Raw genomic sequence first — 57,671 nt, forward strand, 5'->3', positions numbered from 1 at the left:
AAGGCTCAAAATACCTAAGGTTTGCTTTGTTTAATGCAGCCATCTATGTAAGCTATTGGGAACCAACATTTTCTCAATATTTGAAAAAGAAACGAGTAGAAGGCAAACATTATTATGTAGCAATATCTCATGTAGTAAAAAATTAGTTAGAGTTATTTTTCACTTAGAAAAAACAAATGAAAGATACAGTACAGTAATCTAATTGTTCATAAATTTTAATACTGTCAAAAGGTTCTAACTAAACCTTCATTTTGTGATGTAAATTTCTAAATTAACAAATTTAAATTAAATTTTTTTATTTTTGATTTGACATTTAATAGTTAGTCTTAACAGTTATTTATTAATTAAAAAAGCCATTCGGTTGTACCCGAATGGCTTATTAAACAAGGTCGGGTACAAATCAGTTAAACTCGAAAAAGATTTGTACCACAAGCAGAAAATATACTACTTAAAGTCCAAACCTCGACATATTATTATTGTTATTATTAAATTGTGCAGTTAAACCAAAAATGTGAAACTTCATAATCTGCCTCCATAACAATTAAATCTATGTGTTAAGAATACACCTTTTTTAAAAAAAAGTCAATATTTTTTTGAAAAAATATTTTTAATTTTAATAAATAAAAAAAGAAGTTATAAAATTATAGTATATAATCTCATAACTTCTTCAAATTTTACTATTTATTTAATATAGCTTTTAATTCTTCAACTTTATTTGTTTTTTCCCAAGGAATATCTAAGTCAGTTCTTCCAATATGTCCAAATGCTGCTAAGTCTTGATATTTGAATTTTCCACTTCTTAATTCTAATGATTTTTCTATTCCTCTTGGTGTTAAATCAAATACTTTTTTAACAGCTTCAGCAAGCTCTATCTCACTTACTTTTCCTGTTCCAAATGTATCTACTTTTACTGATGTAGGTTCTACTACTCCTATTGCATAAGATAATTGTACTTCACATTTATCTGCTAAATCTGCTGCTACTATGTTTTTAGCTACCCATCTTGCTGCATAAGCTGCTGATCTGTCAACTTTTGAAGGGTCTTTTCCTGAGAATGCTCCTCCACCATGTCTGAAGTATCCACCATAAGTATCTACTATGATTTTTCTTCCAGTAAGTCCTGTATCTCCGTGTGGTCCTCCTATAACGAATCTTCCAGTTGGATTGATATGATATTTTTTAACATCAGCTGGATTTAAATTATATGCTTCAAGTACAGGTCTTATTACTTTCTCTTTAACATCAGCTTTTATTTGCTCTTGAGTTACATCAGGATTGTGTTGTACAGATAGTACTATTGTATCAACGTGGTCAATCTTTCCATTTTCATCATAAGCTAAAGTTACTTGAGCCTTAGCATCAGGTCTAGCCCATGCTAATTCTTTACTTCTAGTCATTTTAGTTAATCTTACAAGAATTTCTCTAGCTAAAACTAAAGCAAGTGGCATAAGTTCTGGAGTTTCTTTTACAGCTCCACCAAACATTATTCCTTGGTCTCCAGCTCCACCAACATCTACTCCCATAGCGATATCAGGTGATTGAGCATGTATGGCGTTTAAAACACCACAGTTAGAGTCAAATCCCATTCCTTCTCTATATCCAATTTCATCTATCTTTTTTCTAACTATATCTTGGATATCAATATAAGTAGAAGTAGTAATCTCCCCACCAACAATAACTTGTCCAGTAGTACAGAAAACTTCACAAGCTACTCTTGAACTAGGGTCATCAGCAAGACAAGCATCTAATACAGCATCAGATATTTGGTCAGATACTTTATCAGGGTGTCCAGGTGATACGAATTCAGATGTAAAATAAGTTAAATTTTTCATTTTTTATTTTCCTCCTAAAAATTAAACAAAAATATTAATAAAAAATCCCTTCACCTAGATAGATGAAGGGCTCATAAGTCAAGTCCAAGTTTCTCATCCATCTATCAGGAGTTAGCACCACACTTGTAAAAGCAGGTTGCTGAGATGTCATAGGGCCAGTCCCTCAATCTCTCTTGATGGTCTACATTTTAAATTTACAAAATATTATATCATTAAATACTAAAAAAGTCAATAATTATTTATTAAATATCTCTACTGAGATAGGAGATTTATCTAATTGTATATTATTTCTTTCACTATTTCTAAATATTCCTAATGGTTTTCCAAGTGGTAAAAATTCTCTTCCAAAAGTTTTATTCAATACATTTGCAGCAGAACCATAAAATGACATAAGAGCAATTAATAATTCTGATATAGCAGCTAACATATGAGTGTAATGATAAGCTATTCCAAAAGATGAAAGTGCTAATCCTATAAATAAGAAATCTATTAAGATAAAAATAATAAGTAATGTCTTGTTAGTTTCAATAGACCCTATTGTCATATATAGTGTAAAAATTAAATAACCTAAAAATACGAATCCAAAAGCTTTTGGGTCAGCAGCAGCTTTCATTGTTTCACCAAATACTCCAAGTTGTATCATCCAACCCATAGCCATTCCAAACCAAAAGAAAGCATATCCACCAAAGGCAGTAGTACCAAATACATTCCCATGTTTTATATCGTTTAAACAGGCTATAAGTTGTACAAAAGCTCCTAAAAATATTGCCCAAGGAATAACAAGTGATACTCCACTTACAATTCCAAATTTATTAGCTGAAGCTACGAAAGTAACAATAGCAAGTCCTAAAAGTCCAAGTGCTGAAGGATCTGCTACTTCAATTTTAACATGATTATTTTGACTCATTTTTTTCTCCTTAATTTATATAATTATAACACAAGGAGTATTTTAACTATTTTTAAAAAATTTGTCAATCAAAAACAACAAAATAATGAAAAAAAATTAAAAATAATGAAAAATTATTTCTTGATTTGTCTTACTACATCTACAACTGATCCATCTCTATATTGAACAATAGCGACAATTCTATCTTCAAATTCTATAGGCTTTTCTTTGCCAGTCATTGATTCTGCTATTTCTTTTAACTCTTCAATAGTTTTAATTGGTAAATTAGAGTTTTTAAATTTTTCAATTAAATCTTTTCTTAATGGATTGATAGCGATACCTCTTTCAGTAACAAGTACATCAACTGTTTCTCCTGGAGTAGTTACAGTAGTAATTCTATCTTTTACAACAGATATTCTAGCATTAACTAGTTGAGAAACAATAATACAAAGTTTAGAACCAGCAGCTGTATCACTGTGTCCTCCAGATCCCCCCATGATAATACCATCAGAACCAGTAGTAACATTTACATTGAAATTAGTATCCATTTCAGTAGCACCGAGAATAACTATATCAAGTTTATTTACAACAGAACCTTTATTATTAGCATTAGCATACATAGAAGCAGACATTTTTATATGATTAGGATTTTCTTTAGCTGATTTAATAGCATTTAGATCAAAACATTGAACATCAAATAATGCTTTAAATAATCCCTCTTTATACATATCAACTATATATCCAGTAATTCCTCCAGCAGCAAAACTACCTACAATATTTTTAGATTTCATTAAGTTTTTAACTTCAGCAGCAACTGCAAGAGATATTCCTCCAGCTCCTGTTTGAAAACTCATACCATCTTTTAAATATCCAGATTGCTCTATAAATTTAGCAGTTAAGTCTGCAACTTTTAAACCAATAGGATTTTTAGTTATTTGAGTAGTTCCAGAAACTATTCCTTTAGGATCTCCAATAGCATCTATTACTAAAACATAGTCAATTAAAGTTTGATTGATTTCTATAGTAGGATTTGGAAATGGAACTAAATTATCAGTAATAGCTACTACTAATTTAGCATTTTCTACATCAGAATGAGCATATCCTAAAGCTCCACAAGCTGATTTTCCATCTACTCCATTAATATTTCCATATTCATCAGAAGTTGGAGCTGCAACAAAAGCAATATCTACTTCAACTTCTCCTGTTTCCATTATTCTAGCTCTTCCACCATGAGTGTGCATAACTGCAGGTTTTTGTAATTTACCTTCAGATATAGCTTGAGCTACAGGTCCAGACATATATCCAGCATATATTTGAGTAACTATTCCTTTTTCCATATATTCTACTACAGGTTTATGACAAGGGAAAATAGAACTTGCAACTAATGTGATATCTTTATATCCTCTTTTAGCAATTTCAGCCATTATTAAATTTAAAACATAGTCTCCATTTCTTAAGTGGTGATGAAAAGAAACAGTCATACCATCTTTAAGTGGAAGCTTATCCATCAATATTGATAAATCAGTATATAATTTATTATCTTCAGGGGTTATAGTTTTAAAATTACAATTTTTCTTAACCACTCCTGTTGTATTAGCAAGATACCCATTGTAATGAGTTACTTTTCCATATCCTTCTATAAAATCAGGAACCTCTCTTCCTAAAATATTTTTCATTTAAAAACACCTCACCTCAATAATTAATCAATAAGTCCCATTAATTTAGCCATATCTAAAGTATGAATAGCTCTGTTGATAATAGGAAGGTCAACCATTTTACCATCTAATGAGAAAACTCCAAGTCCTTGTTTAGCAGCTTCTTCTTTTGCAGCCATAACTCTTTGAGCATGAGTAATTTCAGCCTCAGAAGGTGCATATCCTTTGTGGATAGTATCTATTTGTCTAGGATTAATACTTAATTTTCCTGTAAATCCAAGCATCTTAGCTTTTAATGTATCAGCCATAAGTCCTTCATAATCGTTTGTGTCTGTAAATGGAGTATCTATAGCATCAACTTTGCAAGCCTTACAAGCATTTATAATTTTAGTTCTAGAATATAATAATTCATCAGAGTTTTTAGTTCTTTTAACTCCTAAATCCACTGCAAGATCTTCTCCACCAAGTAGAACAGAAATTACTCTAGGACTAGCTTTTATAGTTTCATATACTTTTTCAACTCCATAAGTAGTTTCAACTAGTGGATGGATTTTTATACTTCCATGTTCAAATCCTTCTTCTTCTTCTATTTTATTTAATCTTCTATCAAGTTCAGTTATATCTTCTGGACAAGCTTTTGGAAGTAGAATAGCGTCAGGTTTAAGCCTAGCTATAATGTCAATATCTTTATCAGCAAATGGAGTAGACAAAGGATTTACTCTAACTACTACTTCTACTGTATCATATTTCATAGTTTTTAAAGCTTCACTTACTAAAATTCTAGCTGCATCTTTTTCTGTTAAAGCAACAGCATCTTCTAAGTCAAATATAACAGCATCTGAACCAAATACAGGTGCTGTTTGTAACATACCTGGATTATTTCCAGGCATAAATAGCATAGTTCTTCTTAATTTCACAATAATACACCTCTCATTAAAGTTATAAGATTATAGTCCTCTAGCTACAGCAGCTTCAATTCTAGCTCTTATAGTATAGTCAAGAGCTCCTTTATCTTGTGCCTGTACAAGAACACTATCAATTTCTAATTCTAAAAGTTTAGCTTTTATAACTTCTTTGATATGTTCTCCAAATTGTTTTTCAACAGTACTTTCTAACTCAATTTCTATTCCATCTTCAGAAGGAGTAAGCATTAAAAATATGTCATTAGATTCTAAAGTTCCGCATTTAGCAGCTTTTTTTAATGTCATTTAATTCACCTCATTATAATTAAAGGAAAAAGGTAGTCATATAACTACCTTTTTCTTAAGTTTATTATATTTTTAAAAGAAAACTATTTGTTTTTTCTTCTGTTTACTAAAGCTTCTACTCTTGCCATTTCATTAAATACAATCATAAATCCTTCGTCAACACCCATTCCTGGTTTAGCGAGAACTTGAAGAGCCCCACAAGCCATTCCTATGTTAGTTGTAACTTCAGCAGATCTGTTAGTTTCGTTACAAGTTCCTCCACAGTAAGATCCAATTCCTACTTTGTTACAATAAAGAATTGCGTCAGCTATGTTGTTAACTCCTCCTAAGTCAGGAGTTTTTATTTGAACTACGTGTCCAGCTTTTTTATCAGCAAATAATTTAATATCTTCTAAAGTATTACACCACTCATCAGCAACTAACTCAACTTCAATTCCTCTTCTATCTACCTCAGCAGTTAAAGCTGCAAGAGCTTCGATTTGTTTATCTCTATCCTCTACATCCATAGGACCTTCAATTCTTAATTTAAATGGTTTAGCAGCTTCTACTAATGTAGCTATATAATCAGCCATTTTTACAGTGTCACAGTTAAATGCAGCACCAATAGTTCCATATACATCTATGTGGAATATCGGATAGTACTCTGGGTTAACTCTCTTAGCTAAGATTCTATCTCTCAACCATTTTACATAGTCAAGTAAGATTTCTCCATGTTCTCCTAATTTTTCTTTAACGTTATTAATTAAAGCATGAGGAAGAACGTCTGCACCTTTGATTATCATTTTATCAGCATTCATATATCTATCGTCACCAGATTGAGTGAATATAGGTCTTTTTGTGATTTCTAATCCAGTGTTGTAGTCTGCTTGAATAACTTCAGCCATAGTTACTTTTCTAGCTTTAGCAACTGCATCTAGTAAAGCTTGAGTGATTCCATATCTGATAGCTGTATGTAATCTTTTTCCTTCAACTTGCATAGAATCAAACTCTTCAGCTAGAGTTTTAAAGTTATTTAAATCTCTTCCAATTAATTTTGGTGCAATCTCTTTTTCGATAACTGGTATAAAATCTTTAGCTAGGAATAGAGGATCTCTTCCACCTGCACCAGAGTATTGAACTGCAGCACAATCTCCAAAAGCAACTTGTCCATCTTCAAGTATTAATTGAACAGATATAGATTCTCCAGATTGTCTAATAGTTTCAAATCCAGGAGTAACAGTTTCTCCTAAGTAGAACATCCCATCATGTCCAGCTCCAGCTTTGATAGCTCTTTGGTCATCAAAGTAAAATCCTGTTTTTCCAGCTGAGCAAACTACATCTATAATTTTCATAATATATTCCTCCTAAATTTTTTTAAAATGTTTTATTTTGTATTTATAATACTAAATTTAACTCAAAAATTTCAAAATTTCAATAATTATATAAAAGTTATTTTATTGAAATAATAACTATTTATTTAATATATGAAAACTATTTTTTCTCAGGTCTTCCTATTAAAGTTCCTTTTCCAACGGCAAAAATATCATCTACTGTCATTTGGAAAGTAACAGGTCTTCCTTCGAATTTTCCTCTTTCTTCTAATTGAGCCATATTGTAATCAGCTAATTCTTTACTTAATGGAACATTTCCTAAAGCTAAGTATCTAACTTTTCCTACATTATCTCTAGCAGGCATCATTTTACCAGCGTTATAAATTGAAGGAGCGAATGGAACATCAAGAACACCTTGCTCAAATGCTTTAACTATACCAATAGCCCAATCTCCATTTCCTAATTCATAGACTTTATCTAAAATACACTTAGTTTCAGCTTTAATTATTTCTATCTCTTTTTCTAATTCTGGAGAAGTAGAAAGTTTTTGTCCTCTAAGCAAGTTAAGAACCATTTTTGTAGCTCTTATACCAGCAGCATTTGCCTCTTTTGTAGGTACTCCAATAGCTTCGTGAGGAGTTTTAACTATAACTTTTGTAGCACCAGCTAATGCAGCAGCAGAAGCACCATTAGATATTACTCCAAATGCTTTAGCTTCATCTTCTGGGAATCCTCCCATCCATTGATGGAATACAGTAGTTAATTGAATATCATTATAACCAAACTCTTTAAAATACTCTTCAGCTTGTGATTCAAGAGCTCTTATAGCAGCTACGTCTTGAATTAAGTTTCCACATTGTCCATATCCTAAAGTTATATTTTTAACTCCTTGTTCAGCAGCCATTAATCCTTCAAGAATTCCAACAGCGTTTGACATTGAAGGAGGTACTAATGTTCCTGTTAATGGACCAAATGGTTCTCTGTTGATAGATACTCCATGCTCTTCATACCATCCTACTAATCTGTCTACATATTGCCAGTCAATGAGAGTTTTTTCTAGTGAAACTGATTTAGCATAAGGAACATTATAGCTGATTCCTCCACCTTCATCAGAAGTAAATCCAGCAGCTAACATTATTTCAGAAAGTAATCTAGCATCTGGAGTTCCATGTCTTAATTGTAAAGGTAAATTAGTAGCTTCTACAACTCTTCTACATCCTGTAACTCCATGGTTTACACCAGGAAATCCGTTAAGAAGAGATCTTCCAGCTTTTTTAGATTCCTCTATTCCTTTTTCACAATTTTCGTATTTATTTTGTCTAGTGTAAGAGTCGATAGTACTTGGTAATAAATCAGCTCCTCCTTCAGTATCTAAGAAGTTTAAAAGCTCAATATGCTCATCAATTAGAGCAACTCCTGCTCTAGGTTGTGCTAAAGTTATTCCAGCTTTTTTAGCATCTAACAATTTTTTAGAAAAGTTTTTAGATGCAGGTAATGATTTATGGTATTTAACAGCTTCTTCAAGGTCTACATCTTTACCAGTAGGCCATCCTTTTAAAACTTCTTCTCTCACTTGGAAGAATTCTTCTTCGGTCCATTTTTTAAATTTAAGTTTCATATATATTAATCCTCCTTAATTATTCCTTAAAATAGTGTTAAGCTTCTACTAAATATTTTTTCATTATTCTTATAGCGGTATTTGGATATTCTTGAGCTAAAAGTCCCATTGAAGATAGTATGTAAGTTTTATCAACTAAAAATTTTGGAGCTATTGGTTTCAAATGGATAGGATCTTCCTCATTGAAATTTCCAGCTTTTAAAATATCTTTAGGATTTAAACTGTGAATAATAACTCCACCAGTACCAATAACATATGGAGTTTCAGTTAAATCTTTTCCGCTTTGATTAAACATAGTTCCCATAGGAGTATATACACACTCTAGAACACCACAATGTCTAGTCATAGCTAATTCAGTAGCAGCTTTTGCCATAGCTTCATCAAATCTTATTTCCTCTTCACTTTGAGGGACCATTTTAATATTATCATGTCTAAATTGACATTGAGCTTTTACATCAATTTGTTTTAGAGAATCATGTAAATAATTTCTAATTTTTCTAGTTCCTGAAGCTTCTAAAAGAGCAATTGCAGAATATCTCATTCCTAAGTCTCCTTCAACAGTTCTTTTAGCATATGGTTCTTCAAGTCCTTTAATCATAATTGATGGTTTAGTAGGCTCACCTTTAGCTATAGAATGTATGTCAGTAGTAGCCCCTCCAATATCTACAACTATTAGATCTCCTAATCCTTCCTCTTCATCAGTTCCAGTTGCTAAAATTTCAGAAGCTTTTAAAACTGCTGCTGGTGTAGGCATTAAAATTCCTTTTATAAACTCTTCAGCTTTTTTCATACCTTTTGCTTCTACTATTTTATTCATAAAAACTTTTCTAATTTCTTCTCTAGAGGGTTCAACATTTAATTTATTTATAAAAGGCATAACATTTTCAGTAATATAACAATCTATTTCAGCTTCTTTTAAAATATTTTCTATTTCATCAGTAGCAGCTTTATTTCCAGCTACAACAACAGGAATCTTAACTTTAAATTCAGCTAGCATTTTAGCGTTGTGAATAATACACTCTTTATTTCCACCATCTGTTCCACCAGCCAATAAAATAATATCTAAAGCTGTATTTTTTATTTCTTCTAATTCTCTACTATTAAGCTCATAAGCATAAGTTTTAATAACTCTTGCTCCTGCTCCTAAAGCAGCTTTTTTAGCAGCTTCAGCTGTAAGCTCTGGGACCAATCCTATAGCGACCATTTTTAATCCACCAGCTGCTGATGAACAAGCGGTTTTATTAACGAAATTAATTTCATCAAAATTAATTTTTTTATTAATTTCGATTTTTAATTTGTTGAAAGCTTTGTTAAAACCTATCATTATATCATCTTCAACAGTGGTGATATCTTTAGCAGTAGCTAAAATAACTTCATTATCTAAGTCAATAGCTGTCAATTTAGTATATGTACTTCCAAAATCTATTGCTAAATAAGCTTTCATAATTACCACTCTCTCTATTTATTTTAAATTAAATTATGCAATTCCTAAATCTTTTTTCAAGTCTTCTGTTGTATCTTCAATAGGAGTTCCTGGTTTATAAACTCTATCAAATCCCATAGCTTTAAATCTTTTTTCTACATCTTCCCATACTTGTTTTCCAACAACTATATTTCCACCTACATAAAGAAGAATGTTATTTAGTCCAGCTTCTTTGCATTTATCTCTCATACCTTGGCAATCTAATTCTCCATGTCCATAAAGAGAAGAAACTATTATTGCATCAGCATTTGTTTCAACAGCAGCATTAATAAAATCGGCTTGTGGAGAAAGAACTCCTACGTTGATTACATCAAATCCATTTGCCTCTAAAACATGATGAATAATTTTATTTCCAACAGCATGACAATCTGAACCTATAACTCCAATTACAACTTTTTTTCCGTTTTTTTCCATGAAAAATATCCTCCTCATAGTGTTTGATATTTAAACCTTTGATAATAATATACAACATTTTTATAAAAAATCAATACTTATTTAAAAAATGAATATTAAACATTTAAAAATTTAATTTTATATATTTAATTGAGAAATTATAAGTGTTTGAATGTATTTAAACTTGTAAAAAATAAAAAATAAAACACCATTTACAAATCATCAGTAAAATTAATTTTAAAAATATATTTAATTTATAAAAAAGAAAAATAAAATAATCTAAAATAGTCAATTTTCTTAAGAGTAATAATTGATTTTTTTAAAAAGATATGATATAATAACTTGAATAAAGTAGTATGCTAGTTTTTTAGAAGGGAGTGGGTTTTTATGTCCACTCCCTCTTTAGTAGTAAAAAATTAGAAAAGAGGTGAAACTTAAGTGGAAAAACTAGATAACCAACAAAAAATAATAGAAAAAATAGAAAAGATAGTTACACCTGTTGTCAATGAAATGGGATTATCTCTTGTGGATATTGAATACATGCAAGATGGTGGGTATTGGTATGTTAGAATTTATGTAGAAAATTTAAATGGAGAAATAACTTTAGAGGAGTGTGCTGCTATTAGTGGAAAAATCGATGAAGATGTAGATAAGCTGATAGAACAAAGATTTTTCTTAGAGGTATCTTCTCCTGGAATAGAGAGACCATTAAAGAAAATAGAGGATTTCATAAGATTTAAAGGTGAAAAAATAAAAGTTAGTTTGAAACATAAAATTAATGATAAGAAAAGTTTTGAAGGAATAATCACAGAGTGTAAAGATAATATAATCTTCTTAGAAATTGAAGAAGAAAATATTGTAGAAATTCCTTTTTCAGAAGTGAAAAAAGCAAATATTATTTATGAGTTTGATGAAATTTAATAAAAGTTTCAGGAGGGAAATCAATGAAAAGTAAAGACGCTAAAATATTTTTAGAGGCTTTGGAAGAGTTAGAAAAAGAAAAAGGTATAAGCAAAGAGAGTCTTCTTTCAACAGTTGAGCAAGCTCTATTAGCAGCTTATAAAAAGAACTATGGAGAAGAGGAGGATGTAGAAGTAGAAATTGACAGAGAAACTGGAGATGTAAAAATCTATGAAGTAAAAACTGTTGTACCTACTGAAGATTTATATGATGCTGCTATTGAAATATCTTACGATGATGCTTTAGAAATCAAAAAGAGAGTAAAAATTGGAGAAGTTATTAGAATAGAAGTAAACTGCGAAGAGTTTAGAAGAAACGCTATTCAAAATGGGAAACAAATAGTTATTCAAAAAGTAAGAGAAGCTGAAAGAGAATATATTTATGATAGATTTAAAGTAAAAGAGCATGATATTATAAATGGAATTATTAGAAGAATAGATGAAAGAAAAAATGTATTTATAGAGTTTGATGGAATTGAAGCTATTCTTCCACCAGTTGAACAATCTCCAGCAGACACTTATAGAGTAGGAGAGAGAATAAAAGTTTATTTAGCAGAGGTAGAAAAAACTAATAAATTCCCTAAAATTGTTATTTCAAGAAAGCATGAAGGATTGTTAAGAAAATTATTTGAATTAGAAATTCCAGAGATTACATCTGGACTTATAGAAATAAAAGCAGTTGCTAGAGAAGCAGGTTCTAGAGCTAAAGTTGCTGTATATTCTGCAGATCCTAATATAGATACTGTAGGAGCATGTATTGGTCAAAAAGGATTAAGAATAAAAAATATAGTTAACGAGTTAAATGGAGAAAAGATTGATATTGTAGTTTGGAAAGAGTCTGTTGAAGAATTTGTTTCAGCAGTTTTAAGTCCTGCTAAAGTAGTAAGTGTAGAAGTAGTAGAGGAGGAAAATACAGCTAGAGTAATAGTTGACAACTCACAACTTTCACTTGCAATAGGTAAAAATGGGCAAAATGCAAGACTTGCAGCAAAATTAACTGGAATGAGAGTGGATATAAAAACTGCAGACAGAGTAGAAGAAGGAGAATAGGATTGGATAGTAGTACTATTGTTCATGAAAGAACTTGTCTTATTTGCAGAGAAAAAAAGGAGAAAAAAGACCTTTTTAGACTTGTAAAACCAGGGGAAGATAGATATTACTTTGATGAAAAGCAAAAAGCTCAAAGTAGAGGATACTATGTTTGTAAATCTCATGAATGTCTGAAGAGATTATCAAAACATAAAAAAATAAAAGTGAGTACAGATGATTTAATGAAAATGTTAAATCAATTAAATAAAGGTGAAAAGGACTATTTAAATATTTTGAAAGCAATGAAGAACTCACAGGCTTTATCTTTTGGAATGAATATGGTTTTAGAAGAGATTGAACATACGCATTTTTTAGTTCTTGCAGAAGATATAAGTGAAAAAAATGAGAGAAAACTTCTAGCAAAAGCAAAAGAATTAGATATAAAATATGTGTATTTTGGAAATAAAAATCAACTTGGTGAAATCTTTGGAAAAGAAGAAGTCAGTGTAATTGCTGTAAAAAGTAAGAAGATGGCCCGTGGACTCATAGATTAACCTAAATTTAGGAGGTATCTTAATGAAAAAGAGAGTACATGAGTTAGCAAAAGAGTATGGAATGAGTAGCAAAGATTTTTTAATTTTGCTAAAAGATGAGATAAAATTAGAGACAGCAGAAAGTTTAAAGAATTTGTCTGGGTTAAGTGTTGATGATGTAGAGAGGGTAAGAAAATATTTTGAAGAGATGACTGCCCCAAAAGAAAGTGTAGAAGAAAAAGGAGTAGCTTTGAATAAAAAACTTTTAGAAGAAGACGAAATTTTTGAAGAGGAAAGAGCTTCGAAAAAATCAAAGAAAAATAAGAAAAATAATAAAAAAGAGTCATTTGATGGAAATGATGAAGAAAGAGGAAAGAAAAATAAAAAGAAAAAAGGTAGAAGAACAGATTTTGTAATGAAAACTGTTGAGGCTGCTGGTTCTGAAACGATAGAAGAAGATGGAATGAAAATAATTAAGATCAGAGGAGAGATTACTCTTGGCGATTTTGCTGAAAGATTAGGGGTAGCTAGTTCTGAGATAATTAAAAAACTTTTCTTAAAAGGACAAATGTTAACAATAAATAGTCCGTTATCAATTGAAACAGTAGAAGAGATAGCTATGGACTATGATGCTTTAGTAGAGCAAGAGGAAGAAGTAGAATTAGAATTTGGAGAAAAATTTGCTCTTGAAGTTGAAGATAGAGTAGAAGATTTACAAGAGAGACCACCTGTAATAACAATTATGGGACACGTTGACCATGGAAAAACATCTTTACTAGATGCTATTAGAGCAAGTAATGTAGTAGAAGGAGAAGCTGGAGGAATTACTCAAAAAATAGGAGCTTATCAAATAGTAAAAAATGGTAAGAAAATAACTTTCGTAGATACTCCAGGACACGAAGCCTTTACAGATATGAGAGCAAGAGGAGCTCAAGTAACTGATATAGCTATATTAGTTGTAGCTGCGGATGATGGTGTAATGCCTCAAACAATAGAAGCATTATCACATGCTAAAGCAGCAAATGTACCAATAATTGTAGCTGTAAATAAGATAGATAAACCAGAAGCTAACCCAATGAGAGTAAAACAAGAGCTAATGGAGCATGGGCTTGTTTCAGTAGAATGGGGAGGAGATACTGAATTTGTAGAAGTATCTGCTAAGCAAAAATTACATTTAGATGATTTATTAGATACAATACTTATTACTGCTGAAATATTAGAGTTAAAAGCAAATCCTAGGAAAAGAGCTAAAGGGGTCGTATTAGAATCAAGACTTGACCCTAAAGTAGGACCAATAGCAGATATTTTAGTTCAAGAAGGAACTTTAAAAATTGGAGATGTTATTGTAGCTGGAGAAACTTATGGTAAAGTAAGAGCTCTATTAAATGATAAAGGTGAAAGAGTAGAGAAAGTAGAACTTTCTCAACCAGCAGAAATAATAGGATTTACACAAGTACCTCAAGCTGGAGATACTATGTATGTAATCCAAAATGAACAACATGCAAAAAGAATTGTAGAAGAGGTTGCTAAAGAGAGAAAATTAGCTGAAACAAGTAAGAAGACTATAACTCTTGAATCTCTATCAGAACAATTTGATCATGAAAACTTAAAAGAGTTAAATCTTGTATTAAGAGCTGATTCTAGAGGTTCAGTAGATGCATTAAGAGAATCATTATTAAAATTATCTACAAGTGAAGTTGCAGTAAATATTATTCAAGCTGCTTCTGGAGCAATTACTGAAAGTGACGTAAAGCTAGCAGAAGTATCAAATGCAATTATCATAGGATTTAATGTAAGACCTACAACTAAAGCTATAAAAGAAGCTGAAGTTAATGGAGTAGAGATTAGAACATCTAATATAATTTATCATATTACTGAAGATATAGAGAAAGCATTAACTGGTATGTTAGATCCAGAGTATAAAGAGATATATCTAGGAAGAATTGAGATTAAAAAAGTGTTTAAAGTTTCTAAGATTGGAAATGTAGCTGGATGTATTGTTGTAGATGGAAAAGTTAGAAATGATTCAAATATCAGACTTCTTAGAAATGGTGTTGTAATGTATGAAGGAAAACTTGCATCACTTAAGAGATTTAAAGATGATGCCAAAGAAGTTGTAGTAGGACAAGAGTGTGGACTTGGAATTGAGAACTTCAATGATATCAAAGAAGGAGATATAGTAGAAGCTTTTGAAATGCAAGAAGTAAAAAGAACTCTAAAATAATCTAAAAGATATGAAGGAGTGATTATTTTATGAAAAGACAAAGATTAGCAGGAATAGAAAAAGAGATGAGTAGAGTAATATCTCAAGTTCTATTTGAAGAGATAAAAAACCCTAAAATAAGAGGATTAGTTTCTGTTACAAATATAAGAGTAACAGAAGATCTAAAATTTGCAGACGTATATTTTAGTATTATGTCTGGACAAATGAATGGAGAAAAAGCTGTTGATAAGGAAACAGTATTAGAAGGACTTAATCAGATAAAAGGGTATCTAAGAAAAAGAGTAGCTGAAGAAATAGAGATAAGATATATACCAGAAATAAGAGTAAAACTAGATGATTCTATTGAGCATGCAATAAAAATATCAAAACTTTTAAATGATTTAAAAGGATAGTGATATGATGCAATGGGAATATAGTTCACTACCTCAGTCTCTAATTGATACCAAGGCTATACAATGGAATAAAGACAAACTACTAACTACCTTATTATTGAACAGAGGATTTTCAGATGAGAAGAGTGTCAATGAATTTATAAACCCTGAGATTTCTGATTTTAGAAATCCTTTTAAATTTGAAAAAATGGCTAGTGTGGTAGATAAAATATTAGCAAAAAAAGAAAAAAATGAAAAAATCTTTATCTATGGAGATTACGATGTTGATGGTATCACTGCAGCAGTTTTTTTGGTTAAGGTATTTAGTGAAATAGGAATAGATGTAGATTACTATATCCCTAATAGAATGGAAGAAGGATATGGCTTAGACAAGAAAGCTATAGATTTCATGAAAAAAAGAAACTGTAAATTAGTAATCACAGTGGATACTGGAGTAAATTCCATCGAAGATGTAAAATATGCTGAAAGTTTAGGAATAGAAGTAATAGTAACTGACCATCATAAATCTACAAAAGATAAAGAAGATGAAGAGTTACTATTATTAAATCCCAAACTTAGTGATACATATGAGTTTAAATATTTATCTGGAGCAGGAGTTGCCTTAAAAGTAGCACAAGGTGTATATGAAAAATTAAATGCTGACATGGGTAAACTATATCAATATATGGATATAGTGATGATAGGTACAGTTGCTGATGTAGTTCCTATGGTAGATGAAAATAGAATAATAATAAAAGAGGGGTTGAAAATTTTAAGTAAAACAAAGGTAAAAGGACTTATGTATCTTTTAAAATACTTGAAATTTCAAAATAAAGAGATAAATACTACAGATGTTAGTTATTTCATCTCTCCTCTTATTAACTCCTTAGGGAGAATTGGTGTATCTAAAATGGGAGCTGACTTCTTTTTAAAAAATGATGAATTTGAGATATATAATATCATTGAAGAGATGAAAAAATCTAATAAAAAAAGAAGAGAGTTAGAAAAAGCTATATATGAAGAAGCGGACCATAAAATAAAAAAGATGGATAAGAAAAGCTTAAAATGTGCTTTTTTATATTCAAAAAAATGGCATCCTGGAGTAATTGGTGTAGTTTCTTCAAGACTCAGTGTAAAATATAATATGCCAATAGCTTTAGTAGCTTTGAGAGATAATATTGGGAAAGCATCTTGTAGAAGTGTTAAAGGAGTTAGTGTATTTAATATTTTTCATACTATGAAGGATAAGCTTGTTCGTTTTGGTGGGCATGATTTAGCTTCAGGTTTTATAGTTAAACAAGAAAATTTAAAAGAAGTAGAAAGAATATTTAAAGAAAATATTGATGAGATAAAAGTAGAACAAGAAGAAAAAATTTTAAAAATAGATATGGAACTTCCAATTGAAAAGATAGATGAAAATTTATTTAAAGCAATGGAGAGTTTAGCACCATTTGGTTTAGATAATAATCATCCTCTTTTTATTGATAAGGATTTATCGTTTGATTATATAAAAAAATTTGGTGTAAATGAAAGACACTTTAATGGTATAATCAAAAAAAATGGAAAAAATTATCATATGGTTGCTTTTGATATGGGACATAAAATAAATGAATTAGAAGCAAAAATTCAAAAGTTTGATATAGTGTATTATCCAGAAAAAGTAATATACAAAGGTGAAGAGATTATTCAAATAAGAATAAAAGATATAAAAATAAAAGATGATTTTTATGAAATTTTTACTAAATAGATTTAAGGAGGAAAAATGAAACACGAATTAAAAAAAGTTGCAAACTCTGCAGTTGAGATAAAAATTTGTCTTACTGCTGAAGAAGTAAAACCTGTAAAAGATGAGGTTTTAAAAGAATTAGCTAAGAAGGTAGAAGTACCAGGATTTAGAAAAGGGCATGTACCTGTAAGTACAGTAGAAGCTCAATTCAAAGATGCTGTAAAAGAAGAAGTAACTGATAAAGTGTTACACAAATATTACGAAGAAGTAATTAAAGCAGAAAATATCATGCCTATTAGCTATATCAATAATGTAAAAGCTAATTTAGGAGAAGAATTTGATGTTACATTTACTGTAGATGTATATCCAGAAGTAACATTAGGAGAGTACAAAGGATTAGAAGTTGAAAAAGAAACTTTTGAAATGACTCCAGAAAAATTAGATGCTGAAATTACAATGATGGTAAACAGCAAATCTAAATTAGAAGAAACAGAAGCTGGATACAAAGCTCAAATGGGAGATACAGTAGATTTAGCTTTTGAAGGATTTGTTGATGGTGTAGCTTTCGAAGGTGGAAAAACTGATTCTCACGTTTTAAAATTAGGTTCTAAAATGTTTATAGATACTTTTGAAGAGCAATTAGTAGGATATGAAGCTGGACAAGAAGGAGAAGTAAATGTAACTTTCCCTGCTGAGTATCATGCAGCTAATTTAGCTGGAAAACCTGCTGTATTTAAAGTAAAAGTAAACAGCATTAAAAAATTAGTAACTCCTGAATTAAACGATGAGTTAGCAAAAGAGTTTGGATTCGAAAATGTTGAAGATATGAAAGCTAAAACAGAAGAAAGAATCAAAGCTAGAGAAGAAGATAGAGTAAAAAATCAGTACATTGGAAAATTATTAGATAAAGTTTCTTCAACAAGTACTGTAGAAGTACCTGTATCTATGATAGCTAATGAGGTAAGAGCTAGAATAGCTGAAATGGAACAACAATTAGCTGCTCAAGGAATAGGATTTGACATGTATATGCAAATGACTGGAATGAACAGAGCTAAATTAGAAGCTCAAATAGCTCCAATGGCAGCTGCAAAAGTAAAAGCTGATTTAATACTTGAAGCAATAGCAAAAGCTGAAGGAATAGAAGTTTCTGAAGATGAAATAAAAGAAAAAATGACTGAAATAGCTAAAATGTATGGAATGGATTTAGCTAAATTAGAAGAAGAGTTAAACAAGCACAAAAACTATGATAACTTCAAAATGACAGTTCAAGGTGAATGTTTAATGCAAAAAGCTATTGATGTAATAGTAAATAATGCAAAATAATAATTATAAAGTATAGGAAGCAGACCTCTGCTTCCTATACCATTAAAATAATATTGTGTTTTTTAAATAAATAATTGAAAAGTATGAAGGGGATTTTTGAATTATTTATTTAAGGAGGTAGATATGTATAATCCAACTGTTATAGAAAATAATGGTAGGTCAGAAAGAGCCTACGATATATATTCAAGATTATTAAAAGATAGAATAATATTTTTAGGTACAGAGATAGATGACAATGTTGCCAATGCAATAGTAGCTCAACTTTTATTTTTAGAGGCAGAAGACCCAGAAAAAGATATAATAATGTACATAAATAGTCCTGGAGGAGTAGTAACTGCAGGAATGGCTATATATGATACTATGAATTATATCAAACCAGATGTACAAACAGTATGTATAGGACAAGCTGCTAGTATGGGAGCTCTTCTTTTATCAGCTGGAGCAAAGGGAAAAAGATTTGCTTTAGAGCACTCTAGAATAATGATACATCAACCATTAGGTGGAGCTAGAGGACAAGCTACTGATATAGAGATACAAGCTAAAGAGATTTTAAGAATGAAAGAGATGTTATCTCAAATTTTAGCGAATGTAAGTGGAAAATCTGTTGAAGAGATTTTAAGAGATACAGAGAGAGATAATTATATGTCAGCTCAAGAAGCTGTTGAATATGGTTTAATTGACCAAGTATTTAAAAAGTAGAAAGGAGAAAAGAGATGAGTAAAAGAGCTAGATGTTCTTTCTGCGGAAGTAGTGAAAATGAGGTTTCAAAACTATTTAGTGGAATAGATGGAGCACTTATATGTGATAGATGTATAGAGAGTTGCTATGATATATTAGAGTTATCAAAGGAGCATATAAAATCTGCTTTACCTGCTGAATTATCAGAAGAAACTTTACTTACACCAAAAGAGATAAAAGAAAAATTAGATGAGTATGTAATAGGGCAAGATGAAACTAAAAAAATTCTTGCAGTTGCTGTGTATAATCATTATAAAAGAATTTTGGATAATGCAGAGAGAACAGATGAGAATGCAGTAGAATTACAAAAATCAAATGTTTTATTAATAGGGCCTACTGGGTCTGGAAAAACTCTTCTTGCTCAGACTTTAGCAAGAAGTTTAAAAGTTCCTTTTGCAATAGCTGATGCGACAACATTAACTGAAGCTGGTTATGTAGGAGATGACGTAGAGAATGTACTAGTAAGACTTTTACAAGCAGCGGATTATGATGTTGAGGCAGCAGAGAAGGGAATAATCTACATAGATGAGATAGATAAAATTGCTAGAAAATCAGAAAATGTTTCTATAACAAGAGATGTATCTGGTGAAGGAGTTCAACAAGCTTTATTAAAAATAATAGAGGGAACTAAATCACAAGTTCCTCCTCAAGGTGGAAGAAAGCACCCTAACCAAGAGCTTATAGAGATAGATACAAGCAATATCCTATTTATAGTAGGTGGAGCATTTGAAGGACTTGAAAAAGTTATCAAATCTAGAACAAATAAAAAAGTAATAGGATTTGGAGCAGAGATATCTAAAGAGAAAGAGGAAAGAGTAGGAGAGGTATTTGCTAAAGTTTTACCAGAGGATTTAGTAAGACAAGGGATTATACCTGAGCTTGTAGGAAGATTACCTATAATAACTACACTTCAAGATTTAGATGAAGAAGCTTTAATTAAAATTTTAACAGAGCCAAAAAATGCAATTGTAAAACAATATAAAAAACTGTTTGATATAGAGGGAGTAGAGTTAGAATTTACTCCAGAAGCATTGAAAAAAATAGCTAAGCTTGCTTTAGAAAGAAGAATAGGTGCTAGAGGACTTAGAGCTATAATAGAGCAAACTATGTTAGAATTAATGTATGAAGTACCTTCTGATGAGAGTATTCACAAAGTAGTGATAGGAGAGGAAGCTGTTCTTGATTCAAGTAAAGCTATTATAGAAAAAGAATAGATGGAGGGACAACTAATGAGTAAAACATTCTTTTTACCTACTAGGGATTTAATTATATTCCCAGGGATAGTAACCCCTCTTTATGTAGGTAGATTAAAAAGTATAAATACTTTAGAGGCAGCAGTTAGTACAAAGGGAAAGCTTGTATTAGGAATGCAAATAGATGCTTCTAAAGAGGAACCAAATTTAGAAAAGGATATACATAAAATTGGTGTTGTGGCAAATATTTTACAAATAGTAAAGATGCCAAATAATAATATTAAAGTTCTAGTAGAAGCTGAGGATAGAGTAGAGATAGAATCAGCAGAAGTAGAAGATGAGATGTATAAAGCTGAGTATAAAGTATTGAAATGTACAAACGGAAGTACTAAAGAAGCTGAAGCTGTATATAGAAAAGTTTTAGGAGTATTTGAAAAATATGTAGGACTTACTGGAAGAGTTTCTTCAGAGCTTTTAGTAAATCTTAAAGGGATAAAAAATGTTAACAATGCTTTAGATGTTGTTTCAGCAAATCTTCCTTTAAAGAGTGATAAGAAGCAAGAGTTATTAGAAGTTTTAGATGTAACAGAGAGAGGATTAAAAATTCTTGAACTTTTAACTACTGAAATGGAAATAGCTTCACTAGAGAAAAAAATAGATGATAAAGTAAAATCAAAAATGAACGAAGCTCAAAAAAATTATTTTATCAAAGAGAAGATAAATGCTATGAAAGAAGAGCTTGGAGATTATTCTCAAGATGATGATATGCTTGAGCTTGTAGAGAAGATAAAAAAGACAAAACTTCCTAAAGAAGTAAGAGCAAAAATAGATAGTGAGATGAAAAAATTATCTAAGATGCCACCTTTTTCTGCTGAAGCAACTGTTTCAAGAAACTATATTGAAACTGTAATAGAGTTACCTTGGGAAAAAACTACAAAGGATATAGTTGACTTGAAGAAAGCTAGTGAAGTTTTAGAAAGAGACCACTATGGATTAAAAGATGCTAAGAGCAAAGTTTTAGATTTCTTAGCTGTTAAGAAATTAAATCCAAATATGAAAGGAAGTATCCTTTGTCTTGCTGGACCTCCTGGAATAGGAAAAACATCTCTTGTAAAATCAATAGCTGATGCTATGGGAAGAAAATTTGTAAGAGTATCACTTGGAGGAGTGAGAGACGAGGCTGAAATTAGAGGACATAGAAGAACTTATATAGGTTCTATGCCAGGAAAACTAATAAAGGCTATGAAAGAAGCAGGAACTAAAAATCCAGTTATCTTACTTGATGAGATAGATAAGATGTCTAATGATTACAAAGGAGACCCAGCTTCAGCTATGCTTGAGGTATTAGACCCAGAGCAAAACAGCCATTTTGAAGACCACTATGTAGATATGCCTTTTGATTTGTCAAAGGTATTCTTCGTGGCAACAGCAAATGATTTAAGAACTATATCTGCTCCTTTAAGAGATAGAATGGAGATAGTAAATATCTCTTCTTACACAGAGTTTGAAAAATTACATATAGCTAAAAAATATTTAATAAAACAAGCTAAAGAGGAGAACGGACTTAAAGATATTGAACTTTCTCTATCTGACAATGTAATTTTAAAAATTATAGATGAGTACACTAGAGAAGCAGGAGTTAGAAATTTAAAAAGAGAGATAATAACTCTATGTAGAAAAGTAGCTAGAGAAGTTGTAGAAGAGAAAAAGAAAAAAATAGTTATCAAAACAAATACTCTTGAAAAATATCTAGGAAAACCTAAGTTTAGACCAGAGAAACAAAAAGAGAAAGCACCAAAACTTGGAGTAGTAAACGGACTTGCTTGGACAGCAGTAGGAGGAGTTACTCTTGAGGTACAAGGAGTGGCTATTCCAGGAAAAGGAGAGATATCTTTAACAGGTTCTCTAGGAAATGTTATGAAAGAGTCAGCACAAGTAGCTTATACTTTTGTAAAGGCTAATATAGATAAATATAAACCTCTTCAAGAGGATTTCTTTGAGAAAAAAGCTATACACTTACACTTCCCAGAAGGGGCTACACCAAAAGATGGGCCATCTGCTGGTATAACTATAACTTCTGCAATAATATCTGTACTTACTGGTAGAAAAATAAGACAAGATATAGCTATGACAGGAGAGATAAGTATTACAGGAGAAGTTTTAGCTATTGGTGGAGTAAAGGAAAAGGTTATAGGAGCTCACAGAGCTGGTATTAGAGAGGTAATATTACCAGAAGATAATAGAATTGATAAAGATGAAATTCCAGCAGAGATAGCAAAAGAGATGAAGATACATTTTGCTACTACTTACGAAGATGTAGAGAAGCTAGTTTTTGCTGAATAGTGAGAGTGATAAATTATGAAGATAAAACAAGCTGAATTTGTAAAATCTGCAGTATATGAGAAAGATTATCCAATGGAGTTAAAAAATATAGAATTCGCCTTTGTAGGACGTTCTAATGTTGGAAAATCTTCTCTTATAAATAGTATTACTGGAAGAAAAAAATTAGCAAAGACAAGTAAAACTCCAGGGAGAACACAGCTTATAAACTACTTTAAAGTAAATAATGAGTTTTATATAGTGGATTTACCAGGATATGGATTTGCTAAAGTACCCAAAGAGATGAAAGCTGAATGGGGAAAAACAATGGAAAGATATGTAGCAAGTGCAAGAAAAAAACTTGTATTTGTACTATTAGATATAAGAAGAATACCTAGTGAAGAGGATATGGAGATGCTTGTATGGTTAGATCATCATGACATACCATTCAAAATAATCTTTACTAAAATGGATAAGGTATCAAATAATGAGAAATTTAAATGCTTAAAGGATATAAAAAAGAAAGTGGAATTTCACAATGATGATGTGTTTTTCCACTCATCACTTAATGATACAGGAAAAGAAGATATTTTAAACTATATAGAATCTCTTTTAATAAAAGAAGAGAAGATAGAGGAGGAGTAAATGGAAGAGTTAAATAAGACATATTCCCCTAGGGAAATAGAGTCTAAATGGTACAAGATATGGGAAGATTCTAAATATTTTGCTGGTAAAATGGAAGAAGGAAAAGAGAGCTATTCAATAGTTATACCTCCTCCAAATGTAACAGGAATACTTCATATGGGACATATACTAGATAACTCTATACAAGATACATTAGTAAGATATAAGAGAATGTGTGGACTAAATACTCTTTGGGTACCTGGATGTGACCATGCTGGTATAGCTACTCAAAATAAAGTTGAGAGAATGTTAGCTGAGCAAGGAATAAAGAAAGAGGATTTAGGAAGAGAAAAATTCTTAGAAGAGACTTGGAAATGGAAAGAAAAATATGGTGGAATAATAACTAACCAACTTAGAAAGATAGGAGCTTCTCTTGACTGGGATAGAGAGAGATTTACTATGGATGAAGGACTTTCTAAAGCTGTTAGAAAGATATTTGTTGACCTATACAATGATGGATTAATCTATCAAGGAGAGTATATGGTAAACTGGTGTCCTAGATGTGGAACAGCTCTAGCTGATGATGAGGTAGACCATGCTGAAAAAGATGGAAATCTATGGCACTTAAAATATCCAGTAAAAGATTCAGATGAGTATATTATAATAGCTACATCAAGACCAGAAACTATGCTTGCTGACGTAGCTGTAGCTGTACATCCTGAAGATGAAAGATATAAACACTTAGTTGGTAAAAAATTAATACTTCCATTAGTAGGAAGAGAGATTCCTGTAATAGCTGATGAATATGTTGAAATGGAATTTGGAACAGGAGCTTTAAAAATAACTCCAGCACATGACCCTAATGACTTTAACTTAGGTAAAAAATATGATTTACCTATTATAAATATGCTTACTCCAGAGGGAAATGTAGTAGACGATTATCCTAAATATGCTGGAATGGATAGATTTGAAGCTAGAAAAGCAATAGTTAAAGAGTTAGAAGAGAGTGGAGTACTTGTAAAAGTAGAAAGTTTAAAGCATAATGTAGGACATTGCTATAGATGTTCAACTGTTGTTGAGCCAAGAGTTTCTAAACAATGGTTTGTAAAAATGGAACCACTTGCTAAAAAAGCTCTTGAAGTGGTAAGAAATGGGGAAATAAAAATAATTCCTAAGAGAATGGAAAAAATTTATTTCAACTGGCTAGAAAATATAAGAGATTGGTGTATCTCTAGACAATTATGGTGGGGACATAGAATACCAGCTTGGTATGGACCAGATAACCATATGTTTGTAGCTATGACAGAAGAGGAAGCATATGCTCAAGCAAAAGCTCACTATGGAAAAGATGTAGAGTTAGTACAAGAGGAAGATGTACTAGATACTTGGTTTTCCTCTGCATTATGGCCTTTCTCAACTATGGGTTGGCCAGAAAAAACTAAAGAATTAGAAACTTTCTATCCAACTTCAACACTAGTTACAGGAGCAGATATCATATTCTTCTGGGTAGCTAGAATGATAATGTTTGGATTATATGAAATGAAAGAGATACCTTTTAAAAATGTATTCTTCCATGGAATCGTAAGAGATGAGCTAGGAAGAAAGATGTCAAAATCTCTTGGAAACTCTCCAGACCCATTAAATTTAATTGAAGAGTATGGAGCAGATGCTATAAGATTCTCTATGCTTTATAACACTTCTCAAGGACAAGATGTTTATTTCTCTGAAAAACTTTTAGAAATGGGAAGAAACTTTGCTAACAAAATTTGGAACGTGGCTAGATTTGTTATCATGAACTTAGAAGGGTTTGATGTAAAATCTGTAAATAAAGATGAGTTAAAATTTGAACTTGTGGATGAGTGGATATTCTCAAGATTAAATGAAACTACTAAAGAGGTACATGATTGTCTTGATAAATTCCTACTTGATGATGCCGCTAAAGCTGTATATGAATTTTTAAGAGGAGATTTCTGTGACTGGTATGTAGAGCTTGCAAAAGTAAGATTATACAATAATGAAGAGTCTGGAAAAGAATCTAAAACAACAGCTCAATATGTATTATGGACAGTATTAGAAGCAGGATTAAAACTTTTACATCCATTTATGCCATTTATAACTGAAGAGATTTGGCAAAAGATAAAGGTAGAGGGAGAGACTATAATGTTATCTCAATTCCCAGTTGTGGATGAAGCTCAAATTAATCCAGAAGTAGTAAACTCTTTCAAATATATTCAAGGGGTAATCTCTTCTCTAAGAAATATTAAAGCTGAAATGGGAATATCTCCTGCTAAAGAAGTAAAAGTAGTTATAAAAACTTCTGATGAAAATGAGTTAAAAACTTTAGAAGATAACTATCTATTTATTACTAAGTTAGCTAAGATAGAAGAGATGACTTATGGTAAGGATGTAACTAAGCCAGAGCAAAGTGGATTTAGAGTAACTGGAAATTCAGAAGTATATATGATACTTACAGGGCTTTTAAATGTAGAAGCTGAGATTAAAAAGATAACTGAGCAAATAGAAAAAGTTCAAAAGGATTTAGATAAAGTAAATGCTAAATTGGCTGATGAAAGATTTACTTCTAAAGCTCCAGCTCATATCTTAGAAAGAGAAAAAAGAATTCAAAAAGAGTATCAAGATAAAATGGATAAATTAACTGAAAACTTAAAGAATTTTCAATAATACATTTAGAATTTAGGGAGATGAAGTAGATGAACTTAGAAGAAAAGATATTTAGAGCAGTGCTTGACTTTGAGGCTAAGGGAGATATTTACGAAGAGAAAGAAAAAGTTATACTTGGTTGTATGGCTAATGGTAGTGAAGTAGAGATGGTTAAGAAAAATCTTACTACTTTGGAGCTTATGGATATTTTAAAAGAGTATTCAAGAGAAGAGATAAACGAGGCTATAAGACGTTTAACAGAAAAGGACTTTGTAAAATCAAGAAAGGTAGCAGAAACTACTGGAACATATTTCTATGAAATTTTAAATTCTCAATGTGATTTAGAAGAGTTTTTAGAAGGATAAAAAGACAAAGAGGGCTGTTGCATTAGAATTTGCAACAGCCTAAATTTTTGAAATAATATGGGAGGGTATATGATAAAAGCTGTATTTTTTGATGTAGATGGAACTTTAGTAAGTTTTAAAACTCATCAGGTGCCTCAATCTACATTAGAAGCTATAAAAGAGCTACAAGCTAAAGGAATAAAAGTATTTGTAGCTACAGGAAGACATCCATCAATATTAAGTGAAGGAAACAATGTACATGAGATAGATTTTGATGGTTTTGTAACTTTAAATGGGCAATATTGTTTTACTAAGGATAGAGAAATTATATATGAAAATAATATCTGTAAAGAGGATATAGTATCCTTATTAGAATTTATGAAGGAGAATAAATTTCCTTGTGCTTTTGTAGAGGATAAAGATACATATATAAATTATATAGATGATGTAGTAGAAAACCTTTTAAAAAGTGTAAATGTTCCATTACCTCCAGTAGAAAATATTGAAAGAGCTATAAATGGAAAGGTATTTCAATTAAATCCATATGTAAATGTAGAATTTCAAGAAAAATTAATGAAAGTATTACCAAATTGTGAAGCTACTAGGTGGAGTCCAGCATTTATAGATGTAATACCAGCTGGTGGAGGAAAACATGTAGCTATTGAAAAAATAATGGAGTATTATGGTTATAAAAAAGATGAGATAATGGCTTTTGGTGATGGTGGAAATGATAAGACAATGCTTATGACAGCAGGTATAGGTGTTGCTATGGGAAATGCCAATGAAGATGTAAAAGAGATAGCTAATTATGTAACTACTTCAGTAGATGAGAATGGAGTATTAAATGCTCTAAAATATTTTAATATAATATAAGAGATTAATAAAAAAAATAAAAAAATATTAGAAAAAGTAAAGAAATTATTATACTTTATAAGAAATTTATGATAGAATATGTGATATAATCTCATTGATTATATATATAATTTTAAAGTTGGGGAGTTGGTAGCTTTGGATTTACATTACTTAAAAATATTTTATGAAGTAGCTAAGGAAAAAAGTTTTACAAAAGCTGCTAGTAAATTATATATAAACCAATCAGCAGTATCAATTCAGGTAAAAAAATTTGAAGAGATACTAAATGCCAAACTTTTTGATAGAAGTTCAAAAAAAATAAAGCTTACTTACACTGGAGAAGCTCTATATAAAATGGCAGAGGATATTTTTGATAAAGTAAAAAGAGCAGAAAAAGAGATATCAAGAATCATAGATTTAGATAGAGCAAAAATTTCAATAGGAGCAACTTCTGTAATAGGAGAACCTCTTATTCCAAGATTGATGAAGGGATTTTCAAAAGCTCATGAAGAGATAGAGTATGAACTTACAATTGGAGATAAAGGTTGGTTATTAAAACTTTTAAAAGAGGGAGATTTAGATATCTTAATTATTGATGAAGAGCATATTAATGACCCTAACTTAGAAGTAATAACTATTGAAAAAATGCCATATGTCTTAGTTAGTACAAAAGAGTATCATAGTATGGAAAGTGTGGCAAAAGATCCGCTTATAACTAGAAGAAATATTCCTAATAATAATGAGGCAATAGCTGCTATTGAGGATAAATATAGAGTTACTTTTAGTAGTAAGATAAATGTAAATGGAAGCCTAGAAGTAATAAAAGGTATGGTTAGAGAAGAGATTGGAAATGTAATTTTACCTTATTATTCTGTTCATAAAGAGATTGAAAAGGGAGAGTTTAAGGTAATATATAAGGTTAATGATGTAAAAGATGGATATCAAGCTGTAATTACAAAAGATAAGAAGAGTTTAATTCAAATAATAAAATTTATTAACTTTATACAAGACTATAAAATTCAATACTAGGAGGTGTTTATGAATTTATTGGAATCGTATAAAATAGAACTTGCTCTTTTAGAAAATTTTATAAAAGAGGAAGAGGAGAGAAGGGAAACAGAAAAAGTAGCAAAAGAGTTGGCTGATGTTTTTACAAAGGGAAATAAAGTTTTGATTTGTGGAAACGGTGGAAGTAATTGTGATGCTCTACATTTTGCTGAGGAGTTTACAGGAAGATTTAGAGGAGATAGAAAGGCATTACCTGCTATAGCTATTTCAGATTCATCACATATAACTTGTGTAGGAAATGACTATGGATTTGACTATATTTTTTCTAGAGGAGTAGAAGCCTATGGAAAAGAGGGAGATATGTTTTTTGGTATCTCTACAAGTGGAAACTCACCAAATGTTATAAAGGCAGTAGAAGCTGCTAAAAAACTTGGAATGAAAACTTGTGTTCTATTAGGTAAAGATGGTGGAAAACTTAAGGGAATGTGTGACTATGAGTTTATAATTCCAGGAAAGACTTCAGATAGAATTCAAGAGATACATATGATGATACTTCATATTATAATTGAAGGTGTAGAGAGAATAATGTTCCCAGAGAACTATTAAAAATGGAGGCTTAGCCTCCATTTTATATTACTTATTTCTTAAATTCCATTCCCAAGCAGTTCTAATAATATCTTTTACGTCAGTATAAACTGGTTTCCAATTAAGTTCAGCTACAGCTTTTTTACTAGAAGCTATAACACAAGGAGGATCTCCAGCTCTTCTACCGGTTATTTCAGCTGGAATATCTATTTTAGTAACTTCTTTAGCAGCATTTAACATTTCAAGTACAGAAAAACCATTTCCATTTCCTAAGTTATAGATATTACTTTTATTTTCAGCTAATTTATTTAGTGAAAGTATATGAGCTCTTACTAAGTCTACTACATGAATATAATCTCTTATACCAGTTCCATCTTTAGTGTCAAAATCATTTCCATAGATAGATAATTTTGGAATATCTCCTTTGGCAGCTTTTAAAATAAGAGGGATAAGAGCAGTGATTCCTTCTCCTTTTTGTCCTATATTATGTTTTTCATGAGCTCCCCCTACATTGAAATACCTAAAAATAGAATAATTTAATCCATAAGCTTTAGCACAATCCATAATTATTTTTTCAGACATAAGTTTACTCATACCATATGGATTAATTGGGAGAGTAGAGTGAGTTTCTTCTACAGGTTCAGGCTCTTTTACATCTCCATAAACAGCAGCAGTAGAAGAGAACACAATATTTTTAACTCCATGTTTTCTCATAGATTCAATAAGACACATTACTGTATAAGTATTATTAAAATAATATTTATTTGGCTCAACTACACTTTCTGGAACCTTTATATAACCAGCAAAATGCATAACAGCATCTATTTTATTTTCATTAAATATTTTATCCATAATATTACTGTCTTGAACATTTCCTTGATAAAATTTGGCTCTTTTATCAACTAACTCTATAAATCCATTTTCTAATGAATCAATTACTACAACGTTATATCCAGAATCTAAAAGTTCAGCTACAGCATGACTTCCTATATATCCAGCTCCACCAGTAACTAATATATTTTTCATCTATTTACCTCCATAAATTTGATTATAATTATTATATCATAAAATATCAATGTTTTTGAATATATCTTCTAGGAGATAGTATTTCTATTGAAATAGGAATTTTTTTGTGGAAGAATTTTATAAAAACACCATTTAATAAAAACATAAAAAGAGTTCCAAAACCTATTCCAGTGAAATCAAATCCATTATAGATACCAAAAGCTAGTGCTAAAATAAGAGGAACACCTAAATATACAAGATTAGCTTTCTTCATATCAGGAATTAAAAATTCATTGACTGTTTGCAAAAATTGGTCAAAAGGATTCATTGCAATATTTAATCTTAGATATACAGATATGCCTGCTGAAAGAACAGTATCACCAATAAGAAAAATAATAATTCTAAGAAAAATATTTTCTAAAGTAAACCAATCAAAAAGGTTAAGGAAAAAATCTAAAAATCTTCCAAAAATATATGCTACAAAAAAAGAACCACAAAGTTTCAGAAAGTTAAATTTTTTACTAATTATAATAATTGGAATATATATTAGAAAATTTAAAATAATAGTACAAACTCCAATCTGTAAATGAGAGGATTTTGCTATTCCCATACTAGCAGCAATCCAAGGACCACTTCCCATATTACTTTTAATCAATAAAAAATTTCCAAATGAGTTGACTAAAATAGAAAAAATCCATAAAAAATATTTTTTTAAATAATTAAAATACATATCTCTCTCCCTAAGTATATAAAATATAAAAAAGAATGGACTAAGCCATTCCTTTTAGAAAAACAATTAATATTCTCCTTCATGTAGAAGCATATCTTTTCCAATCTCTCTTTCTAGAACTAATGTTATTTCGATTTTATCAGAAGTATTAGTCATTTTTCTAATATCATCTGCTATTTGAGTAGCAATTTTATCATAAGATGCTTTATCAAACTTACTCCAACCACCATCTCCAGAGAAAGCTTCCACTTCCATATTAACATAAATTTTATTGTTAAAAGAACCTACATCGATATCATCAATATCTAATTTATTCTTACCATCAGTTAGTTCTACATATTTTAATTGAAGCTTATCCTCTACATAATCATAAGGATTGTTGTCTGCAAAAGATAGAGCAGAAATAATAAATAAGCTGATTATCAATAATTTTTTCATAATATATCCCCCCATTTAGCAAAGTCTTAATTAATACAAGTATAATATATTTTTTTATAAAAGTCAATTATAACAACTTATCTATATTTATAGAAAAGTATATTTACAAAATAACAATAAAGTGATATACTATTTATAAATATAGATATATCATAAATAAAGGAAGTGGTAATATGGCTGCAAAGAAAGAGGAAGTTTCAAAAGAAAAAGCATTAGAACAAGCTATTGGAAAAATATCTAAAGAGTTTGGAGAAGGTTCTATAATGAAATTAGGAAATAATCTAAATATGGAGATAGAGGTTATTCCTACTGGAAGTATTAATATAGATATGGCATTAGGAGTAGGTGGAGTTCCTAAGGGAAGAATAATAGAAGTATATGGAGCTGAAAGTTCAGGGAAAACTACAATAGCTCTTCATATAGCAGCTCAAGCACAAAAAAATAAGGGAGTAGTAGCTTATATAGATGCTGAGCATGCTCTTGATCCAGAATATGCAAAAGCTTTAGGTGTAGATGTAGATGAACTTTTAATTTCTCAGCCAGACTATGGAGAACAGGCTCTTGAGATAGCTGACCTTTTAGTGCGTTCAGGAGCAGTTGATTTAATAGTAGTAGACTCAGTAGCAGCCTTAGTACCAAAAGCTGAAATAGATGGGGAGATGTCTGATCAACAGATGGGATTACAAGCGAGGCTTATGTCAAAGGCTCTTAGAAAACTTACAGGAAGTTTAAATAAATCTAAAACTACAATGATATTTATAAATCAGATTAGAGATAAAATAGGAGGCTTTGGTTTTGGACCTCAAACTACTACAACTGGAGGTAAAGCTTTGAAGTTTTATGCTTCTGTGAGAATGGAAGTAAAAAGAATAGGAAGTGTAAAACAGGGAGATGATGTAATAGGGAATGAAACAACAGTAAAGATAACTAAAAATAAAGTAGCACCTCCATTTAAAGAAGCTAGTTTTCAAATAATGTATGGAAAAGGAATTACAAGAGTTGGGGAGATTTTTGAGTTAGCTATAGATAATGATGTAGTTTCTAAATCTGGAACTTGGTTTAGTTTTGGGGACATAAGATTAGGACAAGGAAAAGAGAATGTAAAAAATAGATTAGAAGTAGAAAAAGAACTTTTTGCTCAAATAGAGGAGAAAGTTTTAGAAATTTTAAAGAGTGGAAAGCAAGTAAAAAAAGCGAAGAAAGTAGAACTTGAGGATAACTTAGAAATTGAAAAAGAAAATTTTGAAGAGATAAAAGAAGATATAGTAGAAGAATAAAGATAGAAGGAAGATTTTATGAAAAGAAAAAAGATAAAGTATGGAAAATATGTTCCTGATGAAAACTCTCTATGGAAAAGAATAAAAAATATATTGAGAAAATTTCAAAAATGTAATAAAATATTATAAAGAAGAATAAAATTTGATTTTTTATTTCAAAATAATTTAGGGAGGGGATCTAATGGAAAGAATAGTTTTAAAAAATGCTAAAATAGTTTTACCAGATAGAATAATCAATGGAGTAATTGTATTAAATGATGGAAAAATAAAAAAAATCTATGAAAGTACAATGATTAGTGAAAAAGATGGAATTGACCTTCAAGGAAAATATGTTGTACCTGGATTTATAGATGTACATATTCATGGAGCTGGTGGAGCAGATGCTATGGATAATACAGAAGAGGCTCTTAGAACTATTTCAAAATATATAGTAAAGCATGGAACAACTAATTTCTTAGCTACAACACTTACAAGTTCTAAAGAGACTTTAAAAGAGGTATTAGAAAAAATAGGAAAATTACAAAATGAAGATATAGAAGGAGCAACTATATTTGGAGCACATATGGAGGGGCCATATTTTGATGTTCAATATAAGGGAGCTCAAAACGATAAATATATAACACCTGCTGGAGTTAAAGAGATAGAAGAGTATTTAAGTGTTAAACCTGGATTAGTAAAATTATTCTCTATGGCTGCTAAAGGTGAAGGAGCATTAGAATCTATAAAATATTTAAAAGAAAATGGAGTAGTAGTTTCAGTGGGACACTCTGGAATATCTTTTGAAGAAGTACAAAGTGCTGTGAAAGCTGGAATAAGTCATGCAACTCATACATTCAATGGAATGAAAGGATTTACACATAGAGAACCAGGGGTAGCTGGAGCTGTAATGGTAAATGATAATATTAACGCAGAGATAATTTTTGATAAAATTCATGTTCATCCAGAAGCTGTAAGATTATTAATAAAAGCTAAAGGAGTAGATAAAGTAGTTTGTATAACAGATGCTATGTGTGCTACTGGATTACCTGCTGGAAACTATAAACTTGGAGAGTTAGATGTATATGTAAAAGATGGACAAGCTAGACTTGTGAGCAATGACTCTCTTGCTGGAAGTGTACTTACTTTAGATAAGGCATTTAAGCATGTAATAGAGTTAGGATATAGTATTTTTGATGCTGTAAAAATGACAAGTACAAATGCAGCAAAAGAATTTGGATTGAATGCTGGTATTTTACAAGAGGGAAAAGATGCTGACATAGTAGTATTAAATCCAGATTATTCAGTTGATATGACAATAGTAAAAGGAAATATAAAATATCAAGCATAATAGTATTGACAAAATAAAAAAAATGTAGTAGAATAATTTTGTTGTGAGAGCAACTTGCCTGGATGGCGGAACAGGTAGACGCACAGGACTTAAAATCCTGTGGTATTTAGTTACCGTGCCGGTTCGATTCCGGCTCTAGGCACCACTTTTGAGACTAAGCACATCTGAAAGGGTGTGCTTTTTTTTATTAAAAAATCAAGGAGGTAATATGAAAGAGTTTATAAAAAAATTAAAAGATAAGGTTTTGAATAGAGAGAAAATTGAATATGATGATGCAATAAAGCTATCTTCAATATCAATAGATGATAATGAAGTATTAGAGGAGTTATGTAATTCAGCTAATGAGATAAGAGAAAAATTTTGTGGAAATATTTTTGACTTATGTACAATAACTAATGCTAAGTCTGGAAAGTGTAGTGAAGATTGTAAATATTGTGCTCAGTCAGCTCATTTTAAAACAGGAGCAGAGGTATATCCACTAATATCTAAAGAAAAAGCTTTAGATGAAGCTAAAAAAGTAGAAGTTGAGGGGGCTAATAGATACTCTTTAGTAACAAGTGGAAGAGGTCTTAATGGAGAGAGTGAAGAGAGTGACAGATTAGCAGAAATCTATAGTTATTTACAAAAAAATACAAATCTTTCTCTTTGTGCTTCTCATGGAATATCAGATAAGAAAGCTTTAGAAAAACTTTTTAAAGCTGGAGTAAAGACTTATCATCATAATTTAGAAAGTTCAAGAGAGTTTTATGGCACTATATGTACTACTCATACTTATGATGAGAGAATAAAAACTATAAAACTAGCTCAAGAAGTAGGATTACAAGTATGTAGTGGTGGAATATGGGGGCTTGGAGAAAGTGAAGAGGATAGAATAAAAATGGCTTTTGAGCTACAAAAGTTAGGAGTATTCTCTATACCTATTAATATTTTAATGCCAATACCTGGGACACCTTTAGAAAATAATAAACCATTAGAGCCAAGAGAGATTCTAAAAATGATAGCTATATATAGATTTATTTTACCAGAGGCATATTTAAGATACGCTGGTGGAAGAATAAAGCTTGGAGAATTACAAGAAAAAGGAATAAAGTCTGGAATTAATTCTGCTCTTACAGGAAACTTTTTAACAACTACTGGAACTACTATAGAGAGCGATAAGGCTATGGTAAGGAGAAATGGATATGAAATTAAATAAGGGATTTTTTGTAATAGGAACAGATACAGGAATAGGAAAAACTTATGTGAGCTCACTACTATACAAAGGAATAAAAGATAGAGATGGGGGATACTATAAGCCAGTACAGAGTGGTTGTACAAGAAAAAATGGAAAATTAGTAGCACCAGATGTAGATTTTGTATGTTCTATGGCAGAAGTAGAGTATGATGACAAGATGGTAACTTATACTTTAGAAGCAGAAGTATCTCCACATTTAGCTAGTGAATTAGAGAACACAGAGATAGATATAGAAAATATAATGAAAGATTGGGAAAATTTAAAAGAAAGATATAAATATATGGTAGTAGAGGGAGCTGGAGGACTATATGTTCCTCTTATTAGAGATAAATTCTATATCTTTGATTTGATAAAAAAAATGGAATTACCTGTAATATTAGTATGTAGTAGTAGAGTAGGAGCTATTAATCACTCTATGCTTACAATAGAGATGTTGAAAAAGCTAGAAATAGAGATACAAGGATTGGTTTTTAATAAGGTAACTAATGACTTTGAAAGAGATTATTTTGAAAAGGATAATATAGATATAGTTTTAAAACTAAGTGGAATAAAAAATAGTCTAATTATAAGAGAGGGAGAAAGAACTATACCAGAGAAAGAGTTAGAAAAATTTTTAGGAATAGAGGTAAAATAGATGAGTAAATTAAGTAGCTTACAAGAAAAAGATTTAAAATATATCTTTCACCCATGTTCACAGATGAAAGATTATGAGAAATTACCACCAATGATTATAAAAAAAGCTGAAGGATTATATTTAGAAGATGAGTTTGGAAATAGATATATGGATTGTGTAGGAAGCTGGTGGGTAAATCTTTTTGGGCACTGTAATCCTAGAATCAATAGAGTAATAAAGGAGCAAATAGATAAATTAGAGCATGTACTATTTGTTAATTTTTCCCATGAAGCAGCGATAGAGTTAGCTGAAGAGTTAATAAAGGTAGTACCAAAAGGGATAGAAAAATTTCTTTTTGCTGATAATGGTTCATCTAGTATAGAGATGGCTTTGAAACTTAGTTTTCAATATCATCAACAAAGTGGAAATCCTAAAAGAACAAAATTTATATCTCTAAGTAATGCTTACCATGGAGAAACAGTAGGAGCACTAGGAGTAGGAGATGTAGATATATTTACTAAAACATATAGACCTCTTATAAAAGAGGGATTAAAAGCTGATAAACCAGAGTGCTTTAGATGTCCATATGGAAAGAATTATTCTACTTGTGAAGCTCAGTGCTTTGAAAGAATGGAAAAATTAATAGAGGAAAATAGAGATGAGATAGCTGCTGTAATAATAGAGCCAGTAGTACAAGGAGCAGCAGGAATGAAAATCTATTCTCCCATATATATAAAAAAATTGAGAGAGATTACTAAAAAATATGGTATCCATTTAATAGCAGATGAGATAGCTGTTGGATTTGGTAGAACAGGAAAGATGTTTGCTATGGAGCACGCTGGAGTGATTCCAGATATTATGTGTATGTCTAAGGGACTTACAGCTGGCTATTATCCAATGGCAATAATAGGAATCACTCAAGAGATATATGATAGCTTTTATGCTGACTATCTTGAAGGAAAATCTTTTCTACACTCTCACACATATTCTGGAAACCCAATAGGATGTAGAATAGCTCTAGAGGTATTGAGAATATTTAGAGAGGAAAATATCTTAGAGATGATAGAAGAAAAGGGAGAGTATCTTAGAAAAAAAGCTCAAGAGGTATTTGAAGGACATCCATACATAGGAGAGTATAGACAGATAGGAATGATAGGAGCTCTTGAGTTTGTAAAAGATAGAGATAGTAAAGAGCTCTTTCCAAGTGAAGAGAGAGCAGGTTATGAAATCTACAAGATAGCTTTAAAAAAAGGAGCACTACTTAGACCATTAGGAAATGTAATCTATTTTATGCCACCATATATAATTACAAAAGAAGAGATAGATAAGATGTTAGAGATTTGTAAAGAGTCTATAGATGAGTATATAGGCAGAAGAAATAAAGATAAATAAAAAATTTTCAGGGGAGACTTATGAAAAAAGAGAAAATATTAGAGGAATTAGAAAGATTACAGGAGATAAAAAATTATAGAGTATTGAGAGAGCAGGATGAAAAACTTTTAAATCTATCATCTAATGATTATTTAGGAATAGCCAATGATGTAACTCTTAAAGAGGAGTTTTATAAAGAGTATAGACCTAAACTTTCTTCAAGCTCATCAAGACTTATAGATGGTTCATATAGTGAGATAATGGAGCTTGAAAAAAGAGCAGAGGAGATATATGGTAAACCTTGTATAATGTTTAATTCTGGTTTTGATGCTAATTCATCTCTTATAGAAACTTTTTGTGATAAAAATACTTTAATACTTACAGATAGATTGAATCACGCCAGTATCTATGATGGAATAGTCAATAGTGGAGCTGAATTTTTAAGGTATAAGCATTTGGATATGTTGGGATTAGAGAAACTTTTACAAAAATATTCAGATAGATATGAAGATATTTTAGTTATCTCTGAAAGCGTTTATAGTATGGATGGAGATGTAGCTGATATTGAAAAATTAGTGGAATTAAAAAGAAAATATAATTTTTCTTTAATGTTAGATGAGGCTCATTCCTATGGAGTTTATGGTTATGGTATAGCTTACAATTTAAATCTTGTCAGTGAGATAGATTTTTTGGTAATTCCCCTTGGAAAAGGTGGAGGTTCTGTGGGAGCTATGGTAATTTGTGAGGGATATCTTAAAAACTATATAATAAACAAAAGCAGAAAGTTTATATTTTCAACTGCACTACCTCCAGTAAATAGTTCTTGGAATCTTTTTATTCTAGGTAAAATGGAAGAGTTTGATGAGAGAAGAGTGAAACTAGAACTTTTAAAAAATCATACTTTAAAATTATTAAAAGAAAGAGGAATAGAGACTACATCTACTACTCATATAATAAGTATAATTATAGGAGATAACGAAAGAATTGGAAAGATAGGCCAAAATATGAAAGAGAGAGGTTATCTTCTATATCCGGTGAAGGAGCCAACAGTACCTAAGGGAACAGCAAGGTTTAGAATAGGATTAAATCCATATATTACTTATGAAGAGATAGAAAAATTTGTAGAGGAGTTAAAGTATGAGATTGATACTATTTTTTAATGGTTGGGGAATGGATAGCAGTGTAGTAGAGAAAGTGGAGTTGCCAAAAGATACAGAGATAAAAGTCATAAATTTTCCATATAAATTAGATAATTTAGAGGAGTACTTTACTAAATATGAGGATGTATTTTTAGTAGGTTGGTCCTTTGGAAGTTATTATCTAACTAAATGGGTGCTAGTAAATAGAGGAATTAAAAATTTTTCAAAGGTTAAAAAGATAGTTGCTATCAATGGGAATGGAGAGATAATAGGTAAATTTGGAATAACACCAAAGATTTTTGAGTTTACTCTTTCCACATTAACTCCAGAGTCTTTAATCAAATTTTATAAAAATATGGAGATAAGTGAAGAGTTTCAAAATCCTAAAAAAGAGTTTAAAGAGATATTAGAGGAATTGGAATACTTTAAAAATGGTTATACAGCTCTTGAAAATATTTTTACTGAGATAATAATAGGAATAAGAGATAAAATTGTTCCTGCCTCAAGGCAAAAAAAATATTGTGAAGAGAGTGGAATAAAATACAGAGAATTAGATATGGGGCACTATCCCTTTGAGTTTATAAAAGCTTGGAGTGAAGTAATATGAATTTTGAAAAAAAGTTTGATACATATGATGAGAATGCTCATATTCAAAAATCAGTAGCAGATACTCTAGTGGAGTTTTTAGATGAGATGGGAGTATCTAAAGAGAGAGAAGTTTTTGAGATAGGATGTGGAACAGGGCTTTTTAGTAAGAGGTTTATAAAAAAGTTTTCTCCTAAGAAAATTATATTAAATGATATATATGATGTTGAAAAATATTTAAAAAATGTAAGATATGATGAGTTTATATTGGGAGATATAGAGGAGATAGATATACCTAAGATAGATACAACAGTTTCTAGCTCTGTTTTCCAATGGTTGAAAAATTTTTCAAAGAGTATAGAAAAAATAGCACACTCTACAAATGAGTTGGGATTTTCAATGTATATAGATGGAAATTTAGAAGAGATAAAGGAGCATTTTGGAATATCTTTAAAGTACCTTACACTGGATAATGTTATTGAAATATTAACTAGCCTTTTTTCTAAAGTAAAATGGAAAGAGGAAACTATAGAGTTGGAGTTTTCTTCATCAATAGAAGCTCTAAGACATCTAAAAAATACAGGAGTTACAGGATTTGAAAAGAGCTCTATAAGTAAGGTTAGAAATTATGAGAGCAAGAGCTTAACATATAGAGTTGGATATTTTTATTGTAAAAAATAAAAGTTGCAGGTTATTAAAAATTCAAGAATGACTTTTACCTTTGATGAAAGACATTCTTGAATTTTTTTATTTATTTATAAAAAAATTAATCTCAGACTCAGAATCTTTGTTATATTGAACTTTGATAGTAAGATTTTTATCTGTCAATAGTAAAGTACCTTGATCTTTTAAGGTATATAACTTTACTAAAAACATATAGGTAGATAATTGAGAAAGATTATTTTTATGAAGGTAATGTAAAATTTCTGAGTGTAATTCAAATAAATTTTTAAAAGATTTCTTTAATGTATAATCTGGTTTTCTTTCAATAGATTTTTCAGTAAGTAGTTTTTTTAAATTTTCTTCAATGTTATCATTGAAATTTTTTAAAACATAATCAACTTTACTTTTAATAAACTCCTCTCCATATTCAGCAAGATTTTTTCTTAAAAGAGAGTAGATTTCAGAGAAGTTTTTTATATTGTTTCCAAGTTTTAGCATTAAATTATCAATAATTAAAGAGGTATCATTATTTTTTTTAAAATCAGGATATCCTTTTTTAATAATATTGATACCTAAAATCTTTGCACTTTTATGTTCACCATTTTTTATCTTTTGGTATTCAAGATCAAGTCCACCATTTTTTTTAATATCTTCTAAAATAGGTAGTAATAAATTTTTTTCAATATCATAAAATCTTTGGTAAGTTTCTCCTATTTCAAGAATCTCTCTCAATTTTTCTAATGGAATATATATAATCTCCTCTTTAGAGTTATAAATAAACTGATACAATCTATAGGAGAATTTTTCTTCTAAAAATAGTATGTTTCTAAGCCCTAATTTATCAAAAAAAGAACCATTCTTAAAAGAGCTTGTAATTTCATCTGAAAAAACTAGATATATGATATTATTATTGATATAGTAAGATTGAATAATACTTATACAAGTAAAATAATTAGTTTCCTTTGATGAAATTATAATATTTTTATTTATTAAATTGTTGAGAAATTTTATAACCTCTTCCTTATCATTTAAAGAGTAGATTTGAAAAAATTTTAATAGAGGAATATGGTTATATTTTTGTAAATTAATGTGGCGAAATAGTTCTTTATCTTTTTTCGTTAAATGTTTTGTAAAATCTATCTTAATATCTCTTCCTAATAATTCAAAATTGAATAGCGAAATTTTATCATTTGTTTCAGCCATAATTGTCCTCCAAAAAATTTTTTAGAATTTTTGAATATTTTAAAAAAAAAAATAAAACGAAAATATAGTTATTTTTTTTCGTTATATATGGTAAGTTTACCATTTATTTAGTAAAAAATCAAGAATTTAAAAAATACAAATAAAGTTTTTAACGAAAAAAGTTCAAAAAATGTTGAATTTGACTTTTTATAATATATAATATATGATAAAAATGTAAAAATAAATTTTCTGGAGGTAATGATGAGTTTAACAATTGAAGAAATAGCTATGACAATAGTAGGAAATGCTGGAGAAGCAAGAAGTTTAGCTTTTGAAGCTCTAAAGGAAGCTAAAGAGGGAAATTATGAAAAAGCTAAAAAGTATTTAGAACAATCTAAAGAGAGAAGCTTGGCAGCTCATGAAATGCAAACAGAATTAATATGTAATGAGGCAGATGGAAACGGAATAGAGATGAATTTATTAATGGTACACGCTCAAGACCATCTAATGACTTCTATACTAGCAAGAGAATTAATAGAAGAGATGATTACTCTATACAAAAAATTAGATAAATAACTTCTAGGAGGAATGATAAATGAAAAGAGAATGGGGTATGATAGCTACTTGGAGGATGGCAGGAGATGCTATAAAACTAGGGGCTGAAATATTAAATGAAAAAGGAAAATGTCAAGATGCTGTAGAAAAAGCAATTATGCAAGTAGAGGATTATCCATTTTATAAATCAGTAGGTTATGGAGGACTTCCAAATGAAGATTGTGAAGTTGAGTTAGATGCAGCTTTTATGGATGGAAAAACTCTTTCTATTGGTGCTGTTGCTGGAATAAGAGATTATAAAAATCCTGTTTCTATTGCTAGGAAATTAAGTGAAGATAAATTTAATATATTTTTAGTGGGAGCAGGTGCAGAAGCTTATGCACATAAAAATGGTTTTGTTAGGCAAAATATGTTAACAGAGAGAGCTAAAAAAACTTGGGAGAAAAGAAAAAAGGAGATCTATGAAAAAAATCTTTCTCCATATGATGGACATGATACTGTATGTATGATAGCTCTAGATAAAGAGAGTGATATGGCAGCGGCAACTTCTACAAGTGGATTATTTATGAAGAAAAGAGGTAGAGTAGGAGATTCACCTGTTTCTGGATCAGGTTTCTATGTAAATAATGATATTGGTGGAGCAGCAGCTACAGGACTTGGAGAAGATATTATGAAGGGATGTCTATCTTATGAAGTAGTACAAAGAATGAAAAAAGGAGAGCATCCACAAGAGGCGGCTCAAGGAGCAGTAATGGATTTTACTGAAGAATTAAAAAAGAGAAGGGGTCATGCTGGGGCAATTTCTATAATAGCACTAAATAATAAAGGTGAGTGGGGAATAGGAACAAATGTAGAATTTACTTTTGCAGCAGCTACTTCTGATGAAAAACCACAAGTCTACATTGCTAATCCAATTGAAGGAACTAGAAACGTAAAAATAGAGGCTATTTCTCAAGAGTATATGGAAGAGTATAAAAAAAGTATTCAAAAACCAATAGAATAATTATATAATATAGGGAGGACAAATGAATAGATTAATCAGCATATTAGAAGAAAAATTAGTACCAGTTGCTGCTTGGATTGAGCAAAATAAATATATTAATGGAATTAGAAGAGCATTTATAATGTTAATGCCACTTCTTATGATAGGGTCTTTATTTTTAATGATTCAAGCTTTTCCATTACCAGCTTATCAAAGAGGTATGGCAAGCTTACTTGGAGAAAATTGGAAAGATATATTTGATATCCCTGTAAATACTACATTCTCAATGTTGGCTGTATATATATCTTTTTTAGTAGCTCAACAACTAGCTAAACAATTTGACTTAGATAGTATAGCAGTAGGACTTTTATCAATGGCATCATTTTTAATTCTTACTCCACTAGGAAAAACAGCAGAGTTTGGAAATGTTATAACATTTGAGTGGTTAGGAAGTAAAGGAATGTTTATAGCTATGTTAATAGGTGTGGCAACAGTTATAATATTTAGATTTTTTATTCAAAAAAATATCTTAGTAAAAATGCCTGAGGGAGTTCCACCTGAAGTAATTAGATCTTTTGAAGCTCTTATTCCAGGTGCTGTAATATTAACATTAGCATTACTTTTAAGAGTGGGAATGGAGCATACATCTTTTGGAACAATTCATGATTTTGTATATAAAGTTTTAGCTGTACCATTAAAATCACTGGGAACTTCTTATATAGGTTCAATGTTTACTGTTTTAGCTATATCAGTTTTATGGTCAGTAGGTATCAATAGTGGTTCTATGGTAAATGGAATAGTAAGACCTTTCTGGTTAGAGAATCAAGTGGAAAATATAGCTGCTATGCAAGCTGGTCAACCATTACCACATGTTATAACAGAACAATTCTTTGATATGATATGGATGGGAGGAGCTGGAGCTACTCTATCATTACTACTAGCTATAATTATTTTTGCTAAGAGTAAACATATAAGAGCAGTAGGAGAGATTGGAGCTGTACCAGGACTATTTAATATTAATGAACCAGTATTATTTGGATTACCTATAATATTAAATCCTATAATGTTAATTCCTTTTAATATTATTCCATTAGTAATGGTAACTACTCAATATATAGCTATGACAATAGGAATTGTTTCTAGACCAATTGGAATAGCTTTCCCATGGCCTACTCCAGCCGTGATTAGTGGATTTTTAACAGTAGGGGATATCTCTGGTTCTATTATGCAAATAGTTAATCTGATAATAGGTGCAATGATATATCTGCCATTTTTAAGAATCTTAGATAAGGCAGCTAAGAAGGAAGAGGAAACAAATTCAGAGGAATAATTTTAAGGAGAGTGTTTAATTATGAAAAAAATATTATTACTTTGTGCAGCTGGGATGTCAACAAGTTTAATGGTTAAGAAGATGACAGAAGCAGCAGAGAAAAAAGGAATAGAAGTTGAAATAAAAGCTATTGGACTTGAAAAATTTCAAGAGAACTTAGATACTTACGATGTTTTTCTATTAGGACCTCAAGTAAAATATAAAAAAGCTGAGCTAGAGAAGATAGCAGCTACAGTTGGAAAAAAAGTAGAGGTAATCAATACTGTTGATTATGGAATGATGAGAGGAGATAAAGTTTTAGACTTTGCTCTTGGATTGATGGGATAATATATTAATTATAAAGAGGTTGTTGTATAAAGTTTTGCAATAACCTCTTTCTTTTTAGAGGGAGGTATTATGATAAAAGAATATATTGAGAATAACTTTGAGAAGATATTATCAGATATAGTAGAGATAATAAAGATAAAAACAGTTAAGGAAAAAGCTACAGGAGATGCTCCTTTTGGAAAAAACTTAAAATATGGTTTAGAGAAGACTCTAGAGATAGCTAAAAAATTGGGATTCAGAGTTAAAAATTTAGATAACTATGTAGGTTATGCAGAGATTGGAGAGGGAGATGAGTATATTGCTATATTAGGACACATAGATGTAGTTCCAGAGGGAGATATTTCTAAGTGGAGTGTTAATCCTTATGGTGGAGAGATAAGAGATAATCTATTGATAGCTAGAGGAGCTATTGATAATAAAGGACCTATTATTTCTTCTCTTTACTCTATAAAAGCTATATTAGAAGAGAACCCTGGTTTTAATAAAAGAGTTAGAATAATTTTTGGAACAAATGAGGAGAGTGGAGATGAGGATATAAAATACTATCTTGCTTGTGAAAAGGCTCCTAAATATGCTTTTACCCCAGATGGAAGATTTCCAGTAATTTTTTCTGAAAAGGGAATATATACTTTTTCCTTTAGAAAGATGATAAATTGGAATAAAACAGAAGTATTAGAGATAGAAGCTGGTACAAGATCAAATGTAGTTCCAGAGTTAGGAAGAATAGTATTTAAAAACTCGATTCTTCCAAGATTAGATAAGGGGTTAGAAAGTGTAGGCAAAATATCAAAATGTAGTTTTAATGTAAAAAATAATGGAGATAAAGTAGAAGTTTTTATTGATGGTAAAGCAGCTCATGCAAGTTCGCCAGAGAGAGGTATAAATTCTATCTTAGGAATGTATCTATTTTTAAATGAGATTTTAGAAGAAGATGATTCTTTGAAAAAATTTGCTAAATTTATGTCAAATTATGTTGGAGAAACAACAGATGGAAAATTATTAGGAATTGAAAGTGAAAATAAAGAAACTGGAGATTTGACTATTAGTGCAGGAATAACTAAAAGAATAGATGATTTTATATCTGTAAAATTTAATATTAGATATCCAGTATCAACTACAGAGAAAATTTTAGATGAAACATTAGGTAAAAGGGCTAAAGAAAATAGAGTAATTTTCTTTAAGGAGAATCATAATCCAACACTATATTTTTCAAAAGATTCAGTATTAGTTAAAACTTTACAAGACACATATAGAGAGATAACAGGAAGAGATGAGGAACCAGCAGCTTTAGGTGGAGGAACTTATGCTAAACTTATGCCTAACACAGTAGCTTTTGGACCTAATTATAAAGAATTTAAAGGAAATCCACATAGTTTTGATGAGTGTATGGATTTGAATATGTTAAAAATAGGAATAGAAATTTATGCTAAGGCTGTACTTAGATTGAGTGAGTATATTTAAAGGAGGCGTTTATGATAAGGGAAAAATGTATAGGAAGTTTTTTAGAGGCTCTTGAAGCTCAAGAGTTAGGAGCAGAGAGAGTAGAGCTTTGTGATAATTTAACTGAAGGAGGAACTACTCCATCTTATGGAACAATAAAAATGGTAGTTGAAAAATTGAATATTCCAGCTTTTGTAATTATTAGACCAAGAGGAGGAGATTTTTACTATACTCCTGAGGAGATAGAGATTATGAAAGAGGATATTAAGATTTGTAAAGAGTTAGGAGTAAAGGGAGTAGTAATAGGAGCACTAAATAGAGATAATACTATCAATTATGATGCTATCAAAGATATGATAGATTTAGCTAAACCAATGTCTATAACTTTTCATAAAGCAATAGATGAGTTAGAAAATCCTGTGACAGAAGTAAAAAAATTAGCAAACTTAGGAGTGAATAGAATACTTACTTCTGGGACAAAGGAAACAGCATTAGAAGGGGAAAATATTTTGAGAGAGATGATAAAAGAAGCTGGAGAAGATATAATCATCATAGTAGCTGGAAAAGTTACTAAGGATAATTTAAATGAGATATCTAATCTTATTCCTGCTAAAGAGTATCACGGAAAGAAAATAGTTTAAATAAAAATAGAGGTTATTATAATTTTGAAGATTATATTAGCCTCTTTTTTTTACAAATATTTAACATATTTTTTATTTTAAATTAACATAGACAATTTAAAATAAAACTATATAATAAAGAAAGAAGGAAAGAAAAATGGAAGATAAAGAGTTATATTTATTCGATTTAGATGGAACATTAATATTAGGAAATCAAGTTATTGATGGAGCAATAGAAGCAATTAATAAGATAAGAGAGCAAGGAAAAAAATTAGTAATTTTTACAAATAATTCATCTAGAACAAGAATGCAATATGTAGAAAAATTAGCAAAATTAGGAATAGCTGTGACAGAAGAGGAGATAGTAACAGCAGGATATATAACAGGAAAATATCTATTAAAGAAAAATAAAAGAGCAATATATGTATTGGGAACTGAAAAGTTTAAAGAGATGTTAAAAGAGATGGGACTTATTGTAGTTGAAACCCCTAAAAAGATTGATGGAAAATACAATATAGATGCTGTAGTTTTAGGATTGGATAGTGAACTTAATTATGAAAAAATAAAAACAGTTTGTAAATTATTACAAGACCCAGAGATGACTTATATAGGAGCTAACTCAGATATGGTTTATCCAGTAGAAGATGGAATTTTTTATCCAGATTGTGGAAGTATAGCAAAGATGATTTCCTATTCAACTAGAAGAGTACCTAAATTCTTAGGAAAGCCTTATCACGAAATTTTTGATTATTGTTTAGAAAAAAACAGTGTTTCAAAAGATAAAGTTATAATAGTGGGAGATAGACTATATACAGATATAGCTTGTGGACAAGAAAATGGTTGTGACACTGTATTAGTACTTACTGGAGAAGCTAAAAGAGAGGATTTAATAAATAGCGAGTATCAACCAACTGCAGTTATAGATAGTATAAAAGAACTAAAAATATAATATTTGATATTATATTTTTGTTTATATATAATAAGAAAAGGGCTTGGAATAACCAAGCCCTTTTCTCACTATATAAAACATCTTGGGGAAAGATTTTATGTAATTATAATACCATTTTATTGTGTCAATTGTGTGACATAGTTTCAGAAAAATAAAATTTTTTTATTTTTTTTATCTGAAATATGAATTTTATAAAATTACGAATGTTATTATATTACAATTTAAACAAATTTACTACAATATAAATTTGTCTAAACTTTCCTCTTCGATTTCTTTTTTCAATACTTTTTTAACAAAGTTGATATCTATGCTGATTTTTTTCTTTTCTTTGTAAGGAGCCTCAAACATAATATCTCTTAGTAATTCTTCTACAACAGAAGCAAGTCTTCTAGCACCTATATTTTCTATTTTCTCATTTTGAATAGCAGTTATTTCAGCTATTTTTTCAATAGCTCCCTTTGTAAAGGTAAGTTCTACATTATCGACACTTAACATAGCTTTATATTGTTCTAATAGATTATACTCTACTTCAGTAAGAATTTTTACAAAATCCTCTTTTTCAAGATTTTGCAATTTTACTCTAATAGGAAATCTACCTTGTAACTCTGGCATAAGGTCAGATGGAGAACTTTGAGAGAAAGCTCCAGCAGCAATAAATAGTATGTGGTCTGTTCTTACAGGACCATATTTTGTCATTACAGTACTTCCCTCTACTATAGGTAGGATATCTCTCTGCACTCCTTGCCTAGAAACATCGCCCTTGCCACTTCCCTCTCTTTCAGTTATCTTATCTATCTCATCAATAAAGATAATTCCATTATTTTCTACATTTTCTACTACCTCTTGAGCGAGAGCTTCTAAATCTATTTTTTTCTCAACCTCTTCTTCTAAAAATAAATTTAGAGCATTTAGAACAGAAGTAGTCATCTTTTTTAATTTTCCAGGAAGAGTAGACATCATCTGATCAACAAGTCCACCGATATCTTCACTACCAGATATTACTTCAATAATAGGAATATCATTATCTTTTTTAGGTCTATCTATTTCAATTTCAGTATGGTCATATTTTCCTTCAGCTAACTCTTTTTTTATAATTTCTTTATCTTCATCGTTTAAAGTGTCATAAGGTTTTAAAATTTTAGCTACTCTTTCAATAGCTGCATCAAGAGATGATAATTTTAATAGCCCATATTTTTCCTCTTTCATTTTTCTATATGTAAGAGCTACTAAATCTTTTATAATACTCTCTACATCTTTTCCTACATATCCAACCTCTGTATATTTTGTAGCTTCAACTTTTAAGAAAGGAGCATTGGCTATTTTAGCAATTCTTCTAGCTATCTCAGTTTTACCTACTCCAGTAGAACCTATCAGGATAATATTTTTTGGAGTAATCTCTTTTCTTAAATTTTCATCCTCTATCATTTTTCTTCTATCTCTGTTTCTTAAAGATATAGCTACATTTTTTTTAGCTTCATCTTGTGAAATTATATACTTATTTAATTCTTCTACAATTTTTTTAGGTGTAAGTTCTTTATTTATCCCCATATTCTTCTCCTTTTCTCTATTTTACTAGTATTATATCACTTTCTAATGGGAGTGTAAAGAAATGAGGAACATTAATTTTGAAATACTATTTTTATAAAATTTATGATATACTAAAAAGAAAAGGGTGGAAAAGATGTTAGATAAAAATTCTCTGATTCCTTTATATGTGCAACTAGAAAATTTATTACTAGAGATGATAGAGAGTGGAGAGTTAAAAGTTGGAGATATTATTCCTTCTGAAAATGAACTTTCTAAAAATTACTCTATAAGTAGAATGACAGCTAAAAAAGCGATAGATAATTTAACAATAAAAGGATTTCTAGAGAGAGTAAAAGGAAAAGGAACATTTGTTATAGGAAAAGAAAAAAAGATAGAGTTGCCTCTTAATAGATTGAGAGGATTTACTCAAAAGGTAAAAGAGATGGGATTGATTCCTAAAAATATTGTACCTATTTTAGAAAGAAGAAAGGCTGATAAAAAGTTAGCAAAACTTTTAGGTATAGATGAAAATGAAGATGTATGGTATATGGAAAGAATCAGACAGATAGATGATACTCCGGCTGTATTTGAACAAAGTTATATAGCCATTTCTCTTCTTCCAAATCTCACTAGAAAGGATTTAATGAGCTCAAAATTTGAATATGTAAGAAGTCAAGGCTTAGAGATAAGTGACAGTGATAGAGAGATATCTGCAGAGATTCCAGATGATTATGTAGCCTCTTCTTTACATCTTAAAAGAAATGAGCCTATTCTTTTAGCAGAGTGTATTACTTATTTAAAGGGTGGACAAGTATTAGAGTACTCTACAATTTTTTATAATCAAAAGAAATATAGGTTTAAACTTTATGCTGACTAAAAAAGTATAGAAAAACGAAGCTCTAAAATCAATTTTAAGACCTATTCAAAAGAAAAGAGGTATAAATACATAGGTAAAAAACATGTATCTATAACCTCTTTAAATCCTTCTATAACTTATCCAATCTAGATAGCCATTTTAGCTATTTAGGAACAGTTGTTTTTTATTAATTTCATTTTTATGAAATAGAATTAGAAACTTTTTTAAAAAAATGAAAATCCAACTTATATTTAACTTGAAAATTTTATTTTTTAGAAAATAGATAGTCATCTACTAAGTTTCTCATTTTAGTTACTCTACCACCATAAACAATATGTACATTGTGGTCATCTGGAATAATTATTCCGTTTGGTTTAGATTTTTTAATTAACTCTTGATTAACTTTACTTTTATCTTTAATTTCAACTCTTAATCTTGAGATACAGTTATCTACGTCAACTATATTATCTATTCCTCCTAGTCCAGCTACTATGTCAGCACCTAAACTATTTTCTTGAGAGTTTGTTTGTGATGAAGTAGTATTTTCTGATTTCTCTTCTACCTCTTCAAAGTCACTAGCACTTTTACCAATAGTCATAACATTGAATTTATTGATAATGAAACTGTAGATAAAATAGTAAGTTACAGCGAACATAGGTCCTAAGAAAAGATAGATATACCATTTAGTACTTGTTCCTTGTAAAGTTCCAAATACAAACCAGTCAATTATTCCCCCTTGAATATTTCCAATAGCAGCTCCGAACATAGCTGGAATCATAAATGCTAATCCAGCAAGTACAGAGTTTATTAACCATAGAGCTGGAGAGATAAATATATATGTAAATTCAATTGGTTCAGTGATACCTGTTAATATAACCGCAGTAACTCCAGGTAAGAAGTATCTAATTACTTTCTCTCTATATTGAGGAAGAGCACATTTATATATGGCAAATACAGCAGCAGGCATTCCAAATACCATATGTAATATCTTACCTTGAGCAAGATATTGTGTAGCGTGAGTAGAGAATGGTAGATGATTTTCAAGTTGAGCAAAGTAAATATTTAATGCTCCCACTTGAGTTTGTCCAGCAACTGTTTCCATTCCTCCTAGAGCTGTAAATCTAAATGCTTGATTTAAAATATGATGTAATCCAGTAGGATTGATGGCTTTTTCTAAGAATCCATATAGGAAAACCCCAAGGATATTTAAGTTGGCAATTATACTACCAAATTTCATTATGATATTATTGATAACAGGCCAAATAAATACTAATACCATACCAATAAAAGGCATAATTAAAGCTGTGATAATAGGAACAAATCTTTTTCCACTATAGAAAGTAAGAGATGGATGTAACTCTACCTGTCTAAATTTATTATGTAAGATAACTCCAAAAACTCCAGCAATAATACCACCAATAACATTCATATTATATACAAATATACCTAATACATTTGTAAAAAGTGAATTGTGTAGTGTAGCTTCTACCTCTGTCATTCCTTTAGTTTCTACTAAATATTTTATAGAAGTAGTAGTAGGATTATATCCTTGTAATCCTAATAGATAGTTCATACCAACTAAAAGAGCAACATACCCAACTACAGATGAATATACAGCAACCTCTTTATCTCTTTTAACCATTCCTAAAGGAATAGCCATAGCAAAAAGTAAAGGAAGTTGTCCGAAAGGAATACCAGCTAATTTTCTAATAAACCCTAGAAAATTTTGTATTCCACTTCCTTGAAGAAATGGAATAAATTTTATAATATTAGGATTTTGAAGTGCTGCAGATAACCCTAAAAATATAGCCATAAAAGATAGTATTGAAATTGGAAAAAGTAAAGTTTTTCCAAAGCTTTGTAAATTCTTTTTTAATTCTTGCATAATAACCCCCACCAAAATATTATTTTTCTATTAATAGATTTAAAATCTCTTGAGATTTTATAGAATAAGTTTCAAGTTTTTCAAGTTTTTCTTGGAACATACTGCTTAGATAAACTGTTCTATCAAATTTTAATGTTTCAATCTCTGAACTTGGATTGAAAATTCTAACAAAGATATATTTGTCATCTTCACTCATATTGATAGCACTCACAACACAGTTTCCTAACTCTAAATTATATTTTTTATCAATTTTCTTTAGAGTACTAGGAGAGTTTAAGTTAAATCTATTGAATTCTTTTAATTGATAAGCAAGTACTGGAGTTAAGAATTCTTTAGCTCTTTGACTATTATTTTTTTCTTTTCTTATAAAAGAGAAAGCTAAATTAAAATTAAACTCTATATCTTTAAGTTGATTATCTGGAGTAGGAATCTCTATTCCTGATGGTCTACCAGGTCTATTGATTAGCTCTCTTTTTCCTAGATGAGAGAAAGTTCTAAATAGAGTAATATAGATATTTCCATCTACAACCTCATACTCTTTTAATCCATAGGCAAAGAATGTTCCCTCTTTTTTCTCCTCTTTTAAAGATACATATGAGTTAAATGTCTCTATTGAAACAGGTTTTTCAGCCCATTTATCCTCTTTCCAAATACTTAATTCTTTTTCAAAGAATACAGGTTTATTTACAACACATAGATGAGAGTCTGATTCTACTCTATCAGTTTTTATTTGAGTATTTAATACAGCTCTAAATCTTGTATCCTCTACAGAGTTTTTATGTTTGATTTTTACATTTACTAACTCACTGGTATTTAAAGATATCTCAACTAAAAATTCAACAGTTGTATCTATTTTGTTGTTATCCCTTGAATTTTGATTTTTAGGTAGATTAAATTCTAATGTATAGAAAAGTATCTCTTCATCTTTTCCTTTAAGAGCTTTGATATTTTTTATAGTAGAATTTTTACTATTAAATACAATATCAGTATAAGGTGGAGAGTAATCATAACTATCTCCTCCATCTCCACTAGTTTCTATATAGAAGACATCTTCTAAATATTCACCAGTAGTTTTATTGAAAAGATTTAATTTATTATCTTTTATCTCTAACTTATATAAAGAGTTTTCTATTGAATTCTCTTTGGTTATTTTATTAAGAAGTGCATAATTTTCTCCCTCTTTATAAGTTAGATATTTTACTTCTAAACCATCAATACTATCTACTACAAAAGATACTCTACTCTTAAATACTTTTATATCTAAAAGTCTAGCAGCTACCTGTCTATCTATTAGACCAGCGTCAGTGATCTCTTGCTCTAGTAATAGATAATCTACCTCTTTGTTATCTAAGAAAATTTTGAAATCACTTGTTCTAGTAATAAACTCAAGCTCTACTCTTTCTTTTTCTCTTTTATATGGTAGGCAGTTATACATTGTAATTATATTTTCATTACTATTTTTTCCAGCTAGAGAGATAAGTCTCATATATAACTCTATTTGAGTATCTACTATCTCTTTAACTTGTAAAAGACGTTGCTTTATATCTTGGTTAACTGAATCTGAATTACATCCTCCAATGCTATCATGAGCATGAGTCCCAAAAAGTGTTTTTAAACATTTTTCAAATATTTCATGAGGATAATCTATTTTTAATTCTGTTCCCATTATAGCTAATGGTTCAAGAATATTATAGATTTTATACTCTAATTCAGTATTTAATAATTTTATATCCATTCTTGTAGAGTTGATAGTTCTATGTATTCTAGCATGTTTGCTATGAACTAATTCTCCTTCTACTAATTCTAAATTTTTATCTCTAAGTCCATCTACATATGACTCAAAATCTGTAATTTCAACACTGTCATTAGGATAAAGAGTTTTTAGTTTATTCATAATTTCATGGATATTTTTTTGAATAGGCATCTGGTCATGTCCATTCATTATAAGCCTTTGAGATGTAGCTGAATAGTTATCTAAAACTTTTAAAATTTTATCCATTCTAACTTTTAATTCATCAATATCAGACTCTAAATATTTAGCACCTTGATATCCAGTAGCAAGATTGATTCCAAATATTGTACTTCCATCTATTCCTTTCCAAATGAAGTCAGATTTTTTAGCTTTTAATTCACTAAATCCTCTCCAGAAAAAAGAACTCTCTATTCCAAATTGTTTATAAATTTGTGGCATTTGAGAAGAGTGTCCAAAAGTATCTGGAGCGTATCCAACTTTCATAACATCTCCATATTCTAAAGCTTTTTTCATTCCATAATAAAGGTTTCTTATAATTGATTCCCCATGTACTAGAAGTAAGTCTGTTTGCGTATACCAAGGACCAACTCTTAGAGCACCTCTTTTAACTAGATTTTCTACACGAGTTTTCCATTTAGGAGCAAATTCTATAAAGTCATCTAGCATAACACTTTGTCCATCTAAAATATAGATAATGTCTTCATTCTCTTCCAAAAACTCGATTACTTGGAACATATGGTTTCTAAGTAATACTTGAGTTTCATCTTTAGTAAAATACCATTCTCTATCCCAATGGGTATGCATAAGTATTTTTATCTCTCTATTCATTTATCCTCCTGTTCTATTTTGATATTTTTCTATCGTTATATCTTCAAGAATATTATAATATAGATGATAAAAATACTTCAGTCCATTTTTTGGGATAATTATCCAATTTGAAATCTATTTATTAACTCATTTATCATAATGATCATATGAAGCTGTTGTTCTCTAGCAATTACATTTAGTTTATCTATTGAGAGATTGTGAGTAAAAGAGGAAGATACAATTTCATCTAAAGAGCTATCTTTTTTAGTTATAGCTATAACAATTCTTCCTAATTCCTTCATATTTTTAGCTATATGTTTAACTCTAAGAGTTTCTCCAGAACTTGAGATTATAAAGATGATGAAATCATCAAAGGATTCCATCATCTTTTCTTCACTTATCATAATAGCTTGAAATCCTAAATATAAAAGTTGTCTTTGGAAATAAGCAGCAGTAATTTGTGATGCTCCTAACCCATATAAAAGAATTTTTCTATTGTTTTTTAAAATTTTTATAATATTGTCTATCTCTTCAAAATTTATATTATCTATATAGTAGATTGTATTGTGAATATAACTATTTTTTGAATTTTCCATAAGTTTTAAATCCTCTTCAATTGAGAATTTTAATTCACTAAAACCTCTAAATCCCAATTTTTTACAAACTCTATTGAGAGTAGCTTGAGAAGAGTAAGCTTCTTCACAAAGTTTTATAGCTGAATAATTTGGAATCTCTTTAAAATTTTTCTCTATAAAATCCATCAGTTCCTCTTCACTTCTTGTAAGAGAAATTCTTATCTCTCTAGTTTGTAAAAGATTTATAACTTTATAATTCATACTAATCACCTCTATATAGATAGTATCATATTATTTAAGTACTGGCCAATAATCTTTATTAGCTTCTATTAAGGCATCTAAAATTTTTCTAGCTTTTTTAGCATCTACCACAGTTCTATTTAAAGTAAGTGCTTGTAAAGCTTTAGCATAAGAACCTTCAAACCAAGCCTCTACTGTCAATCTTTCGTAAGCAAATTGTTGCTCAATAAGTCCTTTATAGAAAGTTCCTATCTTACCTACTCCAAAAGGTCTTGGTCCATTTATTCCAAGATTAGCTGCTACCTCTACCATTACATCATCATCAAGATTAGAAATAAGTCCATTATTTTGTACTATAACTATATAGATTCTATTTTCATTGAAAGCTATTGATTCAGCTATTTCAACTATCATCTCTCCATGGGCATCGTTGTGAACTACATTAGAATTTCCCATACTTCCTCTTTTAACAATAGCTCTACACTCTTCAAATACTCTTTTTTCTCTTCCATTCATTACCTCGTTTGCCCTTGTAAATTCTGGATTTAGTTTAGCTCTTTTATACTCTGGATAGTAATAATATTGAAGGTATGTATTAGGCATATAGTCTGGAAAATCTACTAACATATCCCTTACCATAGCGTATGTATCTAGCCAAGATTGGTCTCTTTGCTCAGCATCTGCAGGTTTAAACCCAGATTGTAGCGTAATCTCTTTTAGTTTTGGAACTAAATCATTTCCCTCTTTATCATAGATATTAGTAAACCAACCGAAATGGTTAAGTCCAAAATAAACAGGTTCAAATTCATTAGGATTCATATTAAGTAATCTTCCATAAGACCTTAGAAGATTTACAGGTTGGTCACAGATATTTAAAATTTTCTTATCATTAGGAAAAGCTCTCTTTAAAGCATCAGCTACTATTGCAGCAGGGTTAGTATAGTTTAAAAACCAAGCTTCTGGAGCATATTTTCTTACATTGTTGATAAGATTAATCATATCTCCTATTGATCTCATTCCATAGGCAAATCCTCCAGGACCACAAGTTTCTTGTCCAATAGCTCCTAAACTTAGAGGAATTTTTTCATCTTTTTCCCTCATAGGATATCCACCAGTTCTAATTTGACAGAATACAAAATCAGCTCCAGTAAAAGCTACTTCAGGAGATGTTGTGTATTCAAAATCTAAATTTGGATATTCTTCCTTAAATAAAACCTTTGCAAACTCTCCAATAACCGCTTGTCTTTCTGGATTATTATCAAATAGTACCACTCTTTTTAAAGGAAAAGTTTCTTTTCTTTTACAAAGTGCTTTTAATAATCCTGGTGTCCAAGTACTACCTCCACCTGCAATTGCTACTACAAACTCTTTTTTCATATTAATCTCCTCCTAATATTAATTGTATAGTTGTATATACATGTAGTATAAGATAAAAAAATTAATTTGTCAAGATAGAATAATTAGAATAAAATATAGTAATAAGAATCTAATTAGGAGAAAGAAAGATGGAAATATCAAAAGAATTAGCTCAAAGCATTGTGGTTGAGATGAAAAAAATTATTGATAAAGATTTAAATTTTATAGATAGTAATGGGATAATAATAGCTAGTACAGATGAAACCAGAATTGGAACTTATCATGCTGGGGGGAAACAAGTAATATTAAGAAAAGATATAATAAAAATTAATAGAGATGAAGAGTATATAGGTTCTAGAAAAGGAATAAATTTACCTTTAAATTTTAATGGGGAATTAATAGGAGTAATTGGAATTTCTGGTGAAACAAATGAAGTTGAAAAGTATGGTCAAATTATCAAGAGAATGTCAGAAATTTTAATTAAAGAAGCTTGGATTTTGAAAAGAAATGAAGAAGAAAGTGAAAAGGAAAGAATTTTTTTAGAAACCCTTCTTTTTCAAAATAGTTTTCTTTACAATCCGATTATTTTTTCAGAAACTTTAGAAGAAATTGAAAAGAAAAAAAATGGAGTTATAATTGTAGGAAAAATTATAAAAATTTATGATTTAGAATCAATAAAAAAGATATACGATCCAATAAGAATAAAAGTAAAAAAATATAATGGATACTCTATGCTTAATCAGAATACTATTATAATTTTAGATTTTCATAAAGATAGAGAAAAAATTATAGAACTTTTATCTGAATTTAATAAAAAAGAATTTTTAAGTTTTGGGGTAGGAAAAATAAAGGAAAAAATAGGAGAGTTAAAAGATTCGTATAAAGAGGGAGTAGAGGCACTAGAATGGGGAATAAAATCTAAAAATGAAATAACTTTTTATGATGATCTTGATTTAGAGTTAATTATAAAAAATATAACAAAAAATTTGGCTCAAATATATAAAGAAAAAATTTTTAAAAAACTCACTAATAAGGAGATAGAAGAATATAAAATAATTTTTTTATTATATGAGAAGTATAATGGTTCTCTTAATAAAATAGCAAAAGAGCTTTTCATCCATGTTAATACTCTTCAATATAAATTAAATAAACTTTATGAAAAAACAGATTTGAACATGAGAAATTATAATGATTTTACTAAATTAAAAATAGCCTTTATGCTAAAAGTAGAATAATGTTATATATAATAAAAAAAATAGTGAAATAGTTGCTGAAATATGTTATCTATAATATTGTTTTTTTATCTAAAAAACTATAAAATTAATTTACAGTGTACTAAAAATATAAAAAAATAAGTAAAATAGGAGGGAAATTATGATAACAGTATCAGCGTTAGGGGCAGTTGTTGGACTTATTGTGGCAATAGTTTTAATTATAAAGAAAATAAATCCAGCATATTCGTTAATTTTAGGTTCAATAATCGGGGGATTAGTAGGAGGAGCAAGTGTATCTCAAACAGTTTCCTTAATGATATCTGGGGCACAGGGAATGATACCAGCAATATTGAGAATAATAACAGCAGGTGTTTTAGCAGGAGTTTTAATAGAAACTGGAGCTGCAAGTAAAATTGCAGAGACAATTATAGAAAAATTAGGAGAATCGAAAGCTATAGTAGCGATAGTATTATCAACTATGATTCTTACAATGGTTGGAGTATTTATAGATGTATCTGTAATAACAGTAGCACCAATAGCAATGGCAATAGCTAAAAGAACAAACTTATCTAGAACAGGAGTTTTAGTAGCTATGATAGGTGGAGGAAAAGCAGGAAATATAATGTCTCCTAATCCAAATGCTATAGCAGCAGCTGATGCTTTTAAAATTCCATTGACTTCAGTTATGACTGCAGGGATTATTCCAGCAGTATTTGGAATAGTTGTGACTATAATTGTAGCAAAAATTATTTCTAATAGAGGAAGTCAAATTTTAGATAATGATTTAGGAGATAAAAAATTAGAAAAAAGACCTAGT

52 protein-coding genes, 1 tRNA gene and 1 riboswitch (1 of these 54 running past the window's edge) are annotated in these 57,671 nt (G+C 29.9%); of the genes, 35 read left to right on the forward strand and 18 right to left on the reverse strand.

Features of this window, described 5'->3' with window-relative positions:
• Positions 1–677: 677 nt before the first annotated feature.
• The 9 genes from metK to glmS form a co-directional block, all read right to left on the reverse strand.
• Positions 678–1,832 carry a methionine adenosyltransferase gene (gene metK / locus FMAG_RS10260; protein WP_005886448.1) on the reverse strand — a complete coding sequence of 385 codons (1,155 nt, stop codon included), beginning with the start codon at positions 1,830–1,832 and terminating at the stop codon, positions 678–680.
• Between the two features lie 94 nt (positions 1,833–1,926).
• Positions 1,927–2,015: riboswitch (SAM riboswitch) on the reverse strand.
• Positions 2,016–2,067: 52 nt separating this feature from the next.
• The gene (locus FMAG_RS10265) at positions 2,068–2,739 is read right to left on the reverse strand and encodes an acetate uptake transporter (protein ID WP_005886449.1); all 672 of its coding nucleotides are present in this window, start codon (positions 2,737–2,739) and stop codon (positions 2,068–2,070) included.
• 113 nt (positions 2,740–2,852) lie between these two features.
• Positions 2,853–4,394, reverse strand: a complete 1,542-nt coding sequence (gene citF, locus FMAG_RS10270) for a citrate lyase subunit alpha (protein ID WP_005886450.1) — start codon at positions 4,392–4,394, stop codon at positions 2,853–2,855.
• Positions 4,395–4,417: 23 nt separating this feature from the next.
• Positions 4,418–5,290: an HpcH/HpaI aldolase/citrate lyase family protein gene (locus FMAG_RS10275; protein ID WP_005886451.1), complete on the reverse strand. Its 873-nt coding sequence runs from the start codon at positions 5,288–5,290 to the stop codon at positions 4,418–4,420.
• A gap of 30 nt (positions 5,291–5,320) precedes the next feature.
• Positions 5,321–5,581, reverse strand: coding sequence for a citrate lyase acyl carrier protein (citD, locus tag FMAG_RS10280; protein WP_005886452.1), 261 nt, complete (start codon positions 5,579–5,581; stop codon positions 5,321–5,323).
• A gap of 83 nt (positions 5,582–5,664) precedes the next feature.
• The gene (locus FMAG_RS10285; RefSeq protein ID WP_005886453.1) at positions 5,665–6,912 is read right to left on the reverse strand and encodes a methylaspartate ammonia-lyase; all 1,248 of its coding nucleotides are present in this window, start codon (positions 6,910–6,912) and stop codon (positions 5,665–5,667) included.
• A 139-nt stretch (positions 6,913–7,051) separates the two neighbouring features.
• Positions 7,052–8,509 carry a methylaspartate mutase subunit E gene (locus tag FMAG_RS10290; RefSeq protein WP_005886455.1) on the reverse strand — a complete coding sequence of 486 codons (1,458 nt, stop codon included), beginning with the start codon at positions 8,507–8,509 and terminating at the stop codon, positions 7,052–7,054.
• Between the two features lie 37 nt (positions 8,510–8,546).
• Positions 8,547–9,953 (reverse strand): methylaspartate mutase accessory protein GlmL, encoded by a 1,407-nt coding sequence (glmL, locus tag FMAG_RS10295; RefSeq protein ID WP_005886457.1) that lies wholly within the window; start codon positions 9,951–9,953, stop codon positions 8,547–8,549.
• A gap of 33 nt (positions 9,954–9,986) precedes the next feature.
• A complete protein-coding gene (glmS, locus tag FMAG_RS10300) occupies positions 9,987–10,406 on the reverse strand; it encodes a methylaspartate mutase subunit S (protein ID WP_005886460.1) in 420 nt (139 codons plus the stop codon).
• 417 nt (positions 10,407–10,823) lie between these two features.
• Between glmS and FMAG_RS10305 the strand changes: the two genes are divergently transcribed.
• The 16 genes from FMAG_RS10305 (at position 10,824) to gmhA (ending at position 28,895) form a co-directional block, all read left to right on the forward strand.
• Positions 10,824–11,306, forward strand: a complete 483-nt coding sequence (locus tag FMAG_RS10305) for a ribosome maturation factor RimP (protein WP_005886462.1) — start codon at positions 10,824–10,826, stop codon at positions 11,304–11,306.
• A 23-nt stretch (positions 11,307–11,329) separates the two neighbouring features.
• Positions 11,330–12,394 carry a transcription termination factor NusA gene (gene nusA, locus FMAG_RS10310; protein WP_005886464.1) on the forward strand — a complete coding sequence of 355 codons (1,065 nt, stop codon included), beginning with the start codon at positions 11,330–11,332 and terminating at the stop codon, positions 12,392–12,394.
• 2 nt (positions 12,395–12,396) lie between these two features.
• The gene (locus tag FMAG_RS10315) at positions 12,397–12,927 is read left to right on the forward strand and encodes a DUF448 domain-containing protein (RefSeq protein ID WP_005886465.1); all 531 of its coding nucleotides are present in this window, start codon (positions 12,397–12,399) and stop codon (positions 12,925–12,927) included.
• A gap of 22 nt (positions 12,928–12,949) precedes the next feature.
• Positions 12,950–15,130 carry a translation initiation factor IF-2 gene (gene infB / locus FMAG_RS10320; protein WP_005886467.1) on the forward strand — a complete coding sequence of 727 codons (2,181 nt, stop codon included), beginning with the start codon at positions 12,950–12,952 and terminating at the stop codon, positions 15,128–15,130.
• Positions 15,131–15,159: 29 nt separating this feature from the next.
• Entirely contained in the window at positions 15,160–15,522 is a 363-nt protein-coding gene (gene rbfA / locus FMAG_RS10325; protein ID WP_005886468.1) for a 30S ribosome-binding factor RbfA, read from the forward strand.
• 4 nt (positions 15,523–15,526) lie between these two features.
• Positions 15,527–17,248: a single-stranded-DNA-specific exonuclease RecJ gene (gene recJ, locus FMAG_RS10330; protein WP_005886469.1), complete on the forward strand. Its 1,722-nt coding sequence runs from the start codon at positions 15,527–15,529 to the stop codon at positions 17,246–17,248.
• Between the two features lie 15 nt (positions 17,249–17,263).
• Entirely contained in the window at positions 17,264–18,550 is a 1,287-nt protein-coding gene (gene tig / locus FMAG_RS10335; protein WP_005886470.1) for a trigger factor, read from the forward strand.
• Positions 18,551–18,673: 123 nt separating this feature from the next.
• Positions 18,674–19,249, forward strand: a complete 576-nt coding sequence (gene clpP, locus FMAG_RS10340; protein ID WP_005886472.1) for an ATP-dependent Clp endopeptidase proteolytic subunit ClpP — start codon at positions 18,674–18,676, stop codon at positions 19,247–19,249.
• 14 nt (positions 19,250–19,263) lie between these two features.
• The gene (clpX, locus tag FMAG_RS10345) at positions 19,264–20,502 is read left to right on the forward strand and encodes an ATP-dependent Clp protease ATP-binding subunit ClpX (protein ID WP_005886473.1); all 1,239 of its coding nucleotides are present in this window, start codon (positions 19,264–19,266) and stop codon (positions 20,500–20,502) included.
• Between the two features lie 15 nt (positions 20,503–20,517).
• Positions 20,518–22,824, forward strand: a complete 2,307-nt coding sequence (lon, locus tag FMAG_RS10350) for an endopeptidase La (protein WP_005886474.1) — start codon at positions 20,518–20,520, stop codon at positions 22,822–22,824.
• 15 nt (positions 22,825–22,839) lie between these two features.
• The gene (yihA, locus tag FMAG_RS10355; RefSeq protein WP_005886475.1) at positions 22,840–23,445 is read left to right on the forward strand and encodes a ribosome biogenesis GTP-binding protein YihA/YsxC; all 606 of its coding nucleotides are present in this window, start codon (positions 22,840–22,842) and stop codon (positions 23,443–23,445) included.
• Positions 23,446–26,106 (forward strand): valine--tRNA ligase, encoded by a 2,661-nt coding sequence (locus tag FMAG_RS10360; protein WP_005886476.1) that lies wholly within the window; start codon positions 23,446–23,448, stop codon positions 26,104–26,106.
• 29 nt (positions 26,107–26,135) lie between these two features.
• A complete protein-coding gene (locus tag FMAG_RS10365) occupies positions 26,136–26,450 on the forward strand; it encodes a hypothetical protein (RefSeq protein ID WP_005886478.1) in 315 nt (104 codons plus the stop codon).
• 69 nt (positions 26,451–26,519) lie between these two features.
• Complete coding sequence (locus FMAG_RS10370; RefSeq protein ID WP_005886479.1) at positions 26,520–27,302, forward strand: Cof-type HAD-IIB family hydrolase; 783 nt, start codon at positions 26,520–26,522, stop codon at positions 27,300–27,302.
• A gap of 135 nt (positions 27,303–27,437) precedes the next feature.
• Positions 27,438–28,310 carry a LysR family transcriptional regulator gene (locus tag FMAG_RS10375; protein WP_005886480.1) on the forward strand — a complete coding sequence of 291 codons (873 nt, stop codon included), beginning with the start codon at positions 27,438–27,440 and terminating at the stop codon, positions 28,308–28,310.
• 9 nt (positions 28,311–28,319) lie between these two features.
• Positions 28,320–28,895 carry a D-sedoheptulose 7-phosphate isomerase gene (gmhA, locus tag FMAG_RS10380; protein ID WP_005886481.1) on the forward strand — a complete coding sequence of 192 codons (576 nt, stop codon included), beginning with the start codon at positions 28,320–28,322 and terminating at the stop codon, positions 28,893–28,895.
• 27 nt (positions 28,896–28,922) lie between these two features.
• Here gmhA and galE read toward each other — a convergent pair whose 3' ends face one another.
• From galE to FMAG_RS10395, 3 genes are all read right to left on the reverse strand, one after another.
• A complete protein-coding gene (gene galE / locus FMAG_RS10385) occupies positions 28,923–29,900 on the reverse strand; it encodes a UDP-glucose 4-epimerase GalE (protein WP_005886482.1) in 978 nt (325 codons plus the stop codon).
• A 46-nt stretch (positions 29,901–29,946) separates the two neighbouring features.
• Positions 29,947–30,609, reverse strand: coding sequence for a hypothetical protein (locus FMAG_RS10390; protein WP_005886484.1), 663 nt, complete (start codon positions 30,607–30,609; stop codon positions 29,947–29,949).
• A 66-nt stretch (positions 30,610–30,675) separates the two neighbouring features.
• Positions 30,676–31,047 (reverse strand): hypothetical protein, encoded by a 372-nt coding sequence (locus tag FMAG_RS10395; protein WP_005886486.1) that lies wholly within the window; start codon positions 31,045–31,047, stop codon positions 30,676–30,678.
• Between the two features lie 173 nt (positions 31,048–31,220).
• Between FMAG_RS10395 and recA the strand changes: the two genes are divergently transcribed.
• The 9 genes from recA (at position 31,221) to FMAG_RS10440 (ending at position 39,274) form a co-directional block, all read left to right on the forward strand.
• On the forward strand, positions 31,221–32,324 hold the full coding sequence (recA, locus tag FMAG_RS10400) for a recombinase RecA (RefSeq protein WP_005886488.1): 1,104 nt from the start codon (positions 31,221–31,223) through the stop codon (positions 32,322–32,324).
• 181 nt (positions 32,325–32,505) lie between these two features.
• The gene (gene nagA / locus FMAG_RS10405) at positions 32,506–33,651 is read left to right on the forward strand and encodes an N-acetylglucosamine-6-phosphate deacetylase (RefSeq protein ID WP_005886491.1); all 1,146 of its coding nucleotides are present in this window, start codon (positions 32,506–32,508) and stop codon (positions 33,649–33,651) included.
• Between the two features lie 56 nt (positions 33,652–33,707).
• Positions 33,708–33,796: transfer RNA gene (locus FMAG_RS10410), tRNA-Leu, on the forward strand.
• A gap of 63 nt (positions 33,797–33,859) precedes the next feature.
• The gene (gene bioB / locus FMAG_RS10415) at positions 33,860–34,846 is read left to right on the forward strand and encodes a biotin synthase BioB (RefSeq protein WP_005886493.1); all 987 of its coding nucleotides are present in this window, start codon (positions 33,860–33,862) and stop codon (positions 34,844–34,846) included.
• Positions 34,833–35,519, forward strand: coding sequence for a dethiobiotin synthase (gene bioD / locus FMAG_RS10420; RefSeq protein ID WP_005886495.1), 687 nt, complete (start codon positions 34,833–34,835; stop codon positions 35,517–35,519). Before bioB ends, bioD begins: the two co-directional genes overlap by 14 nt.
• Positions 35,520–36,890 carry an adenosylmethionine--8-amino-7-oxononanoate transaminase gene (gene bioA, locus FMAG_RS10425; protein ID WP_005886497.1) on the forward strand — a complete coding sequence of 457 codons (1,371 nt, stop codon included), beginning with the start codon at positions 35,520–35,522 and terminating at the stop codon, positions 36,888–36,890.
• A gap of 20 nt (positions 36,891–36,910) precedes the next feature.
• Complete coding sequence (locus FMAG_RS10430; protein WP_005886500.1) at positions 36,911–38,029, forward strand: aminotransferase class I/II-fold pyridoxal phosphate-dependent enzyme; 1,119 nt, start codon at positions 36,911–36,913, stop codon at positions 38,027–38,029.
• Positions 38,007–38,615 carry a pimeloyl-ACP methyl esterase BioG family protein gene (locus tag FMAG_RS10435; RefSeq protein WP_005886502.1) on the forward strand — a complete coding sequence of 203 codons (609 nt, stop codon included), beginning with the start codon at positions 38,007–38,009 and terminating at the stop codon, positions 38,613–38,615. Before FMAG_RS10430 ends, FMAG_RS10435 begins: the two co-directional genes overlap by 23 nt.
• Positions 38,612–39,274 (forward strand): methyltransferase domain-containing protein, encoded by a 663-nt coding sequence (locus FMAG_RS10440; RefSeq protein WP_005886504.1) that lies wholly within the window; start codon positions 38,612–38,614, stop codon positions 39,272–39,274. Before FMAG_RS10435 ends, FMAG_RS10440 begins: the two co-directional genes overlap by 4 nt.
• A gap of 66 nt (positions 39,275–39,340) precedes the next feature.
• Here FMAG_RS10440 and FMAG_RS10445 read toward each other — a convergent pair whose 3' ends face one another.
• Positions 39,341–40,459 (reverse strand): replication initiation protein, encoded by a 1,119-nt coding sequence (locus FMAG_RS10445; protein WP_005886506.1) that lies wholly within the window; start codon positions 40,457–40,459, stop codon positions 39,341–39,343.
• Between the two features lie 240 nt (positions 40,460–40,699).
• On the opposite strand from FMAG_RS10445, the gene FMAG_RS10450 reads away from it, so the two are divergent.
• From FMAG_RS10450 to FMAG_RS10480, 7 genes are all read left to right on the forward strand, one after another.
• Positions 40,700–41,014 carry a PTS lactose/cellobiose transporter subunit IIA gene (locus tag FMAG_RS10450; protein ID WP_005886508.1) on the forward strand — a complete coding sequence of 105 codons (315 nt, stop codon included), beginning with the start codon at positions 40,700–40,702 and terminating at the stop codon, positions 41,012–41,014.
• A gap of 19 nt (positions 41,015–41,033) precedes the next feature.
• Entirely contained in the window at positions 41,034–41,996 is a 963-nt protein-coding gene (locus FMAG_RS10455) for a N(4)-(beta-N-acetylglucosaminyl)-L-asparaginase (protein WP_005886509.1), read from the forward strand.
• 22 nt (positions 41,997–42,018) lie between these two features.
• Positions 42,019–43,305, forward strand: coding sequence for a PTS sugar transporter subunit IIC (locus tag FMAG_RS10460; RefSeq protein ID WP_005886511.1), 1,287 nt, complete (start codon positions 42,019–42,021; stop codon positions 43,303–43,305).
• 21 nt (positions 43,306–43,326) lie between these two features.
• Positions 43,327–43,632, forward strand: coding sequence for a PTS sugar transporter subunit IIB (locus FMAG_RS10465; protein WP_005886513.1), 306 nt, complete (start codon positions 43,327–43,329; stop codon positions 43,630–43,632).
• 69 nt (positions 43,633–43,701) lie between these two features.
• Positions 43,702–45,093, forward strand: a complete 1,392-nt coding sequence (locus FMAG_RS10470; protein ID WP_005886516.1) for a Sapep family Mn(2+)-dependent dipeptidase — start codon at positions 43,702–43,704, stop codon at positions 45,091–45,093.
• 11 nt (positions 45,094–45,104) lie between these two features.
• Positions 45,105–45,713, forward strand: coding sequence for a copper homeostasis protein CutC (locus tag FMAG_RS10475; RefSeq protein WP_005886518.1), 609 nt, complete (start codon positions 45,105–45,107; stop codon positions 45,711–45,713).
• Positions 45,714–45,849: 136 nt separating this feature from the next.
• A complete protein-coding gene (locus tag FMAG_RS10480) occupies positions 45,850–46,641 on the forward strand; it encodes an HAD-IIA family hydrolase (protein WP_005886520.1) in 792 nt (263 codons plus the stop codon).
• Positions 46,642–46,875: 234 nt separating this feature from the next.
• Here FMAG_RS10480 and hslU read toward each other — a convergent pair whose 3' ends face one another.
• On the reverse strand, positions 46,876–48,189 hold the full coding sequence (hslU, locus tag FMAG_RS10485) for an ATP-dependent protease ATPase subunit HslU (protein ID WP_005886522.1): 1,314 nt from the start codon (positions 48,187–48,189) through the stop codon (positions 46,876–46,878).
• A 133-nt stretch (positions 48,190–48,322) separates the two neighbouring features.
• Here hslU and FMAG_RS10490 point away from each other — a divergent pair, with 133 nt between their 5' ends.
• Positions 48,323–49,045, forward strand: a complete 723-nt coding sequence (locus FMAG_RS10490; protein ID WP_005886524.1) for a GntR family transcriptional regulator — start codon at positions 48,323–48,325, stop codon at positions 49,043–49,045.
• A 244-nt stretch (positions 49,046–49,289) separates the two neighbouring features.
• Here FMAG_RS10490 and FMAG_RS10495 read toward each other — a convergent pair whose 3' ends face one another.
• The 4 genes from FMAG_RS10495 to FMAG_RS10510 form a co-directional block, all read right to left on the reverse strand.
• Complete coding sequence (locus tag FMAG_RS10495; RefSeq protein ID WP_005886526.1) at positions 49,290–50,909, reverse strand: PTS transporter subunit EIIC; 1,620 nt, start codon at positions 50,907–50,909, stop codon at positions 49,290–49,292.
• A 19-nt stretch (positions 50,910–50,928) separates the two neighbouring features.
• Positions 50,929–53,490 carry a glycoside hydrolase family 38 N-terminal domain-containing protein gene (locus tag FMAG_RS10500; protein WP_005886528.1) on the reverse strand — a complete coding sequence of 854 codons (2,562 nt, stop codon included), beginning with the start codon at positions 53,488–53,490 and terminating at the stop codon, positions 50,929–50,931.
• Positions 53,491–53,588: 98 nt separating this feature from the next.
• The gene (locus tag FMAG_RS10505) at positions 53,589–54,305 is read right to left on the reverse strand and encodes a MurR/RpiR family transcriptional regulator (RefSeq protein ID WP_005886530.1); all 717 of its coding nucleotides are present in this window, start codon (positions 54,303–54,305) and stop codon (positions 53,589–53,591) included.
• 30 nt (positions 54,306–54,335) lie between these two features.
• Positions 54,336–55,661 carry a 6-phospho-alpha-glucosidase gene (locus tag FMAG_RS10510; protein WP_005886532.1) on the reverse strand — a complete coding sequence of 442 codons (1,326 nt, stop codon included), beginning with the start codon at positions 55,659–55,661 and terminating at the stop codon, positions 54,336–54,338.
• Positions 55,662–55,789: 128 nt separating this feature from the next.
• Here FMAG_RS10510 and FMAG_RS10515 point away from each other — a divergent pair, with 128 nt between their 5' ends.
• Positions 55,790–56,875 carry a CdaR family transcriptional regulator gene (locus tag FMAG_RS10515; protein ID WP_005886534.1) on the forward strand — a complete coding sequence of 362 codons (1,086 nt, stop codon included), beginning with the start codon at positions 55,790–55,792 and terminating at the stop codon, positions 56,873–56,875.
• 139 nt (positions 56,876–57,014) lie between these two features.
• Positions 57,015–57,671 carry the 5' portion of a GntP family permease gene (locus tag FMAG_RS10520; protein ID WP_005886536.1) on the forward strand. 600 nt of this gene lie beyond the right edge of the window, so the window shows 657 of its 1,257 coding nt (coding positions 1–657); the start codon lies at positions 57,015–57,017; the stop codon falls past the right edge of the window.

Source organism: Fusobacterium mortiferum ATCC 9817, assembly GCF_000158195.2.
In the GTDB taxonomy this organism is placed as follows: domain Bacteria; phylum Fusobacteriota; class Fusobacteriia; order Fusobacteriales; family Fusobacteriaceae; genus Fusobacterium_A; species Fusobacterium_A mortiferum.

Bases quoted from the DNA above. Each gene is read 5' to 3' on its own strand.
- metK (WP_005886448.1), bottom strand. From the start codon at position 1,832: ATGAAAAATTTAACTTATTTTACATCTGAATTCGTATCACCTGGACAC.
- FMAG_RS10265 (WP_005886449.1), bottom strand. From the start codon at position 2,739: ATGAGTCAAAATAATCATGTTAAAATTGAAGTAGCAGATCCTTCAGCA.
- citF (WP_005886450.1), bottom strand. From the start codon at position 4,394: ATGAAAAATATTTTAGGAAGAGAGGTTCCTGATTTTATAGAAGGATAT.
- citD (WP_005886452.1), bottom strand. From the start codon at position 5,581: ATGACATTAAAAAAAGCTGCTAAATGCGGAACTTTAGAATCTAATGAC.
- FMAG_RS10285 (WP_005886453.1), bottom strand. From the start codon at position 6,912: ATGAAAATTATAGATGTAGTTTGCTCAGCTGGAAAAACAGGATTTTAC.
- FMAG_RS10290 (WP_005886455.1), bottom strand. From the start codon at position 8,509: ATGAAACTTAAATTTAAAAAATGGACCGAAGAAGAATTCTTCCAAGTG.
- glmL (WP_005886457.1), bottom strand. From the start codon at position 9,953: ATGAAAGCTTATTTAGCAATAGATTTTGGAAGTACATATACTAAATTG.
- glmS (WP_005886460.1), bottom strand. From the start codon at position 10,406: ATGGAAAAAAACGGAAAAAAAGTTGTAATTGGAGTTATAGGTTCAGAT.
- nusA (WP_005886464.1), top strand. From the start codon at position 11,330: ATGAAAAGTAAAGACGCTAAAATATTTTTAGAGGCTTTGGAAGAGTTA.
- infB (WP_005886467.1), top strand. From the start codon at position 12,950: ATGAAAAAGAGAGTACATGAGTTAGCAAAAGAGTATGGAATGAGTAGC.
- rbfA (WP_005886468.1), top strand. From the start codon at position 15,160: ATGAAAAGACAAAGATTAGCAGGAATAGAAAAAGAGATGAGTAGAGTA.
- recJ (WP_005886469.1), top strand. From the start codon at position 15,527: ATGATGCAATGGGAATATAGTTCACTACCTCAGTCTCTAATTGATACC.
- tig (WP_005886470.1), top strand. From the start codon at position 17,264: ATGAAACACGAATTAAAAAAAGTTGCAAACTCTGCAGTTGAGATAAAA.
- clpP (WP_005886472.1), top strand. From the start codon at position 18,674: ATGTATAATCCAACTGTTATAGAAAATAATGGTAGGTCAGAAAGAGCC.
- clpX (WP_005886473.1), top strand. From the start codon at position 19,264: ATGAGTAAAAGAGCTAGATGTTCTTTCTGCGGAAGTAGTGAAAATGAG.
- lon (WP_005886474.1), top strand. From the start codon at position 20,518: ATGAGTAAAACATTCTTTTTACCTACTAGGGATTTAATTATATTCCCA.
- yihA (WP_005886475.1), top strand. From the start codon at position 22,840: ATGAAGATAAAACAAGCTGAATTTGTAAAATCTGCAGTATATGAGAAA.
- FMAG_RS10360 (WP_005886476.1), top strand. From the start codon at position 23,446: ATGGAAGAGTTAAATAAGACATATTCCCCTAGGGAAATAGAGTCTAAA.
- FMAG_RS10365 (WP_005886478.1), top strand. From the start codon at position 26,136: ATGAACTTAGAAGAAAAGATATTTAGAGCAGTGCTTGACTTTGAGGCT.
- FMAG_RS10370 (WP_005886479.1), top strand. From the start codon at position 26,520: ATGATAAAAGCTGTATTTTTTGATGTAGATGGAACTTTAGTAAGTTTT.
- gmhA (WP_005886481.1), top strand. From the start codon at position 28,320: ATGAATTTATTGGAATCGTATAAAATAGAACTTGCTCTTTTAGAAAAT.
- galE (WP_005886482.1), bottom strand. From the start codon at position 29,900: ATGAAAAATATATTAGTTACTGGTGGAGCTGGATATATAGGAAGTCAT.
- FMAG_RS10390 (WP_005886484.1), bottom strand. From the start codon at position 30,609: ATGTATTTTAATTATTTAAAAAAATATTTTTTATGGATTTTTTCTATT.
- FMAG_RS10395 (WP_005886486.1), bottom strand. From the start codon at position 31,047: ATGAAAAAATTATTGATAATCAGCTTATTTATTATTTCTGCTCTATCT.
- recA (WP_005886488.1), top strand. From the start codon at position 31,221: ATGGCTGCAAAGAAAGAGGAAGTTTCAAAAGAAAAAGCATTAGAACAA.
- nagA (WP_005886491.1), top strand. From the start codon at position 32,506: ATGGAAAGAATAGTTTTAAAAAATGCTAAAATAGTTTTACCAGATAGA.
- bioB (WP_005886493.1), top strand. From the start codon at position 33,860: ATGAAAGAGTTTATAAAAAAATTAAAAGATAAGGTTTTGAATAGAGAG.
- bioD (WP_005886495.1), top strand. From the start codon at position 34,833: ATGAAATTAAATAAGGGATTTTTTGTAATAGGAACAGATACAGGAATA.
- bioA (WP_005886497.1), top strand. From the start codon at position 35,520: ATGAGTAAATTAAGTAGCTTACAAGAAAAAGATTTAAAATATATCTTT.
- FMAG_RS10430 (WP_005886500.1), top strand. From the start codon at position 36,911: ATGAAAAAAGAGAAAATATTAGAGGAATTAGAAAGATTACAGGAGATA.
- FMAG_RS10435 (WP_005886502.1), top strand. From the start codon at position 38,007: ATGAGATTGATACTATTTTTTAATGGTTGGGGAATGGATAGCAGTGTA.
- FMAG_RS10440 (WP_005886504.1), top strand. From the start codon at position 38,612: ATGAATTTTGAAAAAAAGTTTGATACATATGATGAGAATGCTCATATT.
- FMAG_RS10445 (WP_005886506.1), bottom strand. From the start codon at position 40,459: ATGGCTGAAACAAATGATAAAATTTCGCTATTCAATTTTGAATTATTA.
- FMAG_RS10450 (WP_005886508.1), top strand. From the start codon at position 40,700: ATGAGTTTAACAATTGAAGAAATAGCTATGACAATAGTAGGAAATGCT.
- FMAG_RS10455 (WP_005886509.1), top strand. From the start codon at position 41,034: ATGAAAAGAGAATGGGGTATGATAGCTACTTGGAGGATGGCAGGAGAT.
- FMAG_RS10460 (WP_005886511.1), top strand. From the start codon at position 42,019: ATGAATAGATTAATCAGCATATTAGAAGAAAAATTAGTACCAGTTGCT.
- FMAG_RS10465 (WP_005886513.1), top strand. From the start codon at position 43,327: ATGAAAAAAATATTATTACTTTGTGCAGCTGGGATGTCAACAAGTTTA.
- FMAG_RS10470 (WP_005886516.1), top strand. From the start codon at position 43,702: ATGATAAAAGAATATATTGAGAATAACTTTGAGAAGATATTATCAGAT.
- FMAG_RS10475 (WP_005886518.1), top strand. From the start codon at position 45,105: ATGATAAGGGAAAAATGTATAGGAAGTTTTTTAGAGGCTCTTGAAGCT.
- FMAG_RS10480 (WP_005886520.1), top strand. From the start codon at position 45,850: ATGGAAGATAAAGAGTTATATTTATTCGATTTAGATGGAACATTAATA.
- hslU (WP_005886522.1), bottom strand. From the start codon at position 48,189: ATGGGGATAAATAAAGAACTTACACCTAAAAAAATTGTAGAAGAATTA.
- FMAG_RS10490 (WP_005886524.1), top strand. From the start codon at position 48,323: ATGTTAGATAAAAATTCTCTGATTCCTTTATATGTGCAACTAGAAAAT.
- FMAG_RS10495 (WP_005886526.1), bottom strand. From the start codon at position 50,909: ATGCAAGAATTAAAAAAGAATTTACAAAGCTTTGGAAAAACTTTACTT.
- FMAG_RS10500 (WP_005886528.1), bottom strand. From the start codon at position 53,490: ATGAATAGAGAGATAAAAATACTTATGCATACCCATTGGGATAGAGAA.
- FMAG_RS10505 (WP_005886530.1), bottom strand. From the start codon at position 54,305: ATGAATTATAAAGTTATAAATCTTTTACAAACTAGAGAGATAAGAATT.
- FMAG_RS10510 (WP_005886532.1), bottom strand. From the start codon at position 55,661: ATGAAAAAAGAGTTTGTAGTAGCAATTGCAGGTGGAGGTAGTACTTGG.
- FMAG_RS10515 (WP_005886534.1), top strand. From the start codon at position 55,790: ATGGAAATATCAAAAGAATTAGCTCAAAGCATTGTGGTTGAGATGAAA.